At 61.8% G+C, this 55,668-nt stretch carries 57 protein-coding genes and 1 pseudogene (2 of these 58 only partly in view); 40 read left to right on the top strand and 18 right to left on the bottom strand.

Features of this window, described 5'->3' with window-relative positions; translation table 11 throughout:
* A protein-coding gene (locus FQ755_RS05655) for a hypothetical protein (protein ID WP_144151879.1) crosses the window boundary here: on the bottom strand, positions 1-421 show its 5' portion. 419 nt of this gene lie to the left of the window's left edge; 421 of the gene's 840 nt are visible here — the first part of the coding sequence; the start codon lies at positions 419-421; its stop codon lies off the left edge, out of view.
* An 86-nt stretch (positions 422-507) separates the two neighbouring features.
* Between FQ755_RS05655 and FQ755_RS05650 the strand changes: the two genes are divergently transcribed.
* From FQ755_RS05650 to ptsP, 10 genes are all read left to right on the top strand, one after another.
* Positions 508-1,497 carry a sugar-binding transcriptional regulator gene (locus FQ755_RS05650; protein WP_222105715.1) on the top strand — a complete coding sequence of 330 codons (990 nt, stop codon included), beginning with the start codon at positions 508-510 and terminating at the stop codon, positions 1,495-1,497.
* Positions 1,498-1,891: 394 nt separating this feature from the next.
* Entirely contained in the window at positions 1,892-3,223 is a 1,332-nt protein-coding gene (locus FQ755_RS05645; protein ID WP_222105714.1) for an NAD(P)H-dependent oxidoreductase, read from the top strand.
* 35 nt (positions 3,224-3,258) lie between these two features.
* Positions 3,259-4,299: a thiamine pyrophosphate-dependent dehydrogenase E1 component subunit alpha gene (locus FQ755_RS05640; protein ID WP_144151874.1), complete on the top strand. Its 1,041-nt coding sequence runs from the start codon at positions 3,259-3,261 to the stop codon at positions 4,297-4,299.
* 56 nt (positions 4,300-4,355) lie between these two features.
* Entirely contained in the window at positions 4,356-5,342 is a 987-nt protein-coding gene (locus FQ755_RS05635) for an alpha-ketoacid dehydrogenase subunit beta (protein WP_222105717.1), read from the top strand.
* Between the two features lies 1 nt (position 5,343).
* Positions 5,344-6,615, top strand: coding sequence for an acetoin dehydrogenase dihydrolipoyllysine-residue acetyltransferase subunit (locus tag FQ755_RS05630; RefSeq protein WP_144151868.1), 1,272 nt, complete (start codon positions 5,344-5,346; stop codon positions 6,613-6,615).
* 194 nt (positions 6,616-6,809) lie between these two features.
* Complete coding sequence (locus FQ755_RS05625) at positions 6,810-7,205, top strand: transcriptional regulator GutM (protein ID WP_144151865.1); 396 nt, start codon at positions 6,810-6,812, stop codon at positions 7,203-7,205.
* 110 nt (positions 7,206-7,315) lie between these two features.
* Complete coding sequence (locus FQ755_RS05620) at positions 7,316-7,870, top strand: PTS glucitol/sorbitol transporter subunit IIC (protein ID WP_144151862.1); 555 nt, start codon at positions 7,316-7,318, stop codon at positions 7,868-7,870.
* A gap of 48 nt (positions 7,871-7,918) precedes the next feature.
* Positions 7,919-8,968 (top strand): PTS glucitol/sorbitol transporter subunit IIB, encoded by a 1,050-nt coding sequence (locus tag FQ755_RS05615; protein WP_144151859.1) that lies wholly within the window; start codon positions 7,919-7,921, stop codon positions 8,966-8,968.
* A 13-nt stretch (positions 8,969-8,981) separates the two neighbouring features.
* Positions 8,982-9,365 carry a PTS glucitol/sorbitol transporter subunit IIA gene (locus FQ755_RS05610; protein ID WP_144151856.1) on the top strand — a complete coding sequence of 128 codons (384 nt, stop codon included), beginning with the start codon at positions 8,982-8,984 and terminating at the stop codon, positions 9,363-9,365.
* Between the two features lie 64 nt (positions 9,366-9,429).
* Positions 9,430-11,418 carry a phosphoenolpyruvate--protein phosphotransferase gene (gene ptsP, locus FQ755_RS05605; protein ID WP_144151853.1) on the top strand — a complete coding sequence of 663 codons (1,989 nt, stop codon included), beginning with the start codon at positions 9,430-9,432 and terminating at the stop codon, positions 11,416-11,418.
* Here ptsP and FQ755_RS37985 read toward each other — a convergent pair.
* Positions 11,418-11,588, bottom strand: a pseudogene (locus FQ755_RS37985) (NAD(P)H dehydrogenase); the annotation flags it as partial. The gene ptsP and the pseudogene FQ755_RS37985 overlap by 1 nt on opposite strands.
* A gap of 23 nt (positions 11,589-11,611) precedes the next feature.
* Positions 11,612-11,758 (bottom strand): hypothetical protein, encoded by a 147-nt coding sequence (locus FQ755_RS37165; protein ID WP_186308424.1) that lies wholly within the window; start codon positions 11,756-11,758, stop codon positions 11,612-11,614.
* Positions 11,759-11,840: 82 nt separating this feature from the next.
* On the opposite strand from FQ755_RS37165, the gene FQ755_RS05595 reads away from it, so the two are divergent.
* Both FQ755_RS05595 and FQ755_RS05590 read left to right on the top strand, forming a co-directional pair.
* Positions 11,841-13,811, top strand: a complete 1,971-nt coding sequence (locus FQ755_RS05595; RefSeq protein ID WP_144151850.1) for a S9 family peptidase — start codon at positions 11,841-11,843, stop codon at positions 13,809-13,811.
* 114 nt (positions 13,812-13,925) lie between these two features.
* Positions 13,926-14,330: a hypothetical protein gene (locus FQ755_RS05590; RefSeq protein ID WP_144151847.1), complete on the top strand. Its 405-nt coding sequence runs from the start codon at positions 13,926-13,928 to the stop codon at positions 14,328-14,330.
* 19 nt (positions 14,331-14,349) lie between these two features.
* Here FQ755_RS05590 and FQ755_RS05585 read toward each other — a convergent pair whose 3' ends face one another.
* Entirely contained in the window at positions 14,350-15,219 is an 870-nt protein-coding gene (locus FQ755_RS05585; RefSeq protein WP_144151844.1) for a LysR family transcriptional regulator, read from the bottom strand.
* Between the two features lie 209 nt (positions 15,220-15,428).
* On the opposite strand from FQ755_RS05585, the gene FQ755_RS05580 reads away from it, so the two are divergent.
* The 5 genes from FQ755_RS05580 to FQ755_RS05560 all read left to right on the top strand — a co-directional run bounded on the left by FQ755_RS05580 (position 15,429) and on the right by FQ755_RS05560 (position 21,364).
* Positions 15,429-16,394, top strand: coding sequence for a sugar ABC transporter substrate-binding protein (locus tag FQ755_RS05580; RefSeq protein ID WP_144151841.1), 966 nt, complete (start codon positions 15,429-15,431; stop codon positions 16,392-16,394).
* 81 nt (positions 16,395-16,475) lie between these two features.
* Positions 16,476-18,083, top strand: a complete 1,608-nt coding sequence (locus FQ755_RS05575; protein ID WP_144151838.1) for a sugar ABC transporter ATP-binding protein — start codon at positions 16,476-16,478, stop codon at positions 18,081-18,083.
* A gap of 77 nt (positions 18,084-18,160) precedes the next feature.
* A complete protein-coding gene (locus FQ755_RS05570; RefSeq protein ID WP_144151835.1) occupies positions 18,161-19,162 on the top strand; it encodes an ABC transporter permease in 1,002 nt (333 codons plus the stop codon).
* A 37-nt stretch (positions 19,163-19,199) separates the two neighbouring features.
* Positions 19,200-20,132: a ribokinase gene (rbsK, locus tag FQ755_RS05565; protein WP_409937149.1), complete on the top strand. Its 933-nt coding sequence runs from the start codon at positions 19,200-19,202 to the stop codon at positions 20,130-20,132.
* Between the two features lie 158 nt (positions 20,133-20,290).
* Positions 20,291-21,364 carry a nucleoside hydrolase gene (locus tag FQ755_RS05560; RefSeq protein WP_409937147.1) on the top strand — a complete coding sequence of 358 codons (1,074 nt, stop codon included), beginning with the start codon at positions 20,291-20,293 and terminating at the stop codon, positions 21,362-21,364.
* 30 nt (positions 21,365-21,394) lie between these two features.
* On the opposite strand, the gene FQ755_RS05555 is transcribed toward FQ755_RS05560, so the two are convergent.
* Positions 21,395-22,285: a LysR family transcriptional regulator gene (locus tag FQ755_RS05555; RefSeq protein ID WP_144151825.1), complete on the bottom strand. Its 891-nt coding sequence runs from the start codon at positions 22,283-22,285 to the stop codon at positions 21,395-21,397.
* Between the two features lie 98 nt (positions 22,286-22,383).
* Here FQ755_RS05555 and FQ755_RS05550 point away from each other — a divergent pair, with 98 nt between their 5' ends.
* The 3 genes from FQ755_RS05550 to FQ755_RS05540 all read left to right on the top strand — a co-directional run bounded on the left by FQ755_RS05550 (position 22,384) and on the right by FQ755_RS05540 (position 25,816).
* Complete coding sequence (locus FQ755_RS05550; RefSeq protein ID WP_144151822.1) at positions 22,384-23,214, top strand: SDR family oxidoreductase; 831 nt, start codon at positions 22,384-22,386, stop codon at positions 23,212-23,214.
* A gap of 125 nt (positions 23,215-23,339) precedes the next feature.
* Positions 23,340-24,305 carry a GlxA family transcriptional regulator gene (locus tag FQ755_RS05545; protein WP_144151819.1) on the top strand — a complete coding sequence of 322 codons (966 nt, stop codon included), beginning with the start codon at positions 23,340-23,342 and terminating at the stop codon, positions 24,303-24,305.
* A gap of 269 nt (positions 24,306-24,574) precedes the next feature.
* On the top strand, positions 24,575-25,816 hold the full coding sequence (locus FQ755_RS05540) for an MFS transporter (RefSeq protein WP_144151816.1): 1,242 nt from the start codon (positions 24,575-24,577) through the stop codon (positions 25,814-25,816).
* Between the two features lie 91 nt (positions 25,817-25,907).
* Here FQ755_RS05540 and FQ755_RS05535 read toward each other — a convergent pair whose 3' ends face one another.
* On the bottom strand, positions 25,908-27,353 hold the full coding sequence (locus tag FQ755_RS05535; RefSeq protein ID WP_144151813.1) for a DUF4919 domain-containing protein: 1,446 nt from the start codon (positions 27,351-27,353) through the stop codon (positions 25,908-25,910).
* 44 nt (positions 27,354-27,397) lie between these two features.
* Positions 27,398-27,691, bottom strand: a complete 294-nt coding sequence (locus FQ755_RS05530; protein ID WP_144151810.1) for a hypothetical protein — start codon at positions 27,689-27,691, stop codon at positions 27,398-27,400.
* A gap of 55 nt (positions 27,692-27,746) precedes the next feature.
* Between FQ755_RS05530 and FQ755_RS05525 the strand changes: the two genes are divergently transcribed.
* The gene (locus tag FQ755_RS05525; protein WP_144151807.1) at positions 27,747-28,034 is read left to right on the top strand and encodes a hypothetical protein; all 288 of its coding nucleotides are present in this window, start codon (positions 27,747-27,749) and stop codon (positions 28,032-28,034) included.
* Between the two features lie 114 nt (positions 28,035-28,148).
* Here the strand turns inward: FQ755_RS05525 and FQ755_RS05520 are convergent, their stop codons facing one another.
* A complete protein-coding gene (locus FQ755_RS05520; protein ID WP_144151804.1) occupies positions 28,149-28,916 on the bottom strand; it encodes an SAM-dependent methyltransferase in 768 nt (255 codons plus the stop codon).
* Between the two features lie 179 nt (positions 28,917-29,095).
* Between FQ755_RS05520 and FQ755_RS05515 the strand changes: the two genes are divergently transcribed.
* Complete coding sequence (locus FQ755_RS05515) at positions 29,096-29,482, top strand: ester cyclase (RefSeq protein ID WP_144151802.1); 387 nt, start codon at positions 29,096-29,098, stop codon at positions 29,480-29,482.
* Between the two features lie 107 nt (positions 29,483-29,589).
* Entirely contained in the window at positions 29,590-29,904 is a 315-nt protein-coding gene (locus tag FQ755_RS05510; RefSeq protein ID WP_144151799.1) for a hypothetical protein, read from the top strand.
* Between the two features lie 260 nt (positions 29,905-30,164).
* On the opposite strand, the gene FQ755_RS05505 is transcribed toward FQ755_RS05510, so the two are convergent.
* The gene (locus FQ755_RS05505) at positions 30,165-30,713 is read right to left on the bottom strand and encodes a hypothetical protein (protein ID WP_144151796.1); all 549 of its coding nucleotides are present in this window, start codon (positions 30,711-30,713) and stop codon (positions 30,165-30,167) included.
* Positions 30,714-30,902: 189 nt separating this feature from the next.
* Here FQ755_RS05505 and FQ755_RS05500 point away from each other — a divergent pair, with 189 nt between their 5' ends.
* Entirely contained in the window at positions 30,903-31,382 is a 480-nt protein-coding gene (locus FQ755_RS05500; RefSeq protein ID WP_144151794.1) for a VOC family protein, read from the top strand.
* 142 nt (positions 31,383-31,524) lie between these two features.
* On the opposite strand, the gene FQ755_RS05495 is transcribed toward FQ755_RS05500, so the two are convergent.
* Positions 31,525-32,406, bottom strand: a complete 882-nt coding sequence (locus FQ755_RS05495; protein WP_144151791.1) for an aldo/keto reductase family oxidoreductase — start codon at positions 32,404-32,406, stop codon at positions 31,525-31,527.
* Between the two features lie 110 nt (positions 32,407-32,516).
* Here FQ755_RS05495 and FQ755_RS05490 point away from each other — a divergent pair, with 110 nt between their 5' ends.
* Positions 32,517-33,446 carry a LysR family transcriptional regulator gene (locus tag FQ755_RS05490; protein ID WP_144151788.1) on the top strand — a complete coding sequence of 310 codons (930 nt, stop codon included), beginning with the start codon at positions 32,517-32,519 and terminating at the stop codon, positions 33,444-33,446.
* Positions 33,447-33,457: 11 nt separating this feature from the next.
* Here the strand turns inward: FQ755_RS05490 and FQ755_RS05485 are convergent, their stop codons facing one another.
* On the bottom strand, positions 33,458-33,916 hold the full coding sequence (locus tag FQ755_RS05485) for a RidA family protein (RefSeq protein ID WP_144151785.1): 459 nt from the start codon (positions 33,914-33,916) through the stop codon (positions 33,458-33,460).
* A gap of 166 nt (positions 33,917-34,082) precedes the next feature.
* On the opposite strand from FQ755_RS05485, the gene FQ755_RS05480 reads away from it, so the two are divergent.
* The 3 genes from FQ755_RS05480 to FQ755_RS05470 all read left to right on the top strand — a co-directional run bounded on the left by FQ755_RS05480 (position 34,083) and on the right by FQ755_RS05470 (position 37,956).
* Positions 34,083-36,707: a transglycosylase domain-containing protein gene (locus tag FQ755_RS05480; RefSeq protein WP_409937142.1), complete on the top strand. Its 2,625-nt coding sequence runs from the start codon at positions 34,083-34,085 to the stop codon at positions 36,705-36,707.
* A gap of 83 nt (positions 36,708-36,790) precedes the next feature.
* Positions 36,791-37,432: a chromate transporter gene (locus FQ755_RS05475; RefSeq protein WP_144151779.1), complete on the top strand. Its 642-nt coding sequence runs from the start codon at positions 36,791-36,793 to the stop codon at positions 37,430-37,432.
* Entirely contained in the window at positions 37,429-37,956 is a 528-nt protein-coding gene (locus FQ755_RS05470; protein ID WP_144151776.1) for a chromate transporter, read from the top strand. Before FQ755_RS05475 ends, FQ755_RS05470 begins: the two co-directional genes overlap by 4 nt.
* Positions 37,957-38,018: 62 nt before the next feature.
* Here the strand turns inward: FQ755_RS05470 and cobF are convergent, their stop codons facing one another.
* The 5 genes from cobF to FQ755_RS05445 form a co-directional block, all read right to left on the bottom strand.
* Entirely contained in the window at positions 38,019-38,777 is a 759-nt protein-coding gene (gene cobF, locus FQ755_RS05465) for a precorrin-6A synthase (deacetylating) (RefSeq protein WP_144151774.1), read from the bottom strand.
* A gap of 94 nt (positions 38,778-38,871) precedes the next feature.
* Entirely contained in the window at positions 38,872-40,068 is a 1,197-nt protein-coding gene (fabV, locus tag FQ755_RS05460; RefSeq protein WP_144152090.1) for an enoyl-ACP reductase FabV, read from the bottom strand.
* Positions 40,069-40,258: 190 nt separating this feature from the next.
* On the bottom strand, positions 40,259-41,794 hold the full coding sequence (locus FQ755_RS05455) for an aspartate/glutamate racemase family protein (RefSeq protein WP_144151770.1): 1,536 nt from the start codon (positions 41,792-41,794) through the stop codon (positions 40,259-40,261).
* Positions 41,791-43,074: a dicarboxylate/amino acid:cation symporter gene (locus tag FQ755_RS05450; RefSeq protein ID WP_144151767.1), complete on the bottom strand. Its 1,284-nt coding sequence runs from the start codon at positions 43,072-43,074 to the stop codon at positions 41,791-41,793. Before FQ755_RS05450 ends, FQ755_RS05455 begins: the two co-directional genes overlap by 4 nt.
* Positions 43,075-43,298: 224 nt before the next feature.
* Positions 43,299-44,207, bottom strand: a complete 909-nt coding sequence (locus FQ755_RS05445) for a LysR substrate-binding domain-containing protein (RefSeq protein ID WP_144151764.1) — start codon at positions 44,205-44,207, stop codon at positions 43,299-43,301.
* A 605-nt stretch (positions 44,208-44,812) separates the two neighbouring features.
* On the opposite strand from FQ755_RS05445, the gene FQ755_RS05440 reads away from it, so the two are divergent.
* A complete protein-coding gene (locus FQ755_RS05440; protein ID WP_144151761.1) occupies positions 44,813-45,985 on the top strand; it encodes a porin in 1,173 nt (390 codons plus the stop codon).
* Positions 45,986-46,131: 146 nt separating this feature from the next.
* Here FQ755_RS05440 and phnX read toward each other — a convergent pair whose 3' ends face one another.
* Positions 46,132-46,935, bottom strand: coding sequence for a phosphonoacetaldehyde hydrolase (phnX, locus tag FQ755_RS05435; protein ID WP_144151758.1), 804 nt, complete (start codon positions 46,933-46,935; stop codon positions 46,132-46,134).
* A 19-nt stretch (positions 46,936-46,954) separates the two neighbouring features.
* A complete protein-coding gene (locus tag FQ755_RS05430; protein ID WP_222105713.1) occupies positions 46,955-48,169 on the bottom strand; it encodes a 2-aminoethylphosphonate--pyruvate transaminase in 1,215 nt (404 codons plus the stop codon).
* A gap of 117 nt (positions 48,170-48,286) precedes the next feature.
* Here FQ755_RS05430 and FQ755_RS05425 point away from each other — a divergent pair, with 117 nt between their 5' ends.
* The 11 genes from FQ755_RS05425 to gnd all read left to right on the top strand — a co-directional run.
* Positions 48,287-49,144 carry a LysR substrate-binding domain-containing protein gene (locus tag FQ755_RS05425; RefSeq protein WP_144151752.1) on the top strand — a complete coding sequence of 286 codons (858 nt, stop codon included), beginning with the start codon at positions 48,287-48,289 and terminating at the stop codon, positions 49,142-49,144.
* Positions 49,145-49,303: 159 nt separating this feature from the next.
* Positions 49,304-49,519, top strand: a complete 216-nt coding sequence (locus FQ755_RS05420; RefSeq protein WP_144151749.1) for a hypothetical protein — start codon at positions 49,304-49,306, stop codon at positions 49,517-49,519.
* A 413-nt stretch (positions 49,520-49,932) separates the two neighbouring features.
* Positions 49,933-50,322 carry a VOC family protein gene (locus tag FQ755_RS05415; protein ID WP_144151746.1) on the top strand — a complete coding sequence of 130 codons (390 nt, stop codon included), beginning with the start codon at positions 49,933-49,935 and terminating at the stop codon, positions 50,320-50,322.
* A 75-nt stretch (positions 50,323-50,397) separates the two neighbouring features.
* Positions 50,398-50,817 (top strand): hypothetical protein, encoded by a 420-nt coding sequence (locus FQ755_RS05410; protein ID WP_144152087.1) that lies wholly within the window; start codon positions 50,398-50,400, stop codon positions 50,815-50,817.
* 140 nt (positions 50,818-50,957) lie between these two features.
* Positions 50,958-52,148 carry a zinc metallochaperone GTPase ZigA gene (gene zigA / locus FQ755_RS05405; protein WP_144151743.1) on the top strand — a complete coding sequence of 397 codons (1,191 nt, stop codon included), beginning with the start codon at positions 50,958-50,960 and terminating at the stop codon, positions 52,146-52,148.
* 79 nt (positions 52,149-52,227) lie between these two features.
* Positions 52,228-52,848, top strand: coding sequence for a GNAT family N-acetyltransferase (locus tag FQ755_RS05400; RefSeq protein ID WP_144151740.1), 621 nt, complete (start codon positions 52,228-52,230; stop codon positions 52,846-52,848).
* Positions 52,849-52,924: 76 nt separating this feature from the next.
* Positions 52,925-53,503, top strand: a complete 579-nt coding sequence (locus FQ755_RS05395; RefSeq protein ID WP_144151737.1) for an RNA polymerase sigma factor — start codon at positions 52,925-52,927, stop codon at positions 53,501-53,503.
* Between the two features lie 12 nt (positions 53,504-53,515).
* A complete protein-coding gene (locus tag FQ755_RS05390) occupies positions 53,516-53,830 on the top strand; it encodes a hypothetical protein (RefSeq protein ID WP_144151734.1) in 315 nt (104 codons plus the stop codon).
* A complete protein-coding gene (locus FQ755_RS05385; protein WP_144151731.1) occupies positions 53,827-54,123 on the top strand; it encodes a 4Fe-4S dicluster domain-containing protein in 297 nt (98 codons plus the stop codon). Before FQ755_RS05390 ends, FQ755_RS05385 begins: the two co-directional genes overlap by 4 nt.
* A gap of 84 nt (positions 54,124-54,207) precedes the next feature.
* Positions 54,208-54,924 (top strand): dienelactone hydrolase family protein, encoded by a 717-nt coding sequence (locus tag FQ755_RS05380; protein WP_144151728.1) that lies wholly within the window; start codon positions 54,208-54,210, stop codon positions 54,922-54,924.
* Positions 54,925-55,267: 343 nt separating this feature from the next.
* A protein-coding gene (gnd, locus tag FQ755_RS05375; RefSeq protein WP_144151725.1) for a phosphogluconate dehydrogenase (NAD(+)-dependent, decarboxylating) crosses the window boundary here: on the top strand, positions 55,268-55,668 show its 5' end (the start). The gene runs 637 nt beyond the window's last position; the window shows 401 of its 1,038 coding nt (coding positions 1-401); it begins with the start codon at positions 55,268-55,270; its stop codon lies beyond the right edge, outside the window.

Raw genomic sequence — 55,668 nt, 5'->3', positions numbered from 1 at the left:
TCAGCACGTCCGCTGCGCCGCTTTGCATGATCATGCGTTTGGCCGCCGCGTAATACGCCATGGAGAATTTGCGCAGCGTCTTCGCGGGACCGCGCGAAAGTTCGAGATAGGCGGTGAGCGGCTCTAGCGGAACCGGCGATTTCCAGTGATCTTGCAGGGTCGGTACCGCATGACCCGCAAACGACTCGGCTGTTTCAATCAGATCGTCGGCAAGATGCGCGACCGATTCCAGCGACAAATAGGAGGAATGCTTGAGTGGTGTTGCGGACGACGCCAGCGGCGCGACCGGGCGGTCGCTGCGAATCGGCCCAGGCACATTGCGCGCCGCGTAACGGAGTTGACGCGCACAATCGCGCAACGCGAGCCCGAGCTGGCTAATATCGCGACTCAGATGCTGCGGCAAGGGCGATTTTGACTCCATGGGCGTCTCAATGTTGCAACATTTGAAGTTAAGATAGCACAAGTGTTCAGTAGTCAGATCGACTTTTTTCATCATAGGAGCCGAGGTTGCAGAAAGCGAGTGTTGTCACCGAAAGCGCCGAGAACGACGAGCAAAATCCCGCCCGGCGCCTGCGTTTGCGCGCCGCGTGGATGTATTTTGTCGAGGAAATGACGCAGAACGAGATCGCCCTGAAACTGGGGGTCGGACGCGTGACGGTCGTGCGTCTGCTGGCGGCGGCGCGCGAGCGTAACGAGGTGAAAATCACCATCGGCGATCGTCTTGCGGACTGCGTCGAGGCGGAGCGTCTGCTCGAAAGCCGCTTCGGTGTCGACGAAGCCATCGTCGTGCCGCTCTCGGCACGCGGCGCCGACGCCACTGGACCGGTGGCCGCAGCAACCGGCGCTTATGTGTCGTCGCTGGTGCGCCCGAACATGAGCATCGGCGTAGGCTGGGGACGCACCCTCGTCAACTCGCTGGCTTTCATGAACGAGCGCAACGTCGAGAACCTGTCGGTGGTGTCGCTGCTCGGCGGCATCATGAAAGCGCGCAAGTTCAATCCGGCGGAATTCGCGTGGCGTTTTGCGTCGTTATTCCAGGCGGACTGCTATCTGATGACGGCGCCGCTAGTGGTGGATAGCGCCGAGACGCGCCAAACGCTGATCGAGCGCTGCGGCCTCGGCGATATTTTCGAACTTGCGAAGTCGCTCGACGCGGTCGTGCTCGGTGCGGCCGGCATGGGGGCGGATGCCACCGCGCACCTGTCGAAATTCATCTCGAACGCCGACCGTGCGTCGCTGGTGAAGGCTGGCGCGGTGGGCGACGTGCTGTTCAATTTCATCGACGCAAACGGCGGCATGGTCGATCATCCGATCAACGAACGGGTGATGTCGGTGCCGCTCGAGATCGTCAAAAAAGTGCCGGTGCGCGTGATGGCCGCCGGCGGCGCCAACAAGGTACAGGCGCTCGCCGCCGCGCTGGCGATGGTCAAGCCGACCGTGCTGATCACCGACGAGTACACCGCCAAGGATGTGCTCAAGCTGGCTGGACCGGGCTGAACCGCGCGCGTTCGTAGTCATCCGTAGTCTCTTCCTGCCGCATTTCGGGTGGCGCGCTCTGCGCCACTCCGCTCCGCCCGCCCCCGCCCCGTCTTTCCGCCGTCGCCGAGTCGCCTCGCCTCGCGTCGCGCGCCGCTGATTCGTTTCGTTCTCCTGCAAAGCCGCCCATTCCTCCAGATAACCCCCAATGCGCGGGCCCAAACGCGTCGCGCACGTCGTTCGCATACGGGTAAATCCCAGCCCCGAAATACCCTCGACCCCCAAACTCGACCTTGTACCTGGAATGAACAAAGTGCTATTGTGAAATACAAAAGTGCTATTCGATGTCGACGCAGGCAAGCGCCTGCCGAATCCTCTTCGTGCGTTCGTGCACTGAATTTCAGGAGCTATGCCCATGCATAACATCACTCCCAGCGGCCTCGCGGCCGACCTCGAAAAGCGCGCCGCGTCGGGCCGTCCGATTCGTATTGGCCTGATCGGTAGCGGCGAAATGGGTACGGATATCGTCACGCAGGTGCGGCAAATGCATGGGCTGGAAATCGGCGCGATCGCCGATTTGCGCCCGGAGATGGCACGCGCCGCGGTGCGTGTCGCCAATGGCGCCGACACCGGCTACCGCATGGCGGACACGCGCGGCGCTCTCGAAGAGGCCATCGAAGCCGGCGACATTGCGATTACGCAGGACGTCGACGCGGTTTGCACGAGCGGCCTGATCGACGTGGTGATCGACGCCACCGGCAAGCCCGCGGTCGGCGCGCAGATCGGCCTGCTCGCCATGGAGCACGGCAAGCATCTGGTCATGATGAACGTCGAAGCGGACGTGACGATCGGCGCGTATCTGCGGCGCGAGGCGGAGCGGCTCGGCGTGGTGTATTCGCTGGGCGCGGGCGACGAACCGAGTTCGACTATCGAGCTCATTCAATTCGTCAGCGCGCTCGGCTATCCGATCGTGGCGGCAGGCAAGGGCAAGAACAATCCGCTCAATATCGACGCGACGCCGGATGCATACATGGACGAAGCCAAACGCCGCAACATGAACCCACGCATGCTGGTGGAATTCGTCGACGGCTCGAAGACCGCCGTCGAAATGGCCGCAATCGGCAACGCCACCGGTCTGACGCCCGACGTGCCTGGCATGCACGGGCCGTCGGCGACGCTCGACGAACTGCATAAGGTGCTGTGTCCGCTGGCCGACGGCGGCATCCTGTCGCGCAAGGGCGTGGTCGATTACACCATCGGCAAGGGGGTGGCGCCCGGCGTGTTCGTCGTGGCGGAACTGGCGCATCCGCGTTTGCGCGAACGCATGGAAGACCTGAAGCTCGGCGCGGGGCCGTACTACACGTTTTATCGTCCGTATCACCTGACCAGTCTTGAAGTGCCGCTCACCTGCGCGCGTTCGGTGCTGTATCACCGTGCGGATATGCAGCCGCTGCCGGTGCCGGTGGTCGAGGTGTGCGCCGTGGCGAAGAGGAATTTGCAGCCGGGCGAGCGGCTCGACTCGATCGGCGAATACACCTATCGGGCGTGGGCCATGACCGTCGGCGATGCGCGCACGCAGCATGCCGTGCCGTGCGGTCTGATCGAGAACGGCCGCGTCACGCAACCGATTCGCCGCGGCGAGCTGCTGACCTATCGCAATTGCGCCGTGGACAACGATTCGCAAATCGTCGCGCTGCGCCGTCTGCAGGACGAAATGGTGTACGGCAAGCCGCTCGCCGTCGCATAACGAACGGCTGCGCGAGCTACTCACGGAGGATGGACATGCAGGAGATCATAGAAGCATTGCCCACCAGGCCCGTCACGGCGGCGCGCGGCGTGTTGCTGCGTCACGACGCGGCCGCGCTGCGTGAAGCCTTGCGCAAGATGATCCTGGTGCGGCGTTTCGAGGAGAGCGCCGAGCAGGCCTATATGCGCGGGCTGATCCACGGCACCATGCATCTTTCGATTGGGCAGGAAGCGAGCGCGATCGGCGCGACGCTGCCGCTGACTGATAAGGACTACATTACGTCGACGCATCGTGGGCATGGCCATTGCATTGGTAAAGGCGCGGATCCGAAGCGGATGTTCGCGGAGTTTTTCGGCAAAGAGACCGGCTATTGCCGCGGACGGGGCGGCTCGATGCATATCGCCGACGTGAGTCGCGGCAATCTGGGCGCGAACGGCATCGTCGGCGGCGGCATGCCGATTGCGGTGGGCGCGGCGCTCTCCATGAAGCGGCAGCGCAAGGACAGCGTGGTGATGTGTTTCTTCGGTGACGGGGCCAATAACGAGGGCGCTTTCCACGAGTCGTTGAATTTCGCTTCCATCTGGAAGTTGCCGGTGATCTTCGTGTGCGAGAACAACCGCTATGGCATGTCGATGTCGGTGGAACGATCGACGGCAGTGCCGCATATTGCGCAACGCGCGCTCGCTTACGACATGCCCGGCGTCACCGTCGACGGCAACAGCTTCACCGAAGTGCTCGACGCCAGCGAACAGGCCGTGGCCCGTGCCCGCAAGGGTGACGGCCCCACGTTGCTGGAATGCGAAACGTACCGTTTGCGCGGCCATTCGAAGAGCGATCGCAACCGCTACCGCACGCGTGAGGAAATCGACGCGTGGAGCGCCCGCGATCCGATCACGCGTTTCGAGAATGAATTGCTGCAGTGCGGCTTGCTCGATGCCGCAAGTGTTGCCACGCTGCGGGAAGAAGTGGAGGCGCAGATCGAGGCGGGTCTCGAGTTTGCGCAGACCAGTCCGTCGCCGCAGCGCGCCGAACTGACCCGTTACGTGTATGCATCGACCAGCGGGAGCGAGCAATGACGGCAGAAGTGCTGGAAAACACGCAGACGGCGCAGCAGGAGCAGACATCCGGCGCGGTGCGCGAGCTAACCTACGCGCAGGCGCTTCAGGAAGCCATGGCCATTGCAATGGAGCGCGACGAACGCGTCTTCCTGATGGGCGAGGATATCGGCGTGTATGGCGGCGCATTTCAGGTCACAGGCGACCTGTACCAGCGTTTCGGACCGGAACGGGTGATGGACACGCCCATTTCCGAACTCGGCGGCGCGGGCCTTGCCGTGGGCGCGGCGATGACAGGCTCGCGGCCCATCTACGAATTCCAGTTCTCCGACTTCGCCACGCTGGCGATGGAACAGATCGTCAACCAGGCTGCGAAGATGCGTTTCATGCTGGGCGGCGAGGCGTCGGTGCCGCTCGTTATGCGTTTTCCAGCGGGCTCGGGAACGGGCGCCGCCGCGCAGCACAGCCAAAGTCTGGAAGCGTGGTTCGCGCATGTGCCAGGTCTGAAGGTGGTGCAGCCGAGCACTCCGCACGATGCGAAGGGCCTGTTGCTGGCGGCGCTGGAAGACCCGGACCCAGTGCTGATTTTTGAGCACAAGCTGCTATACAAGAGCAAAGGGCCGGTGCCGGATGGCTATTACACGGTGCCGATCGGCAAGGCCGCCGTGCGCCGTGTTGGCCGCGACGTCACCATCGTGGCGACTTCGATCATGGCGACTCGCGCACTGGAAGCCGCCGCTGCGCTCGAACCGGAAGGTTTGGATGCCGAAGTAATCGACCTGCGCAGCATCCGCCCCATCGACCGCGAGGCGATCATCGCGAGCATTCGCAAGACCTCGCGGCTGATTTGCGTCTACGAGGGCGTGCAGCAGCTGGGCATTGGCGCGGAAATCGCCGCCATCGCCTGCGAAAGCGAGGCCTTTGATTATCTCGATGCGCCGGTGATTCGCCTCGGCGGCGCCGATTGTCCGCTGCCGTACAACCCGGAGCTGGAAAAGGCGGCGGTCCCACAGGTGGACGACATCGTGGCGGCGGCGCGGCGCATCGTCGGCGGGAGACGTTGAAATGCCGACCGAAGTCATTCTGCCGCGCGTCGACATGGACATGAGCGAGGGCATGATCGCCGCCTGGCATGTGAACGAAGGCGACGAAGTGCGCGAAGGGACGCTGATTTTCGAAATCGAAACCAGCAAGGCGACGATGGAAATCGACGCTCCGGCGAGCGGCATCATCCGGCAGATTAGTGCGGCGGTTGGCAAGACGGTGCCAGTTGGGACCGCGGTGGCATGGATTTACGCGCAGGGCGAGGCGCTTTGCGAACGGGGCGGCGACGCGCAAGCAGACGAGCCGCAATCGTTGCGCGCCACACCGGCCGCACGGCGGCTGGCCCGCGAGCGCGGGTTGCGGCTGGTGGATATTCCTGGTTCCGGACCGTATGGACGCGTCGCCGCGCAGGACGTGCTGCTCGCGCTCGCGCAGGCGGACGTATCCGGGCAAGCGGCTTACGCTTCGTCGCCGTCCACGCGTCTTTTGCACACTGTTACCTTGCGAAAGGGAAGCGGTGGTGATCCACTGGTACTGCTGCACGGCTTCGCAGCAGAGTTGAATAGCTGGCGGCCGTTTTCACAGGCCATGGCGCGCCTTGATGGTCCTGAACCCGGCATCGTGGCGGTGGATCTCCCCGCGCATGGCAAATCGTCCGCGCAAGCCGCTGGCTCGCTCGAAGAAATGATCGAAGCGCTCGAAAACACCTTGCTCGATGCCGGCATCACACGTTGCCATCTGCTCGGTCATTCTTTTGGCGGCGCGCTGGCATTGGCCGCTACAGCGCGAACTTCGCAACTTGAAGTGGCTTCGTTGACGCTACTCGCGCCCGCCGGCCTGGGCCCGGAGATTAACGGCGCGTTTCTGCGCGGCCTCACCGAAGCGACCCGTCGCACGAGTCTCGCCGCGTGGCTCAAGCAGTTGTTTGCCGATCCGGCGCGAATGGACGAAGGCTTCGTCGCCACGGCCGCGCAACAACTGGAGAGCCCCGAAGTGCGCGAGCGGCTCGCGTCGGTGGCGGACAATTTCTTTCCGGACGGTACGCAGATGCTCGATCTACGCCACCTGTTCGATGACCTGACGATGCCCGTGCGTGTGCTTTGGGGTCAACAGGACCGCATTTTGCCGGTTAGACATGCAGACGGTTTGCCCGGACACGTCGCCGTCCATCGATTCGCCGGTGTGGGACATTTGCCGTATCTGGAAGCCGAGGCGCAAGTGGCGCGGATCGTCGCGCAGAACATGATGAGCGCAACGGCGCCGAGCGCGCCAGCGCCCGTCACGCTACGATGACGCTTCGCGCGGCTTGTCCAATGATTCGGGCAACTGCATGATGCGGGAGCGGGAATGTGGCAACGGAAATGGCTGGCGTTTTCCCCGATGAAATGCAAAATGAACAAATGTAATATGCAAAATACAAGTTGTTCATAGCTGAAGTTGAATACAAAGAGCCCATTTCACAGGGCCGAATCTGCACGGAGACGACAATGGACTTTGTACGCGGTGCCTTACTCGCCCTCGCGGTATTCTGGGCGTTGCAGCTGGTCGGCTCATGGTTTCAGATGCGCCGCTACACCGACGCGGTTCGCGATGCCGCGAGGCGCTGGCAAAGCGGCTTCCTTGGGGTGGGCTCCTGCAAGGTCAAGCTGGGACGCGGCGCGGTGGCCATCGTCGTGCTGTCTTCCGACCTGCGCGTTTGCCAGTTTCTCAGCATGTCCGGTCTCACGATCTTCACGCGGTTTCGTCCTCACGACAGTTTTACCGGCCTTTCGACCAGCGAATTTAACGCGCGTCTGAAGACTTCGAAGTTGCGCCGCAGCATTGCGCAAGCCGCCACCGATGCCCTCGAGCGCGCCGAACGCGCCGCGCATGCGCCGGCCTGATTCCCTCATACGTATACCGGTTCATTGTTGTTTCCAGTTCCGCCGGGCCATGTTGCGTCACGCCTTGTGGAGCTTTTCGCGATCGTTTCGGTTTATCTGGGAGATTCGCCATGTTTGTCCTCGATTGGCTCACGCATGTCGCTGAAGGATTCATCGGCATCTTCAATGCCGGCGGTAAAACGTTTGTGGGCTTCGTGGTGGGCATCCTGCCCACGCTGATCGTCTTGCTGACCGCGGTGTACACCCTCATCGCCCTGATCGGCGAGCATCGGGTACAGGGCCTCGCGCGCTTTTTCTCGAAGAACGTCATTACCCGCTATACCTTGCTGCCGCTGCTCGCAATGTTCTTCCTGACCAATCCAATGGCCTACACGTTCGGCGTGTTTCTGGAAGAGAAGCACAAGCCCGCGTTTTATGATTCCGCTGTTTCGTTGTGTCATCCCATTACCGGTCTCTTTCCGCATTGCAACCCCGGCGAGCTGTTCGTCTGGCTCGGCGTGGCGGCCGGTCTCACCAAGCTGGCGGAGAGCCATGCCCTGTCGTTTTCCATTCCGAAGCTCGCGCTGTTTTATTTGATCGTCGGTCTCGTCGTGAATCTGCTGAAGGGCATTCTCACCGAGGCGTTGACCCGGATTCTGGCTCATCGGGAAAACATCGAACTGTGATGCGCTGCCGTTGCCGGCAATCCAACATCGAGACTGAGGAGGCATGACATGGACACGAGAGCATACAGAACGGTAAAGGTCGAGCGCGGACCTAATGGCTGGGGTGGCCCGCTGTTTATCCATCCCACGCCGGAGCGCAACAAGATCGTGGCGGTGACGGGCGGCGACATTCCCGAACTGGCGCGGCGTCTCGCGGAATTGACCGGTGGCGTGCTGGTCGACGGCTTTCGCACGCCGCCGCCCGAATCTGAAATGGCCGCTGTGGTGATCGATTGCGGCGGTACGGCGCGCTGCGGAGTCTATCCGCGCAAGAAGATTCCGACCATCAATCTGACTTCGGTCGGCCAGTCGGGACCGCTCGCGCAATTCATTACCGAGGACACCTATGTATCCGGCGTCACCGTGGAAAACCTGACCGAGGTCGAAGACGATGTGCTGGGTGTGCCAGGCGTGCGTGGTGCAGGCGTTACCGCGACTGCCGCTGCCGCTACCACCACCGCGAGATCGCCGTTTGCCGAACCAGAAGGCATTGTCGGCGCGGCGGCGCGTGAAGCGGAGCACTCGCGCGGCCTGATCGGCTTCATCACGTCGATCGGGCGCGGCATGGGCGGCGTCGTCAACGTGCTGTTCAACAGCGGCCGCAAGGCGATCGATACCGTGATTCGCAATGTGCTGCCGTTCATGGCCTTCGTGACCATGCTGATCGGCATTATCAATTCCACCGGCATCGGCACCGGTCTCGCGCATCTGTTGTCGCCGCTTGCCGGCAATATCGTCGGCCTGATCGTGCTGTCGGCGATCTGCGGCTTGCCGTTTCTCTCGCCTGTGCTCGGCCCGGGCGCGGTGATTGCCCAGGTGATCGGCGCGGCGATCATTGGACCGGCTATCGGCAACGGCACGATTCCGCCGCAGATGGCGCTGCCGGCACTATTCGCTTACGACACCCAGGTGGGCTGCGACTTCGTGCCGGTCGGCATGGCGCTGGGCGAAGCCAAGCCGGAGACGATCCGCATCGGCGTGCCGGCCGTGCTGATCAGCCGCCAGATCATGGGGCCGATTTCGGTTCTGATCGCGTGGGCCGCGAGTTTTGCACTCTAATCGAAGAGACGACATGACCATGCACTACTACAAGACGGTGATTTCCGAGGTGGGTCCGGAAGTGCCGGACCTGCTGGAAGGCGGTGTGCTGATTCTTTACTCCGACGGCGCGCCGCCTGAACTCGCCGAGGTGTCCGTGCTGCATCGGGCCGAGCAGGCGCATCCCGAAGCGCCTCGTGCGGGTTCGCAATTGCGCATCGGCGGGGTTAGCGCGTCGGTGACCGCCGTGGGGCCGACGGCATGGAACAAGGTCAACGAAATGGGCCACGTGGTGATCAATTTCAACGGTTCGAGCACGGCGGAGCGGCCCGGCGAGATCTGCGCGCAACCGGTGGATACGGCTGCCTTGCTGGCCTGCATACGCAGCGGAACGGTGATCGAGATTGTCGATCGTTGAAGCGGTCGCAGCCGGTGTTGCCGTGATGTGGTCGCTTGAATGTTTTACGTGAGAAGGTCCTGTCATGCTAGAAACCGCAATCGTCGTGAAGGTGAACGAAGGACTGCATGCGCGTCCGGCTACGCAATTCGCCAAGCTCGCAAAAGAGTTTTCCTGTTCGCTGCAGATTTTTCGCGGCACGACGTGCGCCGACGCCAAAAGCGCCGTGAAGCTGATGCTATTAGGCGTCAAGCAGGACGACCAGATCCTGCTGCGCGCCGACGGTTCGGATGAAAGCGACGCGGTACGCCGGCTGTTGCAATTCCTGTCCGAGCCCAGCGCGGGTGTGTCGCTTGCGAGGCATGGGGCGAAGGATGAGTTGCCTGTAGTCAAGGCAGAGTCCGCGAACGAGGATGTCTCCGATGTCCTGGCATCGAACGCGGATGCAAACAGCAAAGCCGTTCCCGAGCCACCGCTGCGCGGCGTGCCGGCCAGCGAGGGTCTTGCATGCGGCGAAGTGTTCGTCTACCTGCCGGAAGAACTGAGAGCGACACGGCAATTCATTGAGCCTGACGAGGTGGAACAGGAATTGGCCCGCTTCGGCGCCGCGTTCCGCGAAGCGATTGCCGCACTCGATCAGCAGTTCGAATCAATTGGACAGCACGACGATATCGTCGAGGCCCTCGCGGACGTCGCTCAAAGCGATGAATTCTCCGGCGCCGTCAAAGACCGCATCATGTCAGGTTGGGATGCGGCTGCGGCGACGCTGCAAGTGGGCGAAGAACTCTCGGCCGCCTTCCTCGCGATGGACGACGAATATCTGCAAAGCCGCGCCGACGATATCCGCGGCATCGCGCGCCAGGTGACCTTAAAGCTGCTCGGTCGTGACGACGTGAGTCTTGCGTCGCTGAGCCGGCCCTGCATTGTGCTGGCCGCGGATCTGAGCGCCCTCGATTTCGCCCGCGCCAGGGTGGCCAATATCGTCGGCCTGGTTTGCATCAAAGGGAGTGCGACATCGCATCTCGCGATCATGGCGCGTGCGCATGGCATTCCTGCCGTGCTGGGCTTGCCGGTGGCGGAAGAGCGTTTGCGCGAAGCCGCAATGGTCGCGTTCGATGGCGTGCAAGGACGGGTGTGGTTCGATCCGTCGCCCGAATTGCAGGCGGATTTCGCGGCGCGTATCGCCCAGGACCGGCATCGGCATGCGGCCCTGGGCGTGTATCGCGACGTCGCTCCCGTCACCCGCGATGGCCGTCGCATCGCGATTGCCGCCAACCTCGGTTCATTGACGGAAATCGACGCGGCGCTCGAAGCCGGCGCAATGGGCGTGGGCCTGTTCCGCACCGAGTTGCTGTTCATGGACCGCCGCACGTTGCCCGACGAAAACGAGCAGTACGACGTTTATAGCCAGCTTGCGCAGGCTTTTTACCCGCGTGCCGTGGTGATTCGCACGCTCGATGTCGGCGGTGACAAACCGGTGCCGGGCATTGTCTTTCCCGAAGAGGACAACCCGTTCCTCGGCTGGCGTGGCGTGCGAATGTGTCTCGATCGTCCGGACGTGTTCAAGCCGCAATTGCGCGCATTGCTGCGGGCGGCAGCGCTTGGCAACGTGCATGTGATGTTGCCGATGGTGGACGATCTGGACGAGATCCTTCGCGTAAAGGCTTTGCTTGCCGACTGCGCGCGCGAGCTGTCCGAACAGGGCACGGCTTACGCGCTGCCCAAGCTGGGCATCATGATCGAGACGCCGGCCGCCGCACTGACCGCCGATCTGCTGGCGCCTGAAGTGGACTTCTTTTCCATCGGCACCAACGACCTGACCCAGTACGTGATGGCCGTCGACCGTGTCAATCCGAATCTGGCGGCGCTCTACAGGACGGATCACCCCGCGGTGCTGCGCGCGATGGGTATGGTCTGCGCGGCGGCCAAAAAAGCGGGCATCGGCGTCGCGGTCTGCGGTGAGGCCGCCGCGCGGCCGGAGATGATCCCGGTGCTGATCGGCCTCGGTGTCGATGAGCTCAGCATGAGCCCGTCGTCCATCTTGCGGGCCAAGAAGATCGTGAGCGAGCTGTAGGCGGTTGCTTGCAGCGTAGTTACGTGCGGCGGCGTATCGACCATGACGTCGAGATAATCGATCGTCGGATCGACGCCCTCCGCGCGCAGACACTCCAGAAAATAGCGGCTCAACGCGCGCGAGTTGGAGCGCTCGCGTTTGGCGCTCGCATCAACGTGCATCACTTTCACAATGGTTCTCCGTAAAGAGTAGGTTAGTTGCTGCCGCCGCTTTCGCCGCGGCGTTTCGGGGAGCGATGCTCGAGCCACTTCACGACTTGCGGCCCGTATGCGGCAGGCGCTTTTTGGGCGGTGCGCGCGGCGAGATCGGCTAAAGAGTGCATCGCGAGGGCTTCGGTCATGCGCTTTTCCGCGGTAGGGTTGTGCGATGAAAAAACGCGTGTCGTGATACGCTAATTCCCCACCCCCATTTCCTGTTCTCCCATGAATTCCACGCCTTCAGCTTCCTCGTCGCAATCCGCCCCTTTTGGTAGCTGGAAATCTCCGGTCACCGCCCAACTGGTGGTGGGTGAATCGTTGCGGCTCGGTCAACCGCGCATCGGCAGCGAGGGCGTCTACTGGACCGAGGGACGCCCCCAGGAAAAGGGTCGCCACGCGGTGGTCCGGTATCGCGCCGATGGCGAAGTCGAAGAACTGACCGTTGCGCCGTTCGACGCGGCATCGCGTGTGCACGAGTACGGCGGCGGCTCGCTGGCGGTGACGTCAGCGGGCGTGTTCTTCGTCAATTTCAAGGATCAGCAGGTGTACACGCTCGATCCCGCCGGCCAGCCGAAAGCGGTGACGCAAACCGAAGGCCTGCGCTTTGCCGATCTGCTCGCCGATCCGGCCCACGGTCGTCTGATCGGCGTTTGCGAAGATCACCGCGAAAATAGCCACGAACCGGCGAACACGCTTGTCAGCATCGATCTGGGCACGGGCGCCATCACGGTGATCGCAAGCGGCCATGATTTCTATGCGTCGCCGAGCATGAGCCCCGACGGCACCCGGCTCGCCTGGCTGACCTGGGATCATCCGAACATGCCGTGGGACGGCACCGAGTTGTGGATCGCCGAGATCGCGGCCGACGGCGCGCTCGGCACGCCGCACCGTGTGGCCGGCGGCGTCGCCGAGTCGCTGTTTCAACCGGCCTGGTCGCCGGCTGGCGATCTGTATGTCGTATCGGATCGCAGCGGCTGGTGGAATCTGTACCGCGTGCAGCACGCCGGCGCCGACGTCGACAACCTCGCCGTACTCGAACCGCTGCAGCCGATGGACGCCGAATTCGGCAAGCCGCAATGGATCTTCGGCATGACGACCTACGGCTTCGCGGCGGACGGCCGCATCGTCTGCCTTTACGAGCAGGACGGCATCACGCATCTGGCCGGGCTCGATCCGTCGAGCGGCGCGTTCGCGGATATCGCAACGCCGTACACCACCCTGCGCGATTTGCAGGTGAGCGGCGCGCGGGCGGTGTTCGTCGGCAGTTCGCCGACTGCGGGCGAGGCGATCGTCGAACTCGATCTGCCCACCCAGAACTGCCGCGTGCTGCGCTATTCGGACCGCGCCGAAGTGGACGCGCGCTACGTCTCGATTGCGGAGCCGATCCGCTTCCCGACCGAAGGGGGCCTGCACGCGCACGCATTCTTCTATCCGCCCGCCAATCCGGACTTCGCGGGGCCGGCGGGCACGCTGCCGCCGCTGATCGTGATTGCACACGGCGGTCCGACCTCGTCGACGCATTCCGGCTTTCGCTGGCCGATCCAGTTCTGGACCAGCCGCGGCTTTGCCGTCGTCGACGTCGACTATGGCGGCAGCAGCGGACACGGCCGCGCTTACCGGCAACGACTCGACGGCCAATGGGGCATCACCGACGTCAACGACGCCATCAACGCCGCGCGCTACCTGATCGGGCAAGGGCGCGTGAACAAGGAGGCTATCGCGGTGCGCGGCGGCAGCGCCGGCGGTTACCTGGTGCTGTGCGGCCTCGCTTTCCACGATTTCTTCAAGGCCGGCGCGAGCTACTACGGCGTGGGCGACCTCGAAGCCCTGATAAAAGACACGCACAAGTTCGAGTCGCGCTATCTGATCCGGCTGGTGGGTCCGTATCCTGAAGAGCAGGCGCTGTACCGGGCGCGTTCGCCGATCCATTTCGTCGAGCAGATGTCGAGCGCCATGATCCTGTTCCAGGGCAGCGAGGACAAGGTCGTGCCGCCGAATCAGGCCGAATCGATCTATCAGGTGGTGCGCGCCAAGGGCCTGCCGGTCGCCCATGTGCTGTACGAGGGCGAAGGGCATGGCTTTAAACGCGCGGATACCATCACCCATTCGCTGGAAGCCGAGTTGTATTTCTACGGCAAGATTTTTGGCTTCGAGCCGGCGGATAAAATCGAGCCGGTGGAGATCGAGAATATCTGACGAAGCCGTCTAACGAGGGCGGGTTCGCGGGTAGTTGACTGCGTGATCCCGCTCATTGACACGCTGAGGCCTGGCTGGCAAATTGGGCTCGTGAATCGCAAGGAAGTGTGGACGATGATGGCAAATAGCGAACTGTCCGAGATGAAACGCTGGCTGGAAGGGCTCGTTCAGGCCGGCGAGGCCGCCGTGACGGCGGCTGAAAACTGCCCCGGAATGGATAATCCGCAGAGCGAACTGGCGCTGTTCGTCACCTCGCAGCGCGACGTGGTGCGCGGCGAGGTGGTCCGGTTTCGCGCCAAACTGGCGACGCTCGGCCCGGCAGCGAGGCCAGTGGAGAAAAAATTCGGCGTCACTTTCGACCAGCGGTATTGGAAGCCGGGGACGTTTGTCTATCCCTTGCAGGTGTTTCTCGACCCCGAGCACAACTTCACGGCACAACAGGTGCGGCAGATTCAGACGCTCGAAATCGGTCAGACGGTTGATCTCGGCGACGGCCGCACCGTGCAGCGCCAGCAATAACCGCGAAACACGCCCACCCTCAGCGGAAAATCTCGGCAATCAGATTCGCCACCGTCCGTATCCGCTCGCTATCGCGCAGGGCGGGATGCAGCACCATCCACACGTCCTGATCGAGCGCCTTGATGTGGCGCTCGACGCACACCAGGTCGCTCGTCGTATCGCCCGCCAGTTGGGCCAGCACGCCGAGGCCAGAGCCGCCCAGCACGCCGTCGAAGACGCCCATGCCGTAGCTGCTGCGCAGCGAAGGCGCCGGCGCGCCCGGCAGCGTCTTCAGCCATTGCGTGGCCGGGTGGTCCGGCTGGCGGTCGTCGTAACCGACGAACGACAGCTTGTCCCATTCCTTGCGCGCAATCGCCGCCTTGTGTCGCAGATAGTAGTCGCGCGAGCCGAACAGCCCGAAGCGGATTCGGCCGATGCGCCGCACGTACAGGTCGCCCTCGTCCGGACACTCCGACCACAGCGCGATGTCCGCTTCGCGTCTTGCGAGGCTATAGGGGCGGCGCGAGGTCAGCACTTCGATGGCGAGCCCAGGCAGCCGCTCCTGGAACGAGCCCAGCAGCTTCAGCAGAATGTACGAGGGCCATTCCACGGCATTGATCCGCACCGTACCGTGCGGTCCGCCGCCGGTCACGTCCGCGGTGCGCTCGATGCGGTGCGCAAGATCCTCCATCTGCTCGGCGTAGGCCAGCACCTTGGCGCCAAATGCCGTCACCGTGCATCCCGACGGCACCCGGTCGATCAGCGGCTCGCCCAGCCTGCGCTCGAGTTCGGTCAGACGCCGCGACAGGGTTGGTGCGCTCAGGTCGCAGGCCGCCGCGGCGGAGCGCATGGTGCCGCCCCGCGCGATCGCCACCAGAATCCTCAGATCGTCCCAGTCCACGTGTTCCATTTTTGAAACGCTCGATTTTGAAATTTGGCATAGCATAACCGGGATCGCGAGGATAGCATTGGACTTAGTCATACTTGTCCCAGCATCTGGCAGACGGCCCGGCCGTTTCAGCCGCAGCGGGAGGCAGGCGTGGCATCCAACCCATCCACACGACTCGACGGCTATCCGTACATCAGTACGTAGACCGAACGAGCGATACGGAGACATCAATGAATCGCCCTTTCAAGCCGGCGCGGCGTCGCGCCATCGTCGTCGGTGCAGCCCTCTTTGCAGCGTCGCTGCTGCCCATGTCCCCCGCGTTTGCCCAGACTGCTCACAAGCCGAAGGTCGCGCTCGTGATGAAGTCGCTGGCAAACGAGTTTTTCCTGACCATGGAAACCGGCGCCAAGGACTATCAAAAGCAGAATCCCGACAAGTTCGACCTGATCACCAACGGCATCAAGGACGAAACGGATACGGCCAACCAGATTCGCATTGTCGAGCAGATGATCGTCTCGAAGGTCGACGCCCTCGTGATCGCTCCAGCCGATTCCAAGGCGCTGGTGCCGGTGCTGAAGAAGGCCGTGGATGCCGGCATCATCGTGGTCAATATCGACAACAAGCTCGATACGGACGTGCTCAAGTCAAAAGACCTGAACATTCCGTTCGTCGGCCCGGATAACGCCAAGGGCGCGCAGAAGGTGGGGGATTACCTCGCCAAGCATCTGAAGTCGGGTGACAACGTCGCGATCATCGAAGGCGTCTCGACCACGACCAACGCGCAGCAGCGGACCGCCGGCTTCAAGACGTCGATGGCGGCGGGCGGCATGAAGGTGGTTTCGCTGCAATCGGGCGATTGGGAAATCGACAAGGGCAACGCGGTCGCGAGCCAGATTCTCAACGCAAACCCTGACGTCAAGGCGCTGCTGTGCGGCAACGACAACATGGCGATCGGCGCGGTCTCGGCCGTGCGCGCGGCGGGCAAGGCCGGCAAGATCCAGGTGGTGGGCTATGACGACATCAGCGCGATCAAACCGATGCTCGCCGACGGCCGCGTGCTCGCCACGGCCGATCAGTACGCGGCCAAGCAGGCCGTGTTCGGTATCGACACGGCGCTGAAGGCCCTTTCCGAGCACAAGAAGCAGTCGGAACTGTCGGGCGTGGTCGAAACGCCTGTCGATCTGGTCACCAAGTAACACCGGCATGACGCGTGGCTCGCTCGTTCGAGGAGCCACGCTTGCCGTTCCCTGTCCGGTTGGTTCAGTCTGTTCAATGTGATGTCCACTCCAATTCAATCCCTTGCTGATGCCGCGCCCGTGTTGCAGGTCCACGGCATCGGCAAGACTTACGCCGAGCCGGTGCTTGCCGATATCTCGCTGGATCTGCGCGCCGGTGAAGTGCTGGCGCTGACCGGCGAAAACGGCGCCGGCAAAAGCACCTTGTCGAAAATCGTCGGCGGACTCGTCACCCCCACGGCGGGTTCGATGACGCTGGCCGGCGCGGCGTATGCGCCCGCCAGTCGTAAGGATGCCGAAGCACTTGGCGTGCGCATGGTCATGCAGGAACTGAACCTGCTGCCGACCCTCTCCGTGGCGGAGAACCTGTTTCTGAACCGCCTGCCGCAGCGCGGCCGGTTCGGCTGGATCGACCGCGCCAAACTGCGCGAGGACGCCCGGCACGCCATGGCGCAGGTCGGGCTCGACGCGATCGACCCCGACACGCTGGTCGGCACGCTCGGCATCGGGCATCAGCAAATGGTGGAGATCGCACGCAATCTGATCGGCGATTGCCGGGTTTTGATTCTCGACGAGCCCACCGCAATGCTCACCGCCCGCGAGGTCGATCTGCTGTTCGAGCAGGTCGAGCGGCTGAAGGCGCGCGGCGTCGCGCTGGTGTACATCTCGCACCGGCTGGAAGAACTGAAGCGGATCGCCCGGCGCGCTGCGGTGTTGCGCGATGGACGACTCGTACACGTCGACGAAATGGCGAATCTGTCCGCCGACCGTCTCGTCACGCTGATGGTGGGCCGCGATATCGGCGAGCGCATCGATCTCGGCGAGCGGCGCATCGGTGCGGTGGCGCTGAAGGTGGCGGGGATGGCCCGCGAGCCCGTGGTGCGCGACGTTTCCTTCGAGGTCAGGGTCGGCGAGATTTTCGGCATCAGCGGCTTGATCGGCGCGGGCCGCACGGAGTTGATGCGGCTTATCTACGGTGCGGATCGTGCGGATGCCGGCGAGGTATCCATCGCCCACGGCGGCGGCGCGCTGCAGCCGGTGAAGATCACGTCGCCCTCGGATGCGGTGAAAAACGGCGTCGCCCTGATTACCGAAGATCGCAAGGGCGAAGGCCTGTTGCTCACTCAGCCTATCGCCGCGAATATCTCGCTCGGCCATCTAGGCGCGGTGTCGAAAAACGGCGTGGTGGACGGTGCCCGCGAAGCGGCGCTGGCGGGCAAGCAGATCGACGCCATGCATATTCGTTGTGCGGGTCCGTCGCAGACAGTGGCGGAATTGTCGGGTGGCAATCAGCAGAAGGTGGTGATCGGCCGCTGGCTCGCGCGCGATTGCACGGTGCTGTTGTTCGACGAGCCGACGCGCGGCATCGACGTCGGCGCCAAGTTCGACATCTACGCGCTGATGGGCGCGCTGGCGCGCGAAGGCCGCGCGTTGGTGGTGGTGTCTAGCGATCTGCGCGAGCTGATGTCGATTTGCGACCGGATTGCGGTGATGTCGGCAGGGCGCATGACGGGTCTGTTCGAGCGCGGCGCGTGGACACAGGACGCGCTGCTTGCCGCGGCGTTCGCGGGCTACACGCAGCGCGACGAACTGCTGCACGAGCCGCTCGAACCCGACACACACGTGCCTGACGAAGCCCCTCATCAATAGGTTGACCTGGGCCGAATGCGGGCACGAACGACGCACGCCATAGCAGGCCCAAACGCAAAATTAGTGGAGTACGAAGCATGACCGCCCCAACCAGCCTGCCTACGGTGCAGAATGAACCGCCCAAAAACGCCAAGCCAATCGGCACGCGGCTGGGCTTCTCGAATTACCTTGGATTGCTCGGTGCGCTCCTCGGCATGATTGTGCTGTTCTCGCTGCTGAGTTCGCACTTCCTGACCTACGACACCTTCAGCACGATCGCGAATCAGATTCCCGATCTGGTTGTGATGTCGATTGGCATGACCTTTGTGCTGATCATCGCGGGGATCGACCTCTCGGTCGGTTCCGTGCTGGCGCTCGGCGCGGCGCTCACCAGTGTCGCGGCTTTGCAATGGCACTGGCCGGCATTGCCTGCCGCCTTGCTCGGCATGGCGGGCGCCACGCTGACGGGCTGCGTAACCGGCGCCATCACGGTGGTCTGGCGGATTCCGTCGTTCATCGTGTCGCTCGGCGTGCTCGAGGCGGCTCGCGGCATTGCCTATCAATTGACGAACTCGCGCACGGCCTACATTGGCGATGCATTCGATTTCCTCTCCAATCCCATCGCCTTCGGCATTTCTCCCGCATTCCTGATTGCGATTGCGGTGATGATCGTCGCGCAGCTCGTGCTGACGCGCACCGTGTTCGGCCGGTATCTGATCGGCATCGGCACGAACGAGGAAGCCGTGCGTCTCGCCGGCGTCAATCCGCGCCCGTACAAGATTGCGGTCTTCGCGATGATGGGCCTGCTTTCCGGCCTCGCCGCGCTGTTTCAGATTTCGCGGCTCGAAGCGGCGGACCCGAACGCGGGCTCGGGCATCGAATTGCAGGTGATCGCGGCCGTGGTGATTGGCGGAACGAGTCTGATGGGCGGACGCGGCTCCGTCACCAGCACGTTCTTCGGCGTACTTATCATTTCGGTACTGGCCGCGGGGCTTGCACAGATTGGAGCGACCGAGCCCACCAAACGCATCATTACGGGCGCCGTGATTGTCGTGGCAGTGGTGCTGGATACCTATCGGAGCCGGCGTCGCGCCGCCTAATCTGATGGTTGGATCAACGGTCGGCAGGAGAATAAAAGTGTCGAAAGAAACAAAGCAGGGCCGGGTTCTCGTGGTGGGCAGCATTAATACCGATCTGGTGGCCCGTTCGCCGCATTTGCCACGTCCCGGCGAGACCATTGGTGGACATGAGTTTTCGCAGGTCGCGGGCGGCAAGGGCGGCAATCAGGCGGTGGCGGCGGCGCGCATCGGCGCGCGCGTGGCGATGATCGGTTGTGTCGGCAAAGATGCCAACGGCACGCAGCGGGTCAAGGATCTGGAAGCGGAAGGCATCGACTGCGCGGGCATCGAGGTCGATCCTGTGCAGCCCACGGGTGTGGCCATGGTGACGGTGTCGGACGACGGGCAGAACACCATTGTGGTGGTGGCGGGCAGTAACGGCGAGTTGACGCCCGAGACGGTGGCGCGTCACGAAGCGGCGATCAAGGCCTGCGACGTGGTGGTTTGCCAACTGGAAACGCCGTGGGATTCGGTGCACGCCACGCTCGCGCTCGCACGGCGGCTCGGCAAGATCACCGTGCTTAATCCCGCGCCGGCCACCGGTCCGTTGCCGGCGGAATGGCTGCCGTTAGTCGATTACCTCGTTCCGAACGAGGTCGAGGCGGCCATCCTCGCGGGTCTGCCGGTCGAATCGCAAAGCGGCGCGCGAAGGGCCGCGACGGAATTGCGACGCGGCGGCGCGCGCAACGTGATTGTCACGCTCGGCTCGCAAGGTGCTTATCTTTTGCTGGAAGACGGCGAAGGGGCGCATTTCCCGGCGCCGCAGGTGCGGGCAGTGGATACCACGGCCGCCGGCGATACCTTCATTGGCGTGTTCGCCGCGCAGCTCGCCGCACGGCAGCCGCTGGATGGCGCGATCAGCCTCGCCCAACGCGCGGCGGCGATTTCGGTGACGCGCGCCGGTGCGCAGCCGTCGATACCGACCCGCGCGGAGGTCGATAGCGCCGCTTGAGGCGCGTGGTGGTTGTGGTGACATGAGGTCGTCGGGCCGGTCACTCTGAGTGGTTTGACGTTGCATTGCCGGCGCCCTTTCGCGAGGGTGTCCTTGGGTTAATCGCGGTCTCTACCTGGGGGTGAAGCATGAAATCACAATATATAGGTATCCTTATTATGTCGATGACGCTTGCCGGATGCGGCGACAGCGTCGCGCCCGTCGACCCGCTCGCCAGCGCGCCGAAAGTCATCATCGATTCGGACTTCAACACGATGGGCGACGACGGTCAGCTCTTCGCCATGACCACGCAGTTGATGGCACAGAGCAAGGTCAATCTGCTGGGGCTCTGTGTCGTGACCGGCAACGACTGGCTGCTGCAGGAAGAAGCGGATGCGCTGAAGGCCGTGGAACGCATGGGCGTGCAGAACGTGGTGGGCGTGTACGGCGGTGCCGATTATCCCTTGCAATACGATGTGGCGAGTATTCGGGCGCAGCAGGCCGCCAATCCGCAGGGCTATTTCGGCGCGTGGAGCCGGCCGGAGCCGACCGAACAATCGCAGCTCGTGGCGCCGCCGGACGGCTTCGCGGTGTCGACGAAACTACAGGTGCAAAGCGCCGCCGACTTCATGATTCAGACCATCAAGCGCTATCCGAATCAGGTCACCATTCTCGAAGTCGGGCCGCCCACCAACCTTGCCACCGCCATCATGAAAGCGCCGGAGATCGTGCCGCTGATCAAGAAGATCGTCTACATGGGCGGCGCCATGGCCGTGCCTGGGAATGCGAATGCGGTGGCCGAACTCAACTGGTGGTTCGATCCGCTGGCGGTGCGCACGGTTTTGCAGACGACGATTCCGCAATACGACATTCCGCTCGATGTGACCAACACGGTGCCGCTCACGCAGACCGTCTACGACGAGATCGTCAATAATCCTGCCAAACAGACTGCGGTGACGAAGGCGTATGCCGCGGCCAATGCGGGTGCATTCGCTGAAAATACAGACTTGTTCGACACGCTGACGATCGCGTATTTCAGCGACCCCACCTATGCGACGCAAACAAAAAGCGCCTACCTCGATATCGACACCACCAGCGGCGAAGATCAAGGCCACGTGACGGTATATCCCGATCAACCCGCGCCCGGAGCCTCACCGCAAAAGATCACCTACGTGACGCAGTTCGACAACACTCGCTTCTTCAATCTCTATGTGGATCTGCTCACGCGTCCTGTGCCGGTGACCTTGCCGTGATCGGCGCGCGACGGGCCGCGCGCTCACACATCAGGTGCCCTCTTTCACCACTTCGATGAACGCGCGCAGCCCGGCGGGCACATGGCGATGACCGGGATAGTAGAGATAAAGGCCGGGAATGACGGGGCACCAGTCGTCGAGCACCGTGACGAGCCGGCCATCATCTAGCGAGGGGCGCGCTGCCGGCTCGGGAACGTAGGCGATTCCGAGTCCGTTGGTGGCGGCCTCGATCATCAAGCTGTTGTTGTCGAGCGTCAGCGCGCCGGGGACATTGATCACGACCTCCTGCCCTTGCCTGGCAAACTCCCAGCGGTAGAGCTTGCCGCTTGGTAGACGATGACGGATGCAGCGGTGCTGCGTCAGATCGTCGGGCGTCACCGGCCGTGGCTGTTGCGCGAGGTACGATGGCGCGGCGACGGTGATAAAGCGAAGGTCGTCGCCGAGTTGCACCGCCACCATGTCTTGCGGCAACGATTCGCCCAGCCGCACACTGGCGTCGAAGCCCTGTTCGACGATGTCGATCAGGCGCCCCTCTGCCACCAGATCCAGCGCCATGCCCGGATAGCGCGCGAGGAAGCGCGGCACCACGGTCTGTAGAAGCAGCCGCACGGCGCCCTCGTTGGCGTTGATCCGCAGCGTGCCAGTGGGCTGGCCGCCTTGGTCGGCGACGGTGTCGAGCGCCTCGTCCAGTTCGCGTAACACCGGTGTGAGACGCCTGAGCAGTTGCTCGCCAGCCTCGGTCGGCGACACGCTGCGCGTGGTGCGATTCAGCAGGCGAACCCCCAGATCACGCTCCAGAGCCCGCATTGCGTGACTGAGCGACGATCGCGATACGCCAAGCGCATCCGCCGCGCGGCGGAAGCTGCGATGCGCGGCGACGGCGGAAAAGGCGGTTAGATCGGCGAGGGTGGGTTTGGCCATTGGTGAAGTTTTTTCACGGAGTCGTGCCAACTATAGCGGCTTATCACACCAGTGACGCGATCCTAGAATGGGTTTTCGAACCTTCAGGAGATCGCGACATGAGCAAAACCTGGTTGATCACAGGCACTTCCACCGGCCTTGGCCGCCTGCTGGTCGAGCGTCTGCTGGCGCGGGGCGATTGCGTCGTCGGCACGCTGCGGCGACCCGGCGCGCTGGACGATCTGCTCGCGCAATACGGCGAGCGGCTGCGCGTCCTGACGCTCGACGTAACCGACACTCATGCCGTGCGCGCGAGCGTGGACCGCGCATTCGAAGAGATGGGCCGCATCGACATTGTGGTGAGTAATGCGGGCTACGGCCTGTTCGGCGCGGCCGAGGAGGTGACCGACGCGCAGTTCGAACAGCAGATCGCCACGAACCTCATCGGCTCGATTCAACTGATTCGCGCGGCGCTGCCTCATCTGCGTGCGCAAGGGGGCGGGCGCATCGTGCAGGTTTCGTCGGAGGGCGGTCAGGTGGTCTACCCGGGCTTCAGCCTGTATCACGCCACCAAGTGGGGCATCGAAGGTTTTGTGGAGGCCGTCGCACAGGAGGTGGCGCCGTTTGGGATCGATTTCATCATCGTCGAGCCGGGGCCTACCGCAACGAGCTTTCGCGAGAATCTGGCCACGCCGGAGCCGTTGCCCGCCTATGCCCATACACCCGCCGGAGAGATTCGCCGCATGATCGACGCCAACGCGTTTCCACGGCTCGGGGATGCCGCCAAAAGCGTCGACGCGATGATCGCCGCCGCCGATGCCGACAAGCCCGCCTTGCGTCTCGCGCTGGGCAGCACGGCTTATCGCTCGATCAGCAAGGCGCTCACGGGCCGGCTTGTGGAACTCGAGGCGCAGAAGAGCGTGGCGCTTTCCGCTGACGTGGATAGCTGACGGGCGCGTCCCTTTCGCAACCGCTAGCACATCGCGCCCGGCCGCGATTGCCCCCAAGATTGCGATAGCCTTCGGACCGAAAAGCCGGTATCGTCGTAAATGACTACATTAAGGTCATTTACGCCATGCGCATTGCCATTCTCGCACTCGAGGGACTGTTCGATACCGGCCTCTCGGTCATGCTCGACGCCCTCGGGCTCGCCAACAAATTCTCCGCCGCGCAGATGGGCGGCAGCCCGCATTTCGACGTATCGATTATCGGCATGCGCAAGCGAGTCCGCTCGGCGCACGGTTTGATCATCCCTGTGCAGGCCGTTACGGCGGATCTACGGCCCGACTGGGTTGTCGTGCCCGCGTTGAGCACCGGCTCGCCCGAACAGTTGATTCCGGCTCTCTCAAGGCCGGATGTGTGCCAGGCCAAGACGCAACTGCTGCAATGGCGCGCCGAGGGGGCGTTGATCGCCGCCTCGTGCATCGGCTCGTTTCTGGTGGCGGAAACCGGGCTCCTCGATCATCGGGAAGCGACCACGACCTGGTGGCTCGGTCCGCTATTCCGGCAGCGCTATCCGACAGTGTTGCTCGACGAATCGCGCATGCTGGTGCCGACCGAGGTGGGCGTGACCGCGGGCGCCGCGATGGGCCACCTGGATCTCGCCCTCTGGTTGATACGCAAGGCGAGCCCCGAACTCGCGACGGTGGTGTCGCGCTACCTGCTGGCCGACATCCGTTCCTCGCAAGCGCCGTACATCATTCCCAATCATCTGGCGCAGGCCGATCCGCTGATCCAGCGTTTCGAAGCGTGGGCGCGCAATCATCTCAAGGCGGGCTTCTCGTTGCAGGTCGCAGCCAATGCGCTGGCGACCAGCGCGCGCACTTTGCAACGCCGTTGCCAGGAAGTGCTGGGGAAATCGCCGCTCGCGTACTTTCAGGACCTGAGGGTCGAGCGGGCGCAGTCGCTGATTCATGGCAGTGGTATGGATCTTGAGGCGATTGCGGCCGAAGTGGGTTATGTCGATGGCGCGACTTTGCGCACGCTCTTGCGTCAGCGGCTGGGGCGGGGCGTGCGCGATCTGCGGGCGGATCTGCGGTGACGGTCTAGCTTCGCGTTTGCCCGTTAATCACGTGCACCGTTTCCGCATGCCGTGTATGCTTCGCCCTCGATTATCCCTACGCCGAGCGATGCCTTTGGCAGCGCGTCGGCAAGCGGAATAATGCGATGGTATGGTGGTGCGTCGCTCTCAGGGCCGCACCGCATACGCCTGAGGCCTGGCGTTTTCATCTCGAACCTGATGGCGCGGTTGGATTAGTCCGTTAAACCGCACCACTTCAATCACTGTCCGTTGAGGACAAACAAAAAACTATGTTGGTAGAAAGCAAGCATCCGGTGGGCACGCCCGCACCGGAGAAGGGTGATTCGTCGTCTCTACGCCAATGGCTTTCCGTTGGCGCCGTTGCGCTTGGCGCATTCGCCTTCGTGACGACAGAATTTTTGCCGGTCGGCTTATTGCCGCACGTGGCCAAAGAAATGGATGTGCTGCCGGGCACCGCCGGCCTGATGGTCACCACGCCTGGCGTGATTGCCGCGCTTTCTGCGCCGGGGCTGATGCTCGGCGCGGGACGGATGGACCGCCGGCACGTCTTTCTGCTGCTGACGGCGCTGTTGCTGGCATCCAATCTATTGTCGGCATTCGCACCGAATTTTGCCGTCATGCTGGTGGGGCGTGCATTGCTGGGCGCGGCTTTGGGCGGCTTCTGGACGCTGGCGACGGCCGCCGCGGGCCGCCTCGTACAACCCAAGGATGCCGCCAAGGCCACCGCGACCATCTTGACGGGCGTGACATGCGCCACCGTGATCGGCGTGCCGCTCGGCACCTTCATTGCGGGCTTTTCCTCGTGGCGCTTTTCGTTCCTGGCCACCGGCGTGCTGGTGGCCGTCGCATTGATCGCGCAGGTATTGCTGGTGCCGTCGCTGCCTTCGAGCGCGGCGCTGCGCTTCGCCGACCTCGTCGAGCTGATGCGGCGTTCTTACACGCGTCGCAGCATGCTGATGGTGGGGCTCGTGTTCGGAGCCCACTTCTGTTCCTATACCTACATCACGCCGTTTCTGCTGCATAACGCCAGCTTCGACATGTCGACGATTACCTGGTTGTTGCTGGGATTCGGCGTAATCGGTTTCTTTTCAAACTTCGCCGTTTCGAGCACGGTCAACCGGAACCTCAGGGGGTCCGTGGCGGTGATGGTGTCGCTGCTGATGTTTGCGCTTTTGTCGATGCCGTTGTTGCGACATTCGCAACTGGCGGTGACGATCGACGTGCTCGCGTGGGGCATCTCGTTCGGCGCGTTGCCGCTCTGTTTCAGCGTGTGGATTCAGCGTTCGACACCGGATTTGCCTGAGGCGGGATCGGCGCTGTTCGTCAGCATCATTCAGGTTGCGATTGCGGTGGGGTCGTTGGTGGGCGGGACGATCGTCGACTCGGTCGGCATTCCGCCTGATTTCCTGCTAGGCAGCGCGCTTGCGCTGCTCGGTCTGGCCGCGTTGGCGAGCTTCGGAAGAAGCACGGTGGCGAAGACCGAATGCGACGGCCTCGCGACACCGGAATAAGAGCTGGCGACCCTCCGCCGCGCGAAGGCGTATGCAAAACGGGCGCCGTTGCCAGCGACGCCCGTTTTAGCGACCTGATTGCGCCATTACCTTATTTCAATGCGGCACTCTCGCGGGCGTACAACTGGCTGACCTCGAAGTAATACGTGTGGGTCGCGCCACCTTCGTCCGCCATGTCGATCGCGTCATAGCGATGATCGCCCTGCGTAAGCAAGCTCTGCTTCGTGACACGCAATTTTTTCGCGCTCGCCCACGCGTATTCCTCGGATATCGCGATCACATGAATCGCCGACTCCGGAGCGAGACCGTCGCCGCTATGCGCGATGTCCTGCGAGATACCGAACAGGTAAAGCCGCGCAGCGGATTGCGCGTCAGCATGCCCCGCTTTGCCCAACAAAAAACTGTAGGTCGAAATAAAGCCGAAAATCGGAATCTGCTGTATGGGGCGAATCTTTTCGACATCGCTGAATTTCGACAGCGCGCCCTGGAAGTCGCCTTGTTGAGCCAGCCGCATGGCTTCACGGTCGATGTTGTCGCACAGCCGGATCAGTTCCAGATAATTAAAGCTGACGTCATTTAGAAAATTGACGCGTTGTTCGTGGGCTTGGGTCAGGGCGGTCTGATATCGGCCATCGCCTGGAGAAACCGGCAACGGCGCGAATACGTCGCTCGTTTTGTTGCTGATCGCCGTGACCAATCTCGGCGCGAACTGGAAATACGCCACCGTCGGTTTGCCGGCCGTGGACGGGCCAGCATAGGTGATGGCTTGCAGGTTCGCGTCGTGATACGTGTAGGGATGAACTTCGGATATCTTCGCCGCCTGCGAGCGCGCCCATTCGGCGATTTCGTTGATGGTAATCACCCGTACCGGATCGTCCGGGGATGCGCCGCTGCCGGATTGGTGCTGGAGAATATCGGCCATCGCCATGGCTCGCTCGTGGCACCCTGCGGCGTCGTTTGCCTGGGAGAGCTTCGTATAGATCCGCTCGCACAACACCTGCACGTCGAGACTCGGAAATTGCGGCAAAGGCGCGTATTTGCTTAACGTTTGCAGCCGGGCGATGGCTTCGGCATCGTTGCCTGCCTGATCGAATGCAGCCGTATCGCGGACCGTAGTCCCGATCTCCTGCGACAACCGTTGCAGGTCAATCTGGTTATCCTGCGCAAACGCCTGTCTTTGTTTTTGTAATTGCTGGACTACCGCGGCCGGTGCTTCAGCGAAAACGGTTCCGGACAATGCAATGAAAAATAGACTCAGAAGCAGACTCAGAAATAAACTCGCCCGCCATCCCGTCTTGCGCATGGATTCCCCCTGAGTGGCCGTCGACGCAATAGCGTCGACACCGTTCGTTTGTAATGACAGCCCTGTGTGGGCTGGTCTCGATTCAGGAAAAAATCCTACCATAGCGGTATGTGTTGCTAATCGGGTTGGCAGCCATTTTTTTGTTAAGTTAGCGCTAACGCAAATCCGTCCGCTGCAAGCATGGACAGCGGTGGAAAAGCTGGCTGCGCCGTTGCAGGGGCAGAGTTCAGGCACGAGTGGTTCGCTAGTGAATACTTCGGCGTGAATGCTTACGGGTGTCAAATGCTTGTTATCGAATGCTTGGCCCGGAGCGTCATCAATCGCAAACGTTGCGTTGCGCAATCCTGAAGGACGCCGGCTTCAGATTGGCGACGGCGGTTCATCATTTCGGGAAATGCCAAAAATCGAAATTCACCCTTGCGGACAAAGCGCTTAATTCTTGGCGAACGTTTTCCTAAACTTGTAGCCACCTGACATGGCTTGATTCTGCGCTTTCGTGCAATGCTGGCTGAAAAGCCGTATTGCGCGTCGCTGGAGCCGATTGAGACATGGTAGCGGGCAATCATGGACATATATGGGCGCGGTTATCTGCGCCGAGATTCCATTTCAATCTAGGAGAAACGGGTTATGAACAAGACCACCAGCATATTCATCGCGGCTGCCGCCGCGCTCGCGCTGTCGGGCGGCGCGTATGCACAGAACAACACGCTGGCAACCCCGAGCACCGTGTCGCCGGCCGCTGCAACGAGCGGCTACGGCACGCCTGGCGCCACCAACTCGGATAGCGGCAGCGCTGCGTCGTCGAACTCGAGCATGCAGAACAGCGCGAGCAATAGCGCGACGTCCCTCACCAACCTGCCCGGAAGCCACAACACGCTGGCTACTCCGAGCGTAGCATCGCCGGTTGCCCAATAACCGCGATCAAGGCTTTAAGCCTCGTTAAAGCGAGGCGTCGTAAGAAAAAAGGCCGCTGCCCTCACGGGCAGCGGCCTTTTGCTTTTCACTGACTGGTTTAGCGTGCCATGGATGTCAGGCGCGTGAAAGTACGTAGTAACCAAAGCCGAGTGTTGCCCGACCCCATCGCAAGTAGGCACTATGCCAATCCTGGATCCGTTTTAGAAACTTTGGCGCATCAGGATCATCGGGATTTGCGGTCAGATATTGCATCATGGCGTCGCAGTACCGGCCTTCGTATTCATCCCACTCGTCATCGTTACTGGTAGCGGTCCGCAGCAGGTCGTAGCCCAACGCACTTGCACGCTGGGCGTTTTCTGCATGAGAAACGAACTCATCGGCTGTTGCGCTTAGGACATCCAGGTAACTCTGCGCGGGCGGCTGCTTCCAGTATCCGTCGGCGACCAGCAAGCGGCCATTTGGCTTCAGCCAGTTGGATGCGATACGCAGGCATTGTTCGAACGAACCGAACGCGTATGTAGATCCGACGCAAAGAATTGCGGCGTAGCCACCTTGCGGACGGTTATGCTCTAGCAATGGAGCGTTGATCAAGCTCAGTCGCGAGTCGTTTGGAGAGTCGCGCTGAAATGCCGCTCGCGCTTCGACCAGGAAGCGCTGGTTGATGTCGACGCCGACGCCGCGTACCGGCGACATACGAAGCACGTCCTGCAATAGCGTTGCCTTACCGCAGCCGGCATCGAGCACGATGTCGGCTGCGGAGAAATTCGCGACGAAACTCCGCAGGAGTTCATGAGCTTTATGCCGCGACAGCGGGCTCAGGTAACGATGGTTACGATGCGCGATGGTGGAAAAGCGGAAAGGGTCTTCGTTCGTGTTGGGCATGATGGCCTTGCGAAAAGGTATTGAGGGATTTTTTCAACATCGATCCGCTGAGCGCTTTCATACACGAACCTCCTGGGTTTTGTCGTTGTGCGATGGATGTGAGTTTACACAGCTTGTCGTGATGCGGCGCAAGATCGCCGATAATCAGCTGATCCATTCATGCAGGGAGACTCACCGCGATGGACGAAATCAACCTGTCGGCAGTTTACCGAAGCTATATTGCCTGTCTTAACAGGCAGGACTGGTCGCAGTTAGGCGTGTTTGTCGGCGACGACGTGATACACAACGGGAAACGGATCGGTTTGTCCGGCTATCGCGAGATGCTGGAGAGAGACTTCCGCGAAATCCCGGACTTGCGCTTCGAGGTTCAGTTCCTCGTTTGCGAGCCGCCACGTATTGCGAGCCGACTGCATTTTGACTGCAGGCCCAGCGGCATGTTTCTTGGGCTTCCGGTGCGCGGAAAGCGGGTGGCATTCGCGGAGAACGTCTTCTATGAATTTTGTGGGGACAAGATTCAGCAGGTCTGGTCGGTCATCGATAAGGCTGCGATTGAGAGCCAGGTGTAGCGGACAGTAGTTGCGGACATCGCGCGGCACGCTGATTGCTGCATCGATATCAAGCAGGCGGTGACCGTCTGTGTCGATATTTCAATCCAATTATGGAGGGACGGATCATGAACAAGGCAACTAGCACATTGATCGCGGCCGTCGCCGCACTCACGCTGTCGGGTGGCGCCTATGCACAGGCGGCTGGAGGTTCGAACAGCGGCGGCTCGTCGGGCAGCACTGCCAGCCCGGCGAACCAGGTAAATGGTGCAACGAGCGGCTACGGCATGCCGGGCAATCCGAACTCGGATAGCGGTCGCGTCTCCGGGGCGCCGAATTCGGGCCTGCCGAGCGGCACGAACTCGACCAGCACCCCTGCGCCGAAGACCAATAACACGCTGGCAACGCCGAGTGTAGTTTCGCCGGCCGCGGGCCAACAATGACAGAAAAGGGTGACCGAATGCGCTTGGGGCGTGCGTTGCTGAGCCCCATCGCAAGAAGGCCGCTGCCCTCATGGGCAGCGGCCTTTTGTTTCTGAACGGCTGCTCGCGCCGTTCAGCCGGAAACCACAGAAAGCGGTTTCGTCCTCATTGTGCTGCGCTGCGTGCCGCTTCGTTATTGGCAGCGGCCACCGGCAGAAGCGTGCGCAATTGCCGCGCGCCTGTTTATTAACATTATCTTAAGCCGTCCCATATAGCGATCATTACCTCGTGGTATCGATTGCCGAGGTTGTGGTGACGCAGCAGAGCGGGCCGTGGCAGGCGCTCACACATTCGGTTCGGCGTCCCACTGAATCGAAGCTCGAGGTGGTCAAGGACGTGGTTGTTACGCCGAGTGCCCGGTTGAAAACATCGGACACGCTTTCTTGTGGGGCCGACTTATTGCCGTAGACGAAGATCGCATTCGGATGCTGACGGGCGAATTCGATGCGCCGCTGCAAATCCCGTTCCGCCGCTGTTTGATCTGCCTGGGCTTGCGCGCGTTGCGCCTGATCGCGCGCCGTAGCGGGATCCAGCAGTTGATGTTCAGGGGCGATGGGCCGCGCCGGCATATTGCAACTAAGCACTACCGATGAACATAGCGACTCGGCGGAACCCTCGGACGCGACGATTGGCACGTCGGCCTCAAGCCCAACGGACGCGGCTGCATCGGTCTGGCCAAAACACGATGCGCCCGCGCCGAGCAGCACCACGGCGGCGAGACCGACTGCCGTCGCGTGAATTCTTTTGATTTGCCTTACGGAGAGCGTCATTCACGTGTCCTGTGACATATCTATGCCAGTCGGACAGACGCGAACCCCGACAGTTCAAGAATGGATCCCACGCCCGCTGAAATAGCGCGTCGTATCCGGCCATACGGCCGTTCTAACAGACCCCTTTCCCTTGCTGCAAAAACCTCGCTATTCTGGTGAATCAAGGGCATTTTTAAAGAGGAGACGACAATGACTGAACTCGTGACATGCGTATGGTTCGATGAAGGCAAGGCGCGCGAAGCGGCGGAATTTTATGCCGCCACCTTTCCCGACAGCCATGTCGATGCCGGTCATGTATCGCCAATACCGGGCATCGGCCAGGGAGACGAGTTGACGGTCGAATTTACCGTCGTCGGACGGCGTTTCGTCGGATTGAACGGCGGCCCCAATTTCAAGCCGAATGAAGCGATCAGTTTCATGATCAAGACCGACAGTCAGCAAGAGACCGATCAATATTGGAATGCCATTATCGGCAATGGCGGCGAGGAAGCGCCGTGCGGTTGGTGTAAAGACCGCTGGGGTTTCTTCTGGCAGATTACGCCCGCGCGCCTGCTTGAACTCGTCAACTCAGCCGATCGTGAGGTGGGGCGGCGTGCAATGGAGGCGATGATGAAAATGAAGAAGATCGACATAGCCGCGGTGGAGCGCGCAGCGGCTGCTATCGATTGACGCGCCGGCGTCATGCTTGAGCGACTGCCCAGCAGATCAGACTGTGACGCGTATCGCGATACGTGCAGCGTTCCAAGGGCAGCAGCACGGTGAAGGAACCTAACGCGTGCCTCACCGGCTGCCCGTTCAAACGCTTAAACGCTCAATGCCCTTCACCTACCTGACGAATCGCATCCAGTTCCGCGAGCACCTCTTGCGACAGGCTCAATTGCGCGGCCTTCAGGTTTTCACGCAGATGCTCGACTGACGATGTCCCCGGAATCAGCAGAATGTTAGGAAAGCGATGCAATAGCCATGCGAGCGCCACTTGCATGGGGGGCGCGCCGAGGTTTTCCGCAACCGTCGATAGAACCGACGACTGAATCGGCGAGAATCCGCCGAGCGGAAAGAACGGCACATATGCGATACCCTGCGCCGCCAGTTCGTCGACCAGCGCATCATCCTCCCGCTGAATCAGGTTGTACTGATTCTGCACGCAGACAATCTCCGCGATGCCCTGTGCTTCGGCGACCTGCATCGAGGTCACGTTGCTCAGGCCGATATGGCGCACCAGACCCTGGTGCTGGAGTTCGGCCAGCGCTTCGACCTGCTTCGCAATCGATCCTTCGGATGGCTCATGGATGCGCCCCATGACCCGCAGATTGACGACGTCCATGGTATCGAGACCGAGGTTGCGCAGGTTGTCGTGCACGCCGCGCTCCAGATCCTTCGGCTCGGACGCCGGCAGCCACGCGCCGTCGTCGCCACGAACCGCGCCAACCTTGGTGACGATCACGAGGTCATCCGGGTAAGGGTGAAGCGCCTCGCGGATGATCTGGTTGGTTACATGGGGACCGTAGAAATCGCTGGTGTCGATGTGATCGACCCCGGACGCCAACGCCTCGCGCAGCACGGCCAGAGCCGCCTCACGATTCGTCGGCGGTCCGAACACGCCGGGTCCGGCGAGTTGCATGGCGCCGTAACCCATGCGGCGCACCGGACGGCCGCCCAGCTTAAAAGTGTCGACGGGGGTGAAGGTTGACATGGCGCTCTCCTTGAGGAGTGGTGAGGGACGAGGCGCAGTATGGGCGCGATTGCGCTGTTAGAAAATCCGATCTAAAGTGAACGGGTTGTTAAAAATTGTGAACAATGACCATGGAATTGAATGATCTGTCGGCGTTCGTTTCCGTTGCCCGGGCGGGCGGGTTTCGCGACGCGGCGCGCATTGGCGGCGTGTCGGCTTCCAGCCTGAGCATTGCCGTGCGGCGTCTGGAGGCGAAGTTCGGCATGCGCCTGCTGAACCGCACTACGCGCAGCGTGGCGCCGACGGAGGCGGGGCTGCGTCTGCTCGAAAAGCTGGCGCCGCTCTTCAGCGAGATGGAAGCGGCGCTGGACGTCCTGAACGGATTCAGGGAGAAGCCGAGCGGCACGCTCAAGCTCAACGTGCCGTCGAGTGCCGCGCGGATCGTTTTGCCGCCCGTCATCGCGGGATTTCTGAAGGCGTATCCCGACATCCGCGTGGAGGTGGTGGTTGAGGATGGGTTTGTCGACGTGCTGTCGATCGGTTGCGACGCAGGCATCCGCTACGACGAGCGGCTCGAGCAGGACATGATCGCGATTCCCATTGGACCGCGCGTGCAGCGTTTCGCGACTGCCGCGGCGCCGGCCTACCTCGACGCGCACGGCAGGCCCACGCATCCGCGCGACCTGCTTGCGCATGCGTGCCTGCGCGGCCAGTTCGCTGGCGGCGCGAAGCCCACGTGGGATTTCGAGCGTGACGGCGAAGTGGTGCGACTCGATCCTTCAGGACCGCTGCTGGTGCGGCCGGGCGCGGCCATGGAACTCGCCATCAGCATGGCGGTGGCGGGCGTGGGGGCGGTCCACCTGTTCGAGGGCATGCTGCGCGCGCATCTGGACAGCGGCGCGCTGGAGCCGATCCTCGAGCCGTGGTGGCCACGTTTTTCGGGGCCGTTTCTGTACTATCCGGGCCGCCGCCATCTGCCCGCGCCGTTGCGGGCCTTCGTGGATTTTCTGAAGGCGGCGGACGTGTCGGAGTCACCCGGCCCCAATCTGCCGGGCGCGTAACCCCGCCTGGCTTAGGCGCTCTTGAGCTCGAAGATGCTGTCGATTTCGACGGGAATGCCCATCGGCAGCGTATGCACGCCGACGGCGCTGCGTGCCGGCAGTTTCTCGGGTCCGAACAGGGTCAGCATGAGGTCGCTGGCGCCGTCGGCAATCCGCGGATGCTGCGTAAACGACGGGTCGGCCCGTACATAGACGGTCAGGCGGCTACAGCGTTCAAGCCGGTTCAGCGCGCCCGCCTGGTCGATACAGGAGAGGATCATCAGCATGGTCAGCCGCGCGGCGTGATGCGCCTCGTCGAGCGCGAGGTCCTGGCCGACCATACCCACGATCGGCTTGCCGTTTTCGAAAGCGGCGAGTCCGGAGACGTAGAGCTGATTGCCGGAGATCGAAACCGTTTTATACGAGCCAAGCGGGTTGATGGGCGGCGGCAACTGGATGCCCAGTTGAATGAGGCGGTCGGATAGCAGCATGGTGCGTTTCCATTCGAAAGAGGGCGCGCGCGGGCGCACCTCCAGGTAAACGCTTGTGCGGGGGGTTTATTCCGCAGCGGGCTGCAATTTCTTGCTCCCAGGGAAACCCAGTCCCCATCCCGCAGTTTGATACCATTCACGCTTTTCAAGATGGGCTGAAATCAGCGTGAGTCGCCAATTCGTATCGTCCGTACTTGAGTCCTGCCGGAAATGGACTGGCCGGTTCGCACTGGTAATGGGGACCGCGCTTCAACTCCTGGTCGAGTTGATCCGCTTCGTCGGGCATCTTTTCAAGCCTTTGCTGACCACCGCGTTGTTTCATCTGCGCCATCCGACCCGGCGCGGGGTTCTGCTCACGCTGGCCACGCCGCCGGCGCTGATGCTGTTATATGTGATCGTGCTGATTCCATTCACGCCGAGCATTAGCGATATCCGCAAGGCGCGCGTCGATCAACCGGCGCAGGTTCTTTCCGCCGACGGCAAGGTGCTGGCCGAATTCAAACCGTCGAATCGCGAATGGGTAGCGCTGTCCGATATCTCGCCACATATGGTCGACGCGCTGATCTCGACGGAGGACCACCGGTTCTACGAACATCACGGCATCGACTGGCGGCGAACCGGTTCGGCGGCGTTGCACACGTTCGGCGGCGAGCGCCAGGGCGGCTCGACGATCACCCAGCAACTCGCACGCAATCTTTATCCCGACGACATTGGCCGCGCGCCCACCTTGACACGCAAGGTGAAGGAAGCCATCACCGCGCTGAAGATCGAAGCGGCGTACAGCAAGCCGCAGATTCTCGAAACATATCTGAACACGGTGCCGTTTCTCTACAACGCTTACGGCATCGAAATGGCCTCGCGGACTTACTTCGGCAAGTCGGCCGATCAACTGGACATTCTGGAAAGCGCCACGCTGACCGGCATGCTCAAGGGCAATAGCTACTACAACCCGGTGTTGAACCCCGAGCGCGCGCTGGAGCGGCGCAATACGGTGCTGGCGCAGATGGTCAAATACGGCCGCCTCTCGCCTGCCGCGTTCGAGACGCTCAGACGCAAACCATTGCGCGTCGATTTCGAGCGGCAGATCGAGCCGCCCGGTCCCGCGCCGCACTTCGCGCAGCAGCTGCGCAAATGGCTGATCTCGTGGGCCGACCGCAACGACTACAACATTTACTCAGACGGACTCATCGTCCATACGACGATCGATTCGCGCTTGCAATCGATGGCGACCGCGGCCGTCGCTTTGCAGGGCAATGCATTGCAATCGGTCGCCAATGGCGCGTGGAGCGCGCGGACCGGCTGCGCGCCGGGCAACGATCTGTTCAAGACCTTCATCCGCGAAACGCCGGACTATCGGGCCTTGCTGAGCGCGGGCCAAAGCGATGACGACGCGCTTCAGCATCTCAGCGCGGACCGCACGTTCGTGCGTAACCTGTGCCACGACAAATCGGAAGTGCAGGCTGGTTTTCTCGCCATCGATCCACGCAATGGGCAAATCAGGGCGTGGGTCGGCAGCCGCGATTTCACCGACGAGCCGTTCGATCACGTTCAGCAGTCGCGACGTCAGCCGGGCTCGACCTTCAAGCCGTTTGTCTACGGCGCCGCTTTTGCGGCGGGTGCCAAGCCGACCGATACCTTCATCGATCAACCCGTCGAAATTCCGCTGAAGGGCGGAGAAATATGGCGTCCTAACGATGATGTTCCGCCAAGCGGCAAACCGATGTCGCTGCGCGACGCGCTGGCGTATTCGCGCAACCGCATCACCGCGCAGTTGATGGAGCAGGTTGGGCCGAATAAAGTGGTGAGCGTCGCCCGCGCGACGGGCGTGCGCGATAGCACGCTCGAGCCGGTTCCCTCGCTGGCGCTGGGCACGAGCCCTGTCACGATCAAGGAGATGGTGTCGGCGTATGGCACGATCGCCAACGACGGCATGTATCTGGAACCGCGCATGGTCACCGCCATTGAGGATCGCAATGGCAAGGTGCTCGCCCAGTTTGAGCCCGCAGCGCCGGAACGTGCGTTGCCGGCTGCGGCGGACCGGACGTTGATCGATGTCATGCGTGACGTCGTCAATCGCGGTACGGGCGCGGCGATCCGTTCGCGCTTTGGCATTCGCGCGGACGTGGCCGGCAAGACCGGCACGACGCAGGACAACGCGGACGGCTGGTTCATCCTGATGCAGCCGCAACTGGTGGCGGGCGCGTGGGTCGGTTTCGATGACGGACGCGTCACGCTCGGCAGCAGTTATTGGGGCGAAGGGGCGCACACGGCGCTGCCGATCGTCGGCGACTTCTATCAGCGGGCTTTGCGGGCGCGGCTGATCGATTCGCGCGCGCGCTTCGATACGGACGTGCAGCCCGGTATGTTCGATCAGTTCCGCGACAAACTGCATGCCTGGATTGCTTATCTGTTTGGGGCGAAGCAGCCGGCGCAAACACCCGTTGCGCCGCTCCGTCGTGTGACGCCGAAGGCCGCGCCTATCGTGCCAGTTGCTCCGGCGGCATCGCAGACTTCGGCTGCTTCGGAAACGCTGACGCCGCGCGGCTTGCCGCCGCTGCTTGGCGCGCCGGGCGCGGGTGCTTCGGCGCCAGCGACGGCTTGGAGAGCAGGCGTGACGGCTGTGCCGCCACCGGCGGCAACGACGCCCCAGACGGCCGCGCCCAGTGAGCCAACTGGCGGCGCGACATCAGCCAATGGCGGCGGCTTGCCATCCGAAGAACCGGGCTCGCCGCCCACGCCGACGCCCGATGCGCCGGAAGCGGCGCCAGGCTCAGGCACGCAATCGCCGTGAGCGCGGACGCGAGTCTGCGCAGGTCCCGCTGCTATCATCAATCGAACTGCAAACGAACCCGCCTCGCCTGAGTGGATACACCGATGACCGCCCCGATTCACGATGATGCCATTGACCAGGGTGCCGGCCCGGACGGCGGCATATCTGCCGCTCGCCCCCGGCCGACGCTGGGGCAAATCTTCCTCGCGTTTTTTATGGTCGGGCTCACCGGTTTCGGTGGGGTGCTGCCGTGGGCGCGTCGCATGATCGTCGAACGTCGCGGCTGGATGACGGATCGTGAATTCGCCGAGATGCTGCCGCTCGCGCAACTTCTGCCCGGGCCAAACGTGTCGAACATCGCGACCATTCTCGGGCGGCAGTATCACGGTGCAATCGGCGCATTGACCGGCGTTTGCGGGCTGTACCTCGCGCCGACGGCGATCACGATCGGCGTCGGCTATGCCTATGCGCGCTGGGGCAGCGCGCCTGCGACGGCACATCTGTTAGCGGGCTTGATGCCGGTGGCGACCGGCCTTGTGATTGCGACGGTACTCAAACTGCTCGTGAGCCTGCCGCGCGATTTGCGTAATCTGCTGCTGGTGGTCGCCATGTTTATCGCCATCGGTTTGTTGAAATTGCCGCTTTTGCCCGTACTCGCGGTTCTCGGCCCGTTCGGCTCGTGGCTCATGTGGCGCGCCCTGCGTGCCGAAGCGCTGACACGGCGCAGCGAGGAGCAGCCGCGATGATGTCAAGGCTCGTTGATCTAGCCCTTCACAGCGCGCTGTGGTCGCTCCTTGCCGTTGGTGGCATCAATTCCACTCTGGCCGACATTCAGCGCTATGCGGTAGATACGCGTCATTGGCTCACTGCTCAGCAGTTCGTGACATTTTTCTCGGCTATGCAGGCGGCGCCGGGGCCGAACGGCATGGCAGTTTCGTTGATCGGATTTCAAACCGCGGGGCTCGCCGGCGCGCTGGTGGCGACGCTGGGCATGATCATTCCGTCCGCGACGTTGGCCTACTTTGTGAGCGCCTGGTTCGAACGGCATCACAGTTCGCTCGTCGTGATGGCGATTCGCCGCGGACTCGCACCGGCGACGGTGGGTCTGCTGGCTTGCGCCGCGTATGTGTTCGTGCGGGAAACCGACGTGAATGTCGGCCGGGCGGTGTTGACGCTTGTGACGGTGGGGGTTGCCTACCGGACCCGATTCAATCCGATCTGGCTGGTCGCAGCAGGGGTAGTGGTGGGGTTGGCCGGAATTGTCAGGTAGATGAAGCGCGGCATATGCGAGTGGTCGGGTTAAGAACCGCGGCTTGCATCTGCAAATAGTCTTTACTCAGGCCTACGAAGCAAATAAGTGTCCATAATCCACCCATGCGTGCGACGTGCCTCGGCCCTGACGCGTTCAATTTCATCCGCGACGTCGCGCAGCTTTCCTGAGATCAGAATCTCGTCAGGCGTTCCCACGTAGGCGCCCCAGTAGATGTCCAGATCCTCGTCGATTAGTTGCCGATAGGTATTTTTCGCATCGAGCATCACGACCACGCTGTCCACGTTTTCGGGGAAACCTTCGGCAAGCCCGCGGCCGTTGGTGATTTCGACCGAACGCCCGATCAGATTGAGCGGTACCCTATGGCGAGCCGTGAGCGCCTGAACACTCGTGATGCCCGGGATCACCTCATAGTCGAATCGATGCTGGCCGCTGTTTGCGATGGCTTCGATGATGCGGATGGTGCTGTCGTACAGCGACGGATCGCCCCAGACGAGAAACGCGCCGCATTCCCCCTCGCGCAATTCGCCGGCGATAAGGCCTTCGAATATGCGCTGCTTGTCGCGGTTCAGTTCATCGACGGCTGACGTATAGTCGCCTTCATCGCGCCTGCGTTCGGGGCTCTTTGCTTCGACGATCCGATAGCGCTGATGCGTGACGAAGCGCTCGATGATCTCCTTGCGCAGCGCGACGAGCTTCTCCTTCACGACACCTTTGTCCATGACGAAGAACACGTCCGCCTGATTGAGCGCGTTGATCGCCTGGACGGTCATGTAGTCGGGATTGCCCGCGCCAATTCCGATGATCAGAATTCGTTTCATCACGCCTGCTCCTGTTCAGGCATTGGCGCGCCCCGCTTGCGCGGCGGCGGCAATGCCTCGTGCCGCGAACTGGCGGCACATCATCTGCATAGAACTAAACCTGCACGACGTGGGGAATCTGCACGTCGGGATTCACGTCCGCTTCGTAATCGACGCCGTTGATTTCGAATCCGAACAGGCGCAAAAACTCTGTTTTGTAGCCGGTGAAATCGGTCAACGCATAGATGTTTTCGCTTGTGACCTGGTCCCAGAGTTGTTGCACCTGGGCCTGCACGGCGGGATCGAGTTCCTTGTAGTCCGCGCGCAAACGGCCTTCGTCATCGACGTGGGGCGCGTTTCCATAGAGGCTGTCCTTGTAAAGCCCGTAGACCTGCTCGATGCAGCCTTCGTGCGTACCCTGTTCTTTCATGACCTTGAACAACAGTGAAAGATACAGCGGCATCATGGGAATCGCGGAACTGGCTTGCGTGACGACTGCTTTCAACACGGAGACGCGCGCATCGCCGCCGGTGCGAGCCAGCTTCTCGCGAATGCCGAGCACCTTCTGGTCGAGGTCTTTCTTGGCCGCGCCGATGGAACCGTTCCAATAGATGTCGTGGGTGATTTTTTCGCCGAGATACGTAAACGCCGTGGTTTTTGCGCCGTCGGCGAGGACGTCGGCTTCAAGCAATGCATCGATCCACATTTGCCAGTCCTCGCCGCCCATTACCGCCACCGTGTTGTCGATTTCGGCTTGCGTTGCCGGCTCGAGAGCGGTTTCGCGGACGACTTCCTTGTCGGTATCGATGCCGCGCAGAGTCACGGCCTTGCCGATGGGCTTGAGCGTCGAGTTGAATACTTCGCCGGTCTTGGGGTGCGTGCGACGCGGCGAGGCGAGGCTGTACACAACCAGATCGACCTTGCCGAGATCGCGCTTGATGATCTCGATGGTCTGCTGCTTGACCGCGTCCGAGAACGCGTCGCCGTTGACGCTCTTCGCGTACAAGCCCTTGCCCGTGGCGAATTTTTCGAAGGCGGCGCTGTTGTACCAGCCTGCCGTCCCCGGCTTGGTGTCGCTGCCGGCACGCTCAAAAAAGACGCCGAGGGTATCGGCGCCACAGCCGAATGCCGCAGTGATGCGGGCAGCCAGACCGTAACCGGTCGATGCGCCGATCACTAGGACTTTCCGGGGACCGCCGGCAATCGGGCCGGCGGCCGTGACGTAGTCAATCTGTTCCCTGACGTTGGCTTCGCAGCCGGCGGGATGGGTAGTCACGCAAATGAAGCCGCGTACGCGCGGTTTAATGATCATGATGACCTCTGTGGGTGAGGTGTTGGGACTGTTGTTCGAGGGAGAAAAAGTGGAGGTATTGTAAAGGAGGCGGGGGGAGCGTTGGCGGATGAGACAATATACGATTCTATGCAGGGGTATGCATCCATTCGTCGGCCAATGGCTTTGGCGCTCATGTCGAATCGATCGAACGATTCTCTGCTGATCGACTTCAAGGCAGTGGGATGCGATTAACCGCGAGCGGACCCGGCTCATGTACGGTTTCTTCAGGCGCGCCGCTTTTCCACCCCACCGCCCCAAGCGCATACGCCACACAACGTCTTGCAAGAATATCCGTCGGATCGACCAGATGCACAACGCGCCCGCTGCCTGAGTAAATGCTCCCCTCAGGCAGCAGCAGCGGCAACTCTGTACACCCGAGCAGAATCACCTCAACGCCGCGCTCGCTCAGTTCATCGACAGCGGCCATGACGTCATCAACACATTCACCACTCGTGAATCCCGCCTTGGCCCCGCGATTGCCGTAGATCGCCTGCATCACGCGCGCTTGCTGTTCATCTCCCGGTACGACCTGCCTAAGTCCATGCGCTTCCAGCGCCTTTCGATAGACGCCGCTCCTGATCGTGCCCGTCGTCGCCAGCAGGCCTACTTCGCGCAGTTCGGGAAACGCGGCGCGCAGATAGTCAACGCTCACAGTCATCATGTTGATGATCGGCACATTCAGATACGGTTGAATCCGCTCGACGAACGCATGCGCGGTATTGCAGGGAATCGCGATGATGTCGACGTCACCCGCTTCGAGCTTCTTGCACGTCGCATACAGCGACACGGTCGGGTCCGCGCCGTTGCCCAGCAGATTTTCCGTGCGGTCCGGAATCTGTGGATTCTGTTCGATCAACAGTTTGATGTGATCCTGGTCGCGCGTAGCCGGCGTGCTGCGCACGACTTTCTGCATGAAGTCCGCCGTAGCCGCAGGGCCCACGCCGCCCACGACGCCAACCTTGAAAGCCCGCTCGCGCTTATCGTATTGCCCCGTTACTGCGTATTGCGCGTAGACAAGATTCGAATCGACGACCGGCACGCGAAGCGGCCCGATCCGATCGAGCACGAGTCCGATTTCCGTCACGCCTGAGACGATTACTTGAGCGCCCTGCGCGATCAGATCGAGGCATGCGGCGCGCAACAGTTCCGCGGATCCACCGTCCAGCCGGCCGCTCTTGATACCGGCTGCGCCATACACAGCCTCGGTGACAGGATCGATGTCGCCGAATGCGTCCCGACGTGGATGCAGCACTTCGAATTCCGGCGCGCCGAAATACCCTTCGAACAGCCGCTGATCGCGCACATAGTCCGAGGTCAAGACACCGACGCGGCGCACAGCGGGAAAACTGCGCACCACATGCGCACGCAGTGCCGCGACCATATCGACGATCTGCACCGAAACGTTTTCCTGCAATTCCCGGATGAACGTATGGCTTAAAAAGCACGGCAGCAGAATGTCCGTGACGCCGCGACCTTCGAAATCGCGAATCATGTCGAAGATATAGAGCTTGCGCTCCGTCGTCGCCTCGCGTGACGCACTCGCGTGGCGAAACGGATGCTGTTCGAACACAACGTCGAAATGCTCGGCGTCCGTGCGCGCAAGGCTGGCCTGAATCAGCTTGAACAGCACGTCCGCACCGGCGAGCGGCCCAATGCCGCCGATCACACCGAACACGCGCTTGCCTGGCTGCTTCGTTGCTGTCATTGCGCTTCGCTCTGAAGTTGCTCGAATTCCGCTGTAGCAGCGGCGCTGATGTCGTTACGGCGCGTTTCCCATTTCGCAATCACGGCGGTCGCCACGCTATTGCCAATCACGTTGGTCATTGTGCGCCCCATATCGAGGATCTGGTCGATGGCGAGCACCATCACCACGCCTTCCGTGGGCAAATGGAACAGCGGCGCCACGGCGGCGACCACCACGACCGAGCCGCGCGGCACGCTGGCCATGCCTTTGCTGCTCAACATCAGCACCAGTAGCATGAAAATCTGCTGCGACAACGGCATGTCGATGCCGAACGCCTGAGCGATGAAGATGGCCGCAAACGACTGATACATCATCGAGCCGTCCAGATTGAACACATAGCCGAGCGGCAGCGTGAACCCCACCACCTTCTTGTCGACGCCGAACTTCTCGAGTTGCTCGGTCAGGCGCGGATAAGCCGCTTCGCTGCTGGCGGTCGAAAATGCCAGCATGGCCGGTTCGCGCACCGCCTTCAGCAGCGCGCCGACCTGCTTGCCGAGAAACAGATAGCCGACGCCGATGAGCGCCGCCCACAGCAGCACCAATCCCAGGTAAAACGAACCAATCAATTTGCCGTAGGTGAGCAGGACATCCAGACCGCGCAACGTGACTGCCGAAGCAATCGCACCGAATACGCCGAGCGGCGCCGCACGCATCACGTAGTCGGTCAGGCGCAGCATCACGGGCACCATGCCGTCGATGGCCTGCACCACCACTTTGACGCGTGCATCGCGTTTCAGCGCGCCGAGCCCGAGGCCAAAAAACAGCGAAAACACGAGGATCTGCAAGATGTCGTTGCGCGTCATCGCGTCGAGCAGGCTGGTCGGAAACGCATGCGTGACGATGTCCCTGAAATTCAACCCGGCCGTATTGAGGCCGGTATTCACATCGCCGCCGCTCGCGACCATGTGCAATCCGGCGCCGGGTTGCAAGGCGTTGGCAAGCACGAGCCCCAAGGCGAGCGATACCAGCGATGCGCAGACAAACCAACCCACTGTGCGCACGTCGATGCGTCCGACGTCCTGGCCGCTGTCCATACTCGTCAGACCCGACACGAGCGTGGCGAACACGAGCGGCGCGATGATCATTTTGATGAGTCGCAGGAAAATATCGGTAAGGATAGCGAAATAACCGGCCATGGTTTTGGCGGCTGCGGTATCCGGCGCATTCGCGTGACACACGTACCCGGCTGCGACGCCGAGCATCATGCCCACGGCTATATAAAACGTGAGGCGATTCTTCATGTCAGTCCTTTTCTTTGCCGACCCCTGCGGGCGTCTTAAAGCGCATCGGACACGTCTTTCGCGAAAGGAAAGACGTGCGTGTGCATCGCCTCTTCGCGGGCGTGAAGCGCCTCGTGGAGAAGACTTGACTGGATACTAAAGACGAAAAAAATGAACGCGATGCGGCCTTGACATCGCGCTATGCGGCAGCCGCATAGATTGCTGCGGGGAAGATTCGAGACGTGTTACGCGTCGACGCGGGACTCCAGATATTCCCAAAGGTCCTTGAGCAGCTGCATGTCGTTGTTTCGATCGCGATAGAGCCGCAGTTGCAGATCCATCTGCCAGGTGCGGTCACCGGCGGCGACGAGCGTGCCGTTGCCGAGTTCTGCTTCGATCAGGCTCCTAGGCAACCACGCGATGCCCTCGCCGTTGAGCGCGAGTTTCTTGAGCACGTCGGCCATGTCGGACTCGAAGTGCGGAATCAAAGCGGGATTCTTGCTGGCGCGATGCAGCAACAGATGAAGACAGCGGGCAAAGTAGGTCGTGGCGCTGTAGCCGATCAGCGGCAGCGGGCGGCCGGGCGTGCCGGGCAATCTGAATAACGGCGTGGAGTGCCGGCTCGGTGCGCAGACGGGAAGGAAGACGTCATGGCCCACGGTCAGGTGTGGATAACGGGTGGCGTCGAGATGCAGGGGTAAGTCGGGATGCTCGTAGGCGAGCATCAGTTCGCAGTTGCCGTTGACCAGCATCAGGATTGAATCGTGCACATTGGTGGGCACGATGCGCACCCGTAGCCCGCTAAAGCGGCTTTGCAGCGACCGCAGCCAGTCGGGCACGAATCCCACCGAGAGCGCGTGACCGGCGGCGATCTGCAGCCCCGTCCCCGGCATGCGCTGCTCGCTGCGAATGATGGCGCGCGTGTCGAACAGCTTGCCGAGAATGTCTTCCGCCGCTTCCCGAAACAGCCGGCCGGCGGGCGTGAGCGTCGGTGGATATGTGCTGCGGTCGATCAACTCGGCGCCGATCCATTGTTCGAGCGCCTGAATGCGTCGGCTCAGGCCCGACTGGGTGACGTTACGCAGTTCCGCCGCGCGCGAAAAGCTCTGATGCTGCGCGAGCGCGATGAAATCTTCGATCCACTTGACTTCCACGTTAGCTCCCAGACGTAAGCATGTGAACCGGCCAGCCCGGCTGGCGCACCAGGCGGATTGATTCTATCGTCGCCAGTTTTGATCGCCAACCGGAGATAGGGCGTGGTGTGGCGCTGGGTAGTATCGGGGCAGCGTGCGGTATTAACGCCCGCCGGCGGTCACGTCATTCGTCAATCAGGGAGTGCTGTATTTTCCGCGGAGCAATGCAATTCTTCTTGTAAATACGATCTCTCAGTATCGAGGATATTCGTGAAGAATCCGCCGTTCATATCTGTGCGGTAAGTAGCATTCGTGTGGCAATCAACCAACACGGATCGAAAAAACAATTATATAGAACGCGTCAGATCGCCCGTCAGCCTTGCAGGGTCTGCGAAATCATCATTTCAATTTATTGAAAATTAGAATTTCAATATGGGTCGATTTTTGAACATCAAACCATCAGATATATTTGCGCCGCAGTGGTCAGAAGCGGTTTGCAATCAACGCGTGTGATCGCCGCATTATTGATTCGAAAATCGGGCTTCAGATTAACTGGAAGATTCGGTTTGCGAGTGATTTCGCAGGATAGTCGATCGGGACCAGTATCTTTAATTGGATAAATTTTCATGAAAAAAACCATTCTTGCACTCGCATCACTCGCAGCCATGACGTCGGTCGCTCATGCGCAAAGCAGCGTCACGCTGTACGGCGCGCTGGACACGAGCATTGCCTATTTCGGCAATCAGCAGGGCGCGAACCGTTCGGGCGGCACATTCGAAATGGCTGCCGGCAATCTGTCGCCGAATCTGTGGGGGTTGAAGGGCACGGAGGATCTGGGCGGCGGCTTCTCGGCTATCTTCAAGCTGGAAAGCGGTTTTAACATCGACAACGGCCGCCTCGGGCAGGGCCAACGCATGTTCGGCCGCACGGCGATGGTCGGCTTGTCGGGCGACAGCACGGGCACGCTCACGCTTGGCCGTCAGTACGATCCGCTGATCGACCTGATCCAGCCGCTGACGAACGACGACACTTTCGGCCCCACCTTCGCCACACCCGGCGACATGGATAACTACGACAATAGCTACCGGACCAACAACTCGATCAAATACACCACGCCGAATTACGCGGGCCTGCAGGCATCGGCGATGTATGCGTTCGGAGGCGTGCCGGGCAGCACGGCGAGCGGTCAAACCTACGCCGCGGCGCTTGCGTATAACCACGGCCCGTTCGGCTTCGCCGCCGGCTATTTTCACGCGAACAGCGACCATGGCACCGCTGCGTCGTTCGACGGACTGAACCCGGATGCAGCGAGCTTTGCTGTCGATTCGGAGGCCATTACCGGCGGCTTCGTCTCGGCGAACTCGATGCAGATCATTCGCGCGGCGGGCGACTACGTGTTCCGCAATTTCACGTTCGGCGTGTCGTATAGCAATGTGCAGTACAACAACTATGCGACGTCGTTCGGCGACCAGAACAACACGAAATTCAATACCGGCCAGGCGTACGTGAACTACCAGCTCACGCCGGCTACGATTATCGGCGCGGGCTACGACTACACGAAGGGCAACGGTAATAACGTCACGGTCTCGTATAACCAGTTCAGCTTCGGCGCGGACTACTTCCTGTCGAAGCACACGGACATCTACGTGCTGGCGGGTTATCAAAAGGCCTCGGGCAATACAATCAGCGCGACGTCGGGCGACGTGGTCGCGGCGGTCGCGTCGATGGGCGACTTCGGCAACGATGCGTCGACCAATAAGCAGGCCATGGGCATGGTCGGTATCCGGCACAAATTTTAAGCCGGAGACGACGCGACACGTAGATAGGATGTCTAAACAAAAAATCCCGCCTGTCTTTTTTCAGGCGGGATTTTTGTTGGAGCGGGCGGGTGCTGGCCGCGCGGGCCAGCGCCAGAGGTGCGGCTCAATTTAAAGCCTCTTGCAGGCTAAGGCCGCTCCCCGCGCGCCAGCCGTCCTTCGATGTCGCGCACCACCGGCATCAGGTCCGCGACGCTGTCGACCACGTAATGCGCGCCCGCTGCAGTCAGTTTGCGCGCCGCCGCAGCGCGTAGCCGTGCGAACTCGTTGGCCGGCAGGGCTTTGACATCGGCCTCGGCCATCCCGAACGCATTACCGCTCACGGCCACGCCAACGGCCCACGTGCCGCCGTTGATGCCTTCTTCGATGCCGACTTCGGTGTCGTCGACCTTGATCGCATTCCTCGCGAGCCACACGCCGAGTTGCGGCAACGTCTTGTAGATCATGTACGGCGAAGGACGTCCCTCGGGTGTGTCGCCCGTGCACACCAGGCTGTCCGGCGAGAATCCCTGTGCGGCGGCGCCCGGCGTGATTTCCGCCATGATCTCGCGCGTGTAGCCGGTCGTCGTGCCGATGCGGATATCCTCGGAACGCAACGCCGTCGCCACGTCAGCGACGCCCGCAATCACCTGGCTATAGCTCGCGGCCACCTTGATGTTCTTCGGCACGAACACTTCGTAGATCGCGTCGATGTCCTGCTCGCTGGGCGCGCGTCCGTATTTGGCCTGCCATGCCTCTGCGACGCGCGGCAGCGCCATCAGCGCCGCGATATGCGGACGCTTGGCCATGCCCATCGGTCCGCGAGCTTCGTCGATGGTGATTGGCACACCGAACTGTTCGAAGGTCTCGACAAACGCGCCCATCGGTGCAAGCGAACCGTAGTCGACCACGGTGCCTGCCCAATCGAAAATCACTGCTTTTACGTGTTTCATGGCCATCACATCCTGAGGATCAAACTGGTTGCGCCAACAACTGACGTTCTTCAAGCGCGGCGTCGGGTGGCGCGGCGTGTTCCACACCCATCGTGCGCAGAGCCTGCTCGCACGCTACGATCACGCCTCGCATGACGTCCGCATCCACCTGGCCGATGCAACCCACGCGGAAGCTATCCACCACGGTCAGCTTGCCCGGATAAATGATGAAGCCCTGCTGTTTCATCAAATCGTAGAAGCGCTCGAAGCGAAACGCGGAATGGGCGGGCGCAAAGAACGTGACGATGATCGGCGAGCGCCAGTGCGCATCCAGCAGCGGCTCGAAGCCCAGCTTCTGCATGCCGGCGACCAGCACGTCGCGGTTGTTCGCATAGCGGGCCAGCCGGCCCTTTTGTCCGCCTTCCAGCGCGTGCAGCCGCAGCGCCTCCATAAAGGCTGCGACGGTATGCGTCGGCGGCGTGAAGCGCCATTGCCCGGTGCGGTTCATCACGTCCCATTGGTCGTGGACGTCGAGGCTGAGTGAATGGCTGCGACCCTTGGCTTCGCGCAACGCGCTCTTGCGGGCAATCACAAAGCCAAAACCCGGCACGCCTTCAATGCACTTGTTCGCCGAAGAGACAAATGCTTCGCACTGCAGATAACGAACATCGAGCGGCACTGCGCCAAACGCACTCATGGAGTCGATCAGCAGTTTGCGCCCTCGTTTCGCGGTGACCGCGGCGATCTCTTCGATGGGATTGAGAATCCCCGAACTGGTTTCGCAATGCACGGCGACCACATGTGTGATGCTTGGGTCCGCGTCGAGCATGCGCTCCACTTCGTGACCGCGCGGCGGCAGATAGTCGCCTTTGTCGAGAACCGTATGGCGGCGGCCGAGATAGCCCAGTGTGGTCGCGATGCGCTTGCCGTAGGCGCCGTTGGCCAGCACCAGGGCATGTCCGTCGCGCGGCACGAGGCTGCCGAGCATGGCCTCGACGCAGTAGCTTCCACTGCCTTGCAGCGGCACGCAATCGTAGTCGCCCGCGGTGTCGCCGGCGATCTCCAGCAGGCTGCGGCGCAGTTGCGCCGTCATCGCGCGAAATTCGCCGTCCCACGAACCCCAGTCGCGCAGCATCGCCTGCTTGGTCGAAAACGCCGTGGTGAGAGGCCCCGGCGTCAAAAGATACGGCTCGCCTTTCGCCGGCGGAGCGCACGAGGCCACGGTTGCCATGCCTGCAACTGCTGCGGTGTCCATGCTTGCACGTCCCATGAAGGTCTCAGTGCCTGCCACAGTACAGAAATTGGGTGCATCGGTAAAATCGATATAATCGATGTCGGTATCACTTAAACTTATCGATACAGCGAGGCGCACATGCAATACGCGCAATTGCGGGCGTTTCACGCGGTCGCGGAACACGGTGGCTTTTCGAGGGCGGCACAGGCGTTGTCGCTGACACAGCCGGCCATTTCGGACCACGTGCGGCGGCTGGAACAGGATTTTGGCGTCAAACTGTTTGACCGCGGACCGCGCGGCGTCGAGCCGACCGAACTCGGGCGGCGCCTTTTCAGCGTGACGCGGCAGATGCTCAGTTGCGAGCGCGACGCCCGCCAACTCCTCGATTCGGCAAGCGGTCTTGCGTCGGGCACGCTGTCGCTCGCGGCGGACGCGCCTGACCTCGCGGTCAAGCTGATCGGCGCGTTTCGCCGGCAGCATCCCGGCATCGTGGTCACGCTGTCCATCGCGAATGCGGCCGAGTGCATGCAGCGCGTGCTGTCGAGCGCGGTTGACGTTGCCATCACCGCCGCGCCGCAAGTTCACAGCCGGCTCGAAGCGCGCGTGCTGCGGCGCGATCCGCTGGTCGCGATGGTGCCCGCCACGAGTCTGATCGCCAAAAAGCGCAAGCTGACTTATGCGGAGCTTGTGCGGCAACCGGTCATCTTTCGGGAGGCGCAATCGGTGACGCAACAGTTGCTCGAAATGGAACTGGTGCGGCTATCGTTGCAGGTCGAGCCGGTGCTGTATGTGGACGGACGCGAGGCGCTCGAAGAGGCGATTGCGCAAGGCATGGGCGTCGGCGTGATTGCGTCGGCGGAATTCAACGAGTCGCGCCGCATCAAAATGATTCCACTGCAGGACTGCCAGGTTGAAATGATCGAATCGTTGACGCGTCTCGCGGAGCGGCCGGCGTCGAATCTGCTCAACGCATTGTTCGCGATCGAACTCGCTTAGCGGCCGGTAAAACTTCGCGTTTCGCCGAGAGCGTATGTGGTCAGCCCGTCGCGCCGGCATTTGACAATCTTTTGCAGCTTCCCCATTTGTTAGATGCTATTGTTTTCGAGGGTGGCGAGCGGCCATTCGTTTCGACATTCAACACATACGGTGATAGTCATGGGAATTCTGGATACAGTAGGTGAAATTGCGGGCGCGGTTGCAGCAGTGGAAGCAGCCGAAAAAGTCGACCCGGATGCTGGGCTGCTGACGAAAGGCATCGCTGCAGTCGCCGGGTTTAAAGGGGCGGGCGCGCTGGAATCGCTAGTCGAGAAGAAAGAGGACGAAAGCAGTGAGCAGGCGTCTGATACGGACAACGCGGCGCCTCAGGCCTAAGTTCGGGTTGTTTGAGGACCAGCCGCTCGAGTGGCTAACGCGACTTAAGGGATTTAGGTGACTTAAGCGATTTAAGCGACTTAAAAGATTCAGGCGGCTGGTCCGATATCGTTTCACCACACCGTTTCATCACACCGTTTCACACGTAGATAAAGCCGCTAAGTTGCCCCGTTTGTCCGGCCCATGGCGGCCGTCGTGCCTCTTCATTTCATTCCGTCAGGTTCGCCGTACAGCAGTTTCATTGCTGCGATGATCGAGCCTGAGCGTCAACCTGCTTTAGACTAATGGCCGAAGGTTTGCATTGATCCGCGCGCGGCGTCATGTGACCTTGATGCGGATTCCACCCGCCACATCCCGCTCAGACACGGGTTGCGATACACCGCGCCTATTGCACACATGCAGTTGGAGGTTTCATGCCCATTCTCGGCTTCGCTCATTACAACATTCGCGCGAGTCGTCCGATGCTCGATACTTTGCGTGATTTTTATATCGAAGTGGTCGGCCTGGAATCCGGCCCACGGCCGCCGTTTGCGAGTTTCGGTTACTGGCTGTACATCGGCGGACGTGACGTGCTTCATCTTAGCGAGGCGCGGCCGGACGAAGTGCGGCCCCCTCAGGTGGTCAATACCTTCGACCATGCCGCATTCGCCTGCAGCAATCTAAGCGCGTTCGAAGCGCGTTTGAAGGAAGGGAAGATTCGCTATTGGCGCGACGTCGTACCGGTGACCGGCCAGCATCAATTGTTCTTTTCGGATCCTGCGGGCAATGGCGTGGAATTGAATTTCGCCGAGAAGGATCTTTAAGGCGAGGCCGTTTTGAGTTTTCACGTGGCAGGCGCAATTTCACAGTCAGGCAACGAGGTCATCATGGAAGACGCTTTGGAAGACGAGTGGCAGTTCCAGATCAGGCTCACCGTTTCCGCTGAGCTTGCGGCGCGTTTGCGCGGCGATCCTTCGTGCGGGACGGACACGGCGCTGAGCGAGGTTTTGCGCAAACACAATGCGTCTTTGAAATGCCAGTTCGATGCATTCGCGGATTACGTCAGTGAGGCCGAGCGACGCGGGCCCGAAGATTATCCGCTGTATCAGTGGACTAAAGAGACCATCGCGAAGCCGGAGAAGAAGGCGCGTTATCTGCGGTCATTCACGCTGTATGTGAATGACGACGAGGTTTACGGCAAAACGATTGCGGATTCGCTGCAAGCGGATCTCACGGCGCTGGTCGGCGCAGGCGGAATTGAGAACGTGGTCAGATTCGATACCAATCCGGCCAACAGTCCACAGCCGCCGGCGCGGTAGGGCGTCCTTAAAAGACGCTTTTGCATGGACGAATGGCAGCTCGATTATGTTATGTTATAACATAACTAAGAAGGCGGGCGGCGCCAACCGCGACGTCCGCGTAAGCCATTCGTCAAATTCAATCTGGAACCGCGTCCATCATGCAAAAGCTCCCCGTTACCGTCCTGTCCGGCTTTCTCGGCGCGGGCAAAACCACCCTGCTGAACCACGTCCTGAATAATCGCGAAGGCAAGCGGGTGGCCGTGATCGTGAACGACATGTCGGAAGTCAACATCGACGCTCAACTGATCCGCGACGGCGGCAGCCAGCTTTCGCATATCGATGAGAAGCTGGTCGAAATGAGCAACGGCTGCATCTGCTGCACGCTGCGCGAGGATCTGCTGATCGAAATTCAGCGTCTCGCTCGCGAAAAGCGTTTCGACTATCTGTTGATCGAATCCACAGGTATTTCGGAGCCGTTGCCGGTTGCCGAGACCTTTACTTTCCGCGACGAGGCTGGCCAGAGTCTGTCGGATATCGCGCGCCTCGATACCATGGTGACCGTGGTCGACGCCTATAACTTCGTGCGCGATTACGGCTCGCACGATTTCCTCGCCGAGCGCGGCGAGACGATGGGCGAGGATGACCGTCGCACCGTCGTCGACCTGCTGACCGAGCAGATCGAGTTTTGCGACGTAATCGTCCTCAACAAGACGGACCTCGTAAGCGCGAACGAACTGGAGTTGCTCAAAGGCGTGCTGCGTGTGCTCAACGCCCGCGCGAAGATCGTGGAAAGCCGCTTTGGCCAGGTGCCGACCGCGCAGATTCTCGATACGGGCCTGTTCGATTTCGAGGCGGCGTCGCAGGCGCCGGGATGGCTCAAGGAAATGCGCGGCGAGCATATTCCCGAAAGCGAGCAGTACGGCATTACGAGTTTCGTCTACCGGTCGCGCCGGCCGTTTCATCCGCAGCGCTTTTTCGACTGGATCCAGCGTGAGTGGCCGGGTGTGGTGCGTTCGAAGGGCTACTTCTGGCTGGCTTCGCGCAATCACGCGGTAGGCGAATGGTCGCAAGCGGGGGCGATTTCGCGCCACGGCCGCGCGGGGACGTGGTGGGCGGCCGTGCCCAAACACGCGTGGCCGCAGGAGGCCGCCGCCCAGGCGATGATCCGCAGCCGCTGGGACGAGCGTTTCGGCGATCGTCAGCAGGAACTGGTTCTGATCGGCACCGGTATGAACGAGGCGGCCTTGAGAGCATCGTTCGACGCCTGCCTGCTGAACGACGATGAACTCGACCGTCCGGAAACCGAGTGGCGCAAGTTTGCCGATCCGTTTCCCGAGTGGTCGCACTGAAGACAGACGCGTAATCGGCGCGGCGGCTTGAGGCACACTGCTGATCGTGTGTCCTTTCCCCTTTGAAGCTGCCGAGCCGATGACCGCACCGTTCCCCCACCTTCACCTGCCGGCGACCGCTCGCCTCAGGCTGCGCCCGCTGCAAGCGTCGGATGCGCAGCGGATCTTCGAAATCTGGTCCGATCCCGAAGTCATGCGTTTCTACGACGTGGCGCCGCTGACCCGCATCGGCCAGGCCGAGGATGTGGTGGCGAGGCTCATGCAGGATACGGCGGAACGCTCGGGCGTCCGCTGGGCAATCGTCTCCGCGAGCGAGGGGCGTCTGCTTGGCACCTGCGGTTTCAGGCTTAATTTCGCCTTCAGATCGGCCAGTCTCGGCTTCGAACTGGAGCGCCGCTTCTGGCGCCAGGGGTTGATGCGCGAGGCGCTCGACGCCGCCATCACCTATGCCTACGATCGCCTCGGCATGAATCGCCTGCAGGCCACTACCGACCTGCATAACCACGCATCGACGGCATTGCTGGCGAGTCTGGGATTCGTCGAAGAAGGCGTGATGCGGCAATGGGGCTACTGGAAGGGCGCGTTTCACGACGTGCGGCTTCTGTCGCTGATCAGATCAGACCGCCAGCCGGGCGCGGCACGCCAGATGAACCAGCCGCGCCAGCCGCCAGCCGGGCGATCCGGCTCGAACGCCGGCTGACAAAGCCGCGCGTCACCCGGGGATCATTATTTCCCGCCCGGCACAATATCCTTGCTCCTGATCCGTCTACAGACGTATGGAAACGCCGCCGACCCCGGACCCGACACTCGAACGAGAACGCGACCTCACCGCAACCATCTTGCGTGAGCGCGGCAAGCTCGGGCATTTCATCCGGCGCCGGGTGCGCGATCCGAGTGAAGCGGAGGACATCCTGCAAGATGTTTTCCACGAGTTCGTGCAGGCATACCGGCTGCCCGCGCCGATCGAACAGGTCAGCGCATGGCTGTTCCGTGTGGCGCGCAACCGCATCGTCGACGTGTTTCGCAAGAAACGGGAATTGCCGCTGGCCGACGCCGCGGGCGAGCCGGACGACGACAGCGAGTACCGGCTGGATCTCGCCTTGCCGTCTCAGGATGCCGGTCCGGAAGCGGTCTATGCGCGCTCGGTGCTGCTCGACGCCCTGCAAGCCGCGCTCGATGAATTGCCGGACAACCAGCGCGAGGTTTTCGTCGCGCATGAACTCGAAGGACGCAGTTTCAAGGAACTGGCTGCCGAAAGCGGCGTAAGCGTGAACACGCTGCTGGCGCGCAAGCGTTATGCGGTGCTGCATCTGCGCGCCAGCTTGCAGACCGTGTATGACGAACTGGATATTTAAAGGAGCAGGTCGATGAGATTCAAAGGGAGATGCTTCGGCAAGGCGCTGCTGGCGCTGGTCGCGATTGCGGTGCTGGGATGGATCGTAATGGCATTGTGGAACTGGGTGATCCCGGCGGTGTTCGTCGGCGGCCGGGCGATCGATTATCTGCATGCGCTGGGCCTGCTGGTGTTGAGCCGCATTCTGTTTGGCGGATTCCGCGGCCGCGGCGGCTGGCATGGGCGCGGCGGCTGGCGCAAATGGGAGCGCATGACGCCGGAAGAACGCGACAACTTCCTCAGAGGCGTGTCGTCCGCGCGCGGCAAGCCGCAGGAGGACAACCTGTGAAACAGACATCGACAGCCGCTTGCAAGCAGGCCCCAGGCGTCATTGCTCCCGTCGTGGACTTCAGGCGTTGCGAAGGCAAGGGCGATTGCGCGGTGGTATGCCCCGAAGACGTGTTCGAAATCCGCAAGATCGACGCAGCGGATTACGATAAATTAGGCATGCTGAATAAATTCAAGCTCCGCGTGCATGGCCTGAAGGTGGCCTATACACCTAACGCCGACGCCTGCCGGTCATGTGGATTATGCGTCACCGCGTGCCCGGAGCGAGCCATCACGTTGGCGCGGGTGAAATGATGGGCGGTCCGTCGGAGTGCGCGCGGCTGCATCGCGGTACGACAAACGCTATGCTATGCGTTTCGTCAACCCGAGGACCGTCTCATGAAACAGCCACTAGGATCCATGATTAACTTTCGCCGCCCGGATGGAAAGGATGTCGAAGGCTATCTCGCCAAGCCGCAGAACCCGGCTGGCGCGCCCGCGATTGTCGTGATTCAGGAATGGTGGGGCTTGAACGACCAGATTCGCGGCGTCGCCGACCGGCTCGCCCAGGCCGGTTATCTGGCGCTCGTCCCCGATCTCTACCGCGGAAAAAAGACGGTCGAACAGGAAGAAGCCCATCACCTGATGACCGAACTCGATTTCGGCGACGCCGCCTCGCAGGATATTCGCGGCGCCGTGCAATATCTGAAGCAGCACACGGAGCGCGTCGGCCTGACCGGCTTCTGCATGGGCGGCGCGCTGACGCTGCTGGCGCTCGGCCAGACGCCGGAATTGACGGCGGGCGTGGTGTGGTACGGCTGCCCGCCGCTGGAATACATCCAGGCCGAGAACATCAAGGTGCCGGTGCTGGCTCACTGGGCTACGCAAGACGAGTTCTTCCCGCCGGCCATGGTCGAAGCGCTCGAAACCAAGCTGCGCGGCGCGAAGGTCAATCTGGAATCGCATCACTATCTGGCGCACCACGCGTTCGCCAACGAAACAGCGGTCGGACCTACCCGTATTCCCGCGACGCAGTTCGATCCGGTCTGGTCGCAACTGGCCTGGGACCGGACGCTGACTTTCTTCGGCCGCACGCTGTGGCCGCAGCACGCGTAATACAGCCGAATTGAAGCGCGAATGGGCAATGGAACAGGCCATTGCCCATCGCGCAATTGAACGAGTTCCACCTTCCTCCTGTCTCACCCCTGCGCCTGCCCGCGAGCAGGCACATTCATCCCGGCAATAACTGCGCCGAGCTACAGCCAACCCTCGATTCTGCGGAAAAGATTCCCTGTGAAAAGAGCGGGCGGCGACTAACGTACTAAGGTACGTCCGTGCAAGACCGTCGCTTTCGCGTGCAAGCATCGTTGTTCGCCTTGCATGCATGACAGTCTTGCGTCACAACTGCTTGAATGACCGCGACAGCAGCATCCGCGGTCTCGCATGTAAGGAGTGAAAGATGCAGCTAGGCATGATTGGATTGGGGCGCATGGGCGCCGACATGGTGCGACGCCTGACCGCTGGCGGCCAGACCTGCGTGGTCTACGACGTCCAGCCAGCGGCGGTCGAGAAACTCAAACAGGACGGCGTCGATGGCGCTACGTCGCTCGAAGAGTTTGTCAAGAAGCTGGCCAAGCCGCGAGCCGTTTGGCTGATGGTGCCGGCCGCCGTGGTGGATTCGACGCTTGAGAAACTGACGCCCTTGCTCGAACCGGGCGACATCGTGATCGACGGCGGCAACTCCTTCTATCGCGACGACATCCGCCGCGGCAAGGAACTGGGCGCGAAACAGCTGCATTATGTGGACGTCGGCACGAGCGGCGGCGTGTTCGGCCGCGAGCGCGGCTATTGCCTGATGGT

Origin of the sequence: Paraburkholderia sp. BCC1885 (assembly GCF_900996235.1) — a bacterium.
In the GTDB taxonomy this organism is placed as follows: Bacteria; Pseudomonadota; Gammaproteobacteria; order Burkholderiales; family Burkholderiaceae; genus Paraburkholderia.
The sequence above is the reverse complement of the archived record's forward strand: the minus strand, read 5'-3'. Positions and strand labels throughout refer to the sequence as shown.

Excerpts from the sequence above, each read along its gene's own strand:
- FQ755_RS05490 (WP_144151788.1), top strand. The coding sequence starts at position 32,517 with ATGGAATTGAATGATCTGTCGGCGTTCGTTTCCGTTGCCCGGGCGGGC.
- FQ755_RS05530 (WP_144151810.1), bottom strand. The coding sequence starts at position 27,691 with ATGTCCATGATTGCCCGCTACCATGTCTCAATCGGCTCCAGCGACGCG.
- FQ755_RS05470 (WP_144151776.1), top strand. The coding sequence starts at position 37,429 with ATGATGTCAAGGCTCGTTGATCTAGCCCTTCACAGCGCGCTGTGGTCG.
- FQ755_RS05640 (WP_144151874.1), top strand. The coding sequence starts at position 3,259 with ATGCAGGAGATCATAGAAGCATTGCCCACCAGGCCCGTCACGGCGGCG.
- FQ755_RS05545 (WP_144151819.1), top strand. The coding sequence starts at position 23,340 with ATGCGCATTGCCATTCTCGCACTCGAGGGACTGTTCGATACCGGCCTC.
- FQ755_RS05520 (WP_144151804.1), bottom strand. The coding sequence starts at position 28,916 with ATGCCCAACACGAACGAAGACCCTTTCCGCTTTTCCACCATCGCGCAT.
- FQ755_RS05595 (WP_144151850.1), top strand. The coding sequence starts at position 11,841 with ATGAATTCCACGCCTTCAGCTTCCTCGTCGCAATCCGCCCCTTTTGGT.
- FQ755_RS05440 (WP_144151761.1), top strand. The coding sequence starts at position 44,813 with ATGAAAAAAACCATTCTTGCACTCGCATCACTCGCAGCCATGACGTCG.
- FQ755_RS05390 (WP_144151734.1), top strand. The coding sequence starts at position 53,516 with ATGAGATTCAAAGGGAGATGCTTCGGCAAGGCGCTGCTGGCGCTGGTC.
- ptsP (WP_144151853.1), top strand. The coding sequence starts at position 9,430 with ATGCTAGAAACCGCAATCGTCGTGAAGGTGAACGAAGGACTGCATGCG.
- FQ755_RS05620 (WP_144151862.1), top strand. The coding sequence starts at position 7,316 with ATGTTTGTCCTCGATTGGCTCACGCATGTCGCTGAAGGATTCATCGGC.
- FQ755_RS05415 (WP_144151746.1), top strand. The coding sequence starts at position 49,933 with ATGCCCATTCTCGGCTTCGCTCATTACAACATTCGCGCGAGTCGTCCG.
- FQ755_RS05625 (WP_144151865.1), top strand. The coding sequence starts at position 6,810 with ATGGACTTTGTACGCGGTGCCTTACTCGCCCTCGCGGTATTCTGGGCG.
- FQ755_RS05500 (WP_144151794.1), top strand. The coding sequence starts at position 30,903 with ATGACTGAACTCGTGACATGCGTATGGTTCGATGAAGGCAAGGCGCGC.
- FQ755_RS05590 (WP_144151847.1), top strand. The coding sequence starts at position 13,926 with ATGATGGCAAATAGCGAACTGTCCGAGATGAAACGCTGGCTGGAAGGG.
- FQ755_RS05420 (WP_144151749.1), top strand. The coding sequence starts at position 49,304 with ATGGGAATTCTGGATACAGTAGGTGAAATTGCGGGCGCGGTTGCAGCA.
- FQ755_RS05430 (WP_222105713.1), bottom strand. The coding sequence starts at position 48,169 with ATGGACACCGCAGCAGTTGCAGGCATGGCAACCGTGGCCTCGTGCGCT.
- phnX (WP_144151758.1), bottom strand. The coding sequence starts at position 46,935 with ATGAAACACGTAAAAGCAGTGATTTTCGATTGGGCAGGCACCGTGGTC.
- FQ755_RS05630 (WP_144151868.1), top strand. The coding sequence starts at position 5,344 with ATGCCGACCGAAGTCATTCTGCCGCGCGTCGACATGGACATGAGCGAG.
- FQ755_RS37165 (WP_186308424.1), bottom strand. The coding sequence starts at position 11,758 with ATGACCGAAGCCCTCGCGATGCACTCTTTAGCCGATCTCGCCGCGCGC.
- FQ755_RS05380 (WP_144151728.1), top strand. The coding sequence starts at position 54,208 with ATGAAACAGCCACTAGGATCCATGATTAACTTTCGCCGCCCGGATGGA.
- FQ755_RS05515 (WP_144151802.1), top strand. The coding sequence starts at position 29,096 with ATGGACGAAATCAACCTGTCGGCAGTTTACCGAAGCTATATTGCCTGT.
- FQ755_RS05550 (WP_144151822.1), top strand. The coding sequence starts at position 22,384 with ATGAGCAAAACCTGGTTGATCACAGGCACTTCCACCGGCCTTGGCCGC.
- FQ755_RS05455 (WP_144151770.1), bottom strand. The coding sequence starts at position 41,794 with ATGACAGCAACGAAGCAGCCAGGCAAGCGCGTGTTCGGTGTGATCGGC.
- FQ755_RS05555 (WP_144151825.1), bottom strand. The coding sequence starts at position 22,285 with ATGGCCAAACCCACCCTCGCCGATCTAACCGCCTTTTCCGCCGTCGCC.
- FQ755_RS05540 (WP_144151816.1), top strand. The coding sequence starts at position 24,575 with ATGTTGGTAGAAAGCAAGCATCCGGTGGGCACGCCCGCACCGGAGAAG.
- FQ755_RS05505 (WP_144151796.1), bottom strand. The coding sequence starts at position 30,713 with ATGACGCTCTCCGTAAGGCAAATCAAAAGAATTCACGCGACGGCAGTC.
- FQ755_RS05585 (WP_144151844.1), bottom strand. The coding sequence starts at position 15,219 with ATGGAACACGTGGACTGGGACGATCTGAGGATTCTGGTGGCGATCGCG.
- FQ755_RS05570 (WP_144151835.1), top strand. The coding sequence starts at position 18,161 with ATGACCGCCCCAACCAGCCTGCCTACGGTGCAGAATGAACCGCCCAAA.
- FQ755_RS05525 (WP_144151807.1), top strand. The coding sequence starts at position 27,747 with ATGAACAAGACCACCAGCATATTCATCGCGGCTGCCGCCGCGCTCGCG.
- cobF (WP_144151774.1), bottom strand. The coding sequence starts at position 38,777 with ATGAAACGAATTCTGATCATCGGAATTGGCGCGGGCAATCCCGACTAC.
- FQ755_RS05400 (WP_144151740.1), top strand. The coding sequence starts at position 52,228 with ATGACCGCACCGTTCCCCCACCTTCACCTGCCGGCGACCGCTCGCCTC.
- FQ755_RS05580 (WP_144151841.1), top strand. The coding sequence starts at position 15,429 with ATGAATCGCCCTTTCAAGCCGGCGCGGCGTCGCGCCATCGTCGTCGGT.
- FQ755_RS05510 (WP_144151799.1), top strand. The coding sequence starts at position 29,590 with ATGAACAAGGCAACTAGCACATTGATCGCGGCCGTCGCCGCACTCACG.
- FQ755_RS05395 (WP_144151737.1), top strand. The coding sequence starts at position 52,925 with ATGGAAACGCCGCCGACCCCGGACCCGACACTCGAACGAGAACGCGAC.
- FQ755_RS05645 (WP_222105714.1), top strand. The coding sequence starts at position 1,892 with ATGCATAACATCACTCCCAGCGGCCTCGCGGCCGACCTCGAAAAGCGC.
- FQ755_RS05610 (WP_144151856.1), top strand. The coding sequence starts at position 8,982 with ATGACCATGCACTACTACAAGACGGTGATTTCCGAGGTGGGTCCGGAA.
- FQ755_RS05485 (WP_144151785.1), bottom strand. The coding sequence starts at position 33,916 with ATGCTGCTATCCGACCGCCTCATTCAACTGGGCATCCAGTTGCCGCCG.
- FQ755_RS05575 (WP_144151838.1), top strand. The coding sequence starts at position 16,476 with ATGTCCACTCCAATTCAATCCCTTGCTGATGCCGCGCCCGTGTTGCAG.
- zigA (WP_144151743.1), top strand. The coding sequence starts at position 50,958 with ATGCAAAAGCTCCCCGTTACCGTCCTGTCCGGCTTTCTCGGCGCGGGC.
- FQ755_RS05615 (WP_144151859.1), top strand. The coding sequence starts at position 7,919 with ATGGACACGAGAGCATACAGAACGGTAAAGGTCGAGCGCGGACCTAAT.
- FQ755_RS05450 (WP_144151767.1), bottom strand. The coding sequence starts at position 43,074 with ATGAAGAATCGCCTCACGTTTTATATAGCCGTGGGCATGATGCTCGGC.
- FQ755_RS05475 (WP_144151779.1), top strand. The coding sequence starts at position 36,791 with ATGACCGCCCCGATTCACGATGATGCCATTGACCAGGGTGCCGGCCCG.
- fabV (WP_144152090.1), bottom strand. The coding sequence starts at position 40,068 with ATGATCATTAAACCGCGCGTACGCGGCTTCATTTGCGTGACTACCCAT.
- FQ755_RS05560 (WP_409937147.1), top strand. The coding sequence starts at position 20,291 with ATGTCGATGACGCTTGCCGGATGCGGCGACAGCGTCGCGCCCGTCGAC.
- FQ755_RS05495 (WP_144151791.1), bottom strand. The coding sequence starts at position 32,406 with ATGTCAACCTTCACCCCCGTCGACACTTTTAAGCTGGGCGGCCGTCCG.
- FQ755_RS05425 (WP_144151752.1), top strand. The coding sequence starts at position 48,287 with ATGCAATACGCGCAATTGCGGGCGTTTCACGCGGTCGCGGAACACGGT.